Genomic DNA, 57,671 nt, shown 5'->3' with positions numbered 1-57,671 from the left:
ACATCTGCCCGACCGGGTCGATCGCGGAACGTTCCGCGCCGACCTGCTCGACCGGTTGAGCTTTGAGGTGGTGACGCTGCCGCCCTTACGGGCCCGACCGGGGGACATCATGGTGCTGGCCGATTTCTTCGGGCGGCGCATGGCGGCGGAGATCGGGCGCGACGAATGGCCGGGGTTCGGGCCGAATGCAGTCGACCAGCTGATGGAGCATCGATGGCCGGGCAATGTCCGCGAGTTGCGCAACGCGGTCGAACGCTCGGTCTATCGCTGGGAACGCGCCGGGCCGATAGACTTGATCGAGGTCGATCCTTTCGCCTCGCCGTTCCGGCCGCGCGGCGGGGCGGTGGCGCCCGTTGCCGCGGCAGTAGCGGACGGTGGCGAGGCCCCGGCGGTTCCAGCGATGGCGGACGATCCGGGCGACGATTTCAAGACGCGGGTCAATCGCTTCGAACGGCAGCTGCTGACGCGTGCGATGGCCGAGGCACGCTACAACCAGCGGACCTGCGCCGATGCGCTGGGGCTGACCTATGACCAGCTGCGCCATGCGCTCAAACGCCACGGATTATTGGGGCAGGGCGGCTGACGCGCCCTTGCGTCGGATCATCGCAGAACTAGATGTTCCCCGAACGTAACGACCGGAGCCAAGCGCGCCGCGCTTCGTTCGGTCGGCCAGAGCTTATTGCCCAAGGAGAACCCCCATGGCTTTCGAACTTCCCCCGCTGCCCTATGCCTATGACGCGCTGGAGCCGACCATCGACAAGGAAACGATGACGCTGCACCACGACAAGCATCATCAGGCGTACACCGACAAGCTGAACGAAGCCGTGTCGGAAGACGCAAGCCTCGAAGGCAAGTCGATCGAAGAATTGCTGGCGAACATGTCGGGTGCGCCGGCCAAGCTGCGCAACAATGGCGGCGGTTACTGGAACCACACCTTCTTCTGGGAGACGATGAAGGGTGGCGGGTCGCAGCCGTCGGGCGCGCTGAAGGACGCGATCGATGCGCAGTTCGGTGGCCTCGAAGCGCTGAAGGAGCAGTTCAATACCGCGGGTGCGAACCAGTTCGGATCGGGCTGGGCATGGCTGATCGTCGGTGCGGACGGCAAGCTCGCCATCACCTCGACGCCGAACCAGGACAATCCGCTGATGGACGTCGCGCCGGTGAAGGGCACGCCGATCCTCGGCAACGACGTGTGGGAACACGCCTATTACATCACCTACCGCAATGCGCGTCCGGCGTATCTGAAGGCGTGGTGGGACGTGGTCGACTGGGACAAGGTCGGCCAGCGTTATGATGCGGCGGTGAAGTAATTCACCGTATTAGCCCTCTCCCGGAAGGGGAGAGGGTTGGGGGAGGGGGCTGTCCGCGAGGGCGGCCCCTTCTTGCGTCAGGCTGCACCTCGCTAACGCCGTCATTCCGGCGCAGGCCGGAATCCATGGACACGGGCCGGTTCGAGAGAACCGCGACCACCCGACACAATGGATCCCGGCCTGCGCCGGGATGACGCACGAGGCGAGGCAATCGTCGTTCCCGCGAAGGCAGGAATCCATAGACGCTATCGTTGCGGCTTTGGCTCAAGCGTCAGCGGCAATGGGTTCCTGCCTTCGCGGGAACGACGACTGGCTGGGTCAATCCGCCGGGGGCAGCGGCGCGTCCTTTTCCATCTGCAGGCCGTTGCGCAGCAGCATCGGGATATTCCCCGCCGCGAAGATCAGCGTCAGCGGTACCGCGCCCCACAGCTTGAACCCGACCCAGAAGTCCCAGGTCGAATGGCGCCACACAACCTCGTTCAGCACCGCCATAAACGCGAAGAAGATCGCCCAGTTCAGGGTCAGCTTGCGCCAGCCGGCAGCGCTCAGCCCCGGATAGGCGGTTTCCAGCAGCTGTTGCAGCAGCGGCCGCCCGGTTGCGAGGCCGAAGGTCAGGATCGCCGTGAACATCGCATAGACGATCGTCGGCTTCATCTTGATGAACATGTCGTCGCGGAAATACAGCGTCAGCGCGCCGAACACGACGACCAGGCCAGCGGACAGCCACAGCATCGGCGAGACATGGCCGGTCTTCCATTTCGACACGATGATCGCAGCGATGCTGGCGATCATGAACGCGGTGCTGGCGATGATGACCTGCGCCAGCGAATCGACCATGTCGGGCAAGCCGATCTTGCTCGCCAGCAAATTGGCGACGAAAAACACGACCAACGGTCCGTAATCCAGCGCCATGCGGAACAGGGGCGATACCGGCGGTTTGGCAGTCGTCATTTGCGTACCCGTTCCACGCCCGCGATGATGCGGGATACTTCGTGTGCGTCGAACCCACGGAGGTCGTCGGCGGTTTCACCGACCCCGATCGCGTGAATTGGCAGCCCGAACTTCTCGGCCGCCGCGACCAGCACGCCACCGCGTGCGGTCCCGTCGAGCTTGGTCATGACGAGCCCGGTGACCCCCGCCGTTTCCTTGAACACCTCGATCTGGTTGAGCGCGTTCTGTCCGGTCGTCGCGTCGAGGACGAGGACGACGTCGTGGGGCGCCTCCGGATTCAGGCGGCCAAGTACGCGGCGGACCTTGGCCAGTTCGTCCATCAGCTCGCGCTTGTTCTGCAACCGGCCGGCGGTGTCGACGATCAGCACGTCGATGCCGGTCGCCGTCGCCTGCTTGACCGCTTCATAGACGATGCCGGCCGCGTCGCCGCCTTCGGCACCGCTGACAATCGGCACGCCGATCCGTTCCGCCCAAGTGCGCAGCTGTCCGATCGCGGCGGCGCGGAAGGTGTCGCCCGCCGCCAGCATCACGCCATAATCCTGTTCGACGAGGGTCTTGGCGAGCTTGGCGATGGTCGTGGTCTTGCCCGATCCGTTAACGCCGATGACGAGAATTACCTGCGGGCGCGGGAATGCCTCGATTTCCAGCGGCTTGGCGACCGGCGTTAAAACCTTTTCGATCTCCTCGGCCACGACCAGCCGGATGCCCAGCTCTTCCATGTTGCGCTCATACTGCCCCTCGGACAGGCGAGTGCGCACGCGGGCGGCGGTGGCGGGGCCGAGGTCGGAGGCGATCAGCGCCTCCTCGATTTCGCCGAGCGTCGCGTCGTCCAGCCGCGCGGCGGACAGGCCGACGAGGTTGCCGGTCAGACGGTCGGACGTCTTCTTCAAACCGCCGAGCAGGCGTTCGTGCCACGAAAGGCTCATAGGGGCATGCCGATCAACTGATCGCCTTCGATGTGAGTGAGCCGCGCGGTCACGATCGTGCCGGGCGGGCAGGGGGGAAGCGTCACGTCGGCAAAGCCGGGGCTGTGCCCGCGCGTGCCGGGACGTTCGACGAGGATTTCCGTGGTCGTGCCGACCTGCAGCTGCAGCCAGTCGCAGTGGCGGCGTGCAGCGGCCTCACGCAACGCCTGCGCGCGGGCCTTGGCGATCGGCGGCGGTACCTGCGGCATCCGCGCGGCGGGGGTGCGAGCGCGCGGGCTGTAGACAAAGACATGGGCGTGGACGATGGCGCAGTCGTCGATCAGCGCGAGCGTGTTGGCCGCCATCGCGTCATCCTCGGTCGGGAAGCCGGCGATAAGGTCGGCGCCGATCGCGATTTCGGGCCGCGCGGACTTCAGGCGCTCGACCAGCCGGACGGCGTCGGCGCGGCTGTGGCGGCGGCGCATCCGCTTGAGCACCATGTCGTCGCCCGCCTGGAACGACAGATGGACGTGCGGCATGACCCGTGGTTCATTGGTCAACAGTTCCAATAGCTTGCCGTCGATTGCTGCCGGGTCGAGCGAAGATAGTCGCAGCCGCCTGAGCGAGGTCCGTTCGATGATCGCGGCAACCAGATCGCCTAACTTTGGCGTGCTAGACAAGTCGTGGCCGTAGCTCGATAGGTCTACCCCGGTCAGCACGACCTCGCCATGTCCAGCTGTCACCAGCCCCGCGACCTGTTCGACCACGCCGTCGATCGTCGCCGATCGCGACGGCCCGCGACCGGCGGGGATGGCGCAGAAGGTGCAGGCGTGGTCGCAGCCATTCTGCACCTCCACGAATGCCCGCGTCTGCCCCTCGAACGCGTCGGACATGTGGGGGGCGGTATCGAGGACGCGGGCGATGTCGCGCACGATCACCGGATCGGTCGACGCCCAGGCAGCGGGGTTCAGCTTGTCCGAATTGCCGATGACGCGGGTGACTTCGGGCATCGCCGCGAAGCTCGCCGGATCGATCTGCGCCGCGCAGCCGGTGACGATCAACTCGCTCGCTGGCCGCTCGCGCCGCGCCCGGCGGATCGCGCGGCGAGTGGCGGCGACCGCGTCGTTGGTCACCGCACAGCTGTTGACGACCACCACATCCCGCGCGCCGACGATCCCGCGGATCGCATCGCTTTCCGCGATGTTCAGCCGGCAGCCGAGCGTTATGATGGCGGGACCACAGGAGGATGGCATGGGCGACGATCTAGGGACAGCGGACCACGAAGTCCACGCAGACGCGCAACGCGTGCTTGCGTTCTGGTTCGACGAGGTTGGGCCGGACAGGCATTTCGCGAAGGACGACGCGCTCGACGCGGCGATCGCCGACCGGTTCGGGGCGCTGCAACGCGATCTGCTGGCGAGTGAGGCGGCGGGGTGGCGTGGCGATCGCGATAGGCTGTTGGCGGCGGTGATCGTACTCGATCAGTTTTCGCGCAACTTGTTTCGTGGGCAGGCGGCGGCGTTCGCGGCCGATCCGCTGGCGCTGGAACTGGCGCTGATCGGTATCGCGCGGGGCGATGACCGCGAACTGCCGGCGGATCGCCGTGCGTTTCTCTACATGCCGCTGATGCATAGCGAGGATGCGGGGGTAGCGCGGTTCTCGCTCCATTGTTTCGAGGCGCTGGGCAACGCCAACAACCTGAAGTTCGCGCGCGATCATGCCGCGGTGCTGGCGCGCTATGGTCGGTATCCGTCGCGCAACGCAGCGCTGGGCCGCGAATCGATTGCGGCCGAGCGCGATTATCTCAGCCGACCTGACGCCGGATGGTGAGGTCGGTCAGGTCGGTATCGGGCGCGCCGCCATGCGCCAGCAACCCGCGCGCCGCCAGCATCCGACGGGTATCGGCGACCGACAACGGCTTGCTGTAATGCCACCCCTGCGCCTTAGAACAGCCTAGCGCGGCGAGGCGTTCGGCGATCGTCCCGGTCTCCACCCCCTCGGCGGTGACCGGCAGGTTGAGGTTCGCGCCCAGACCGATGATCGCGTTCACGATCGCCGCCGAATCGGCGTTGTCGAGCAGCGACAGGACGAAGCTCTTGTCGATCTTGATCCGGTCGAACGGCAACGCGCGCAAATGCGCGAGGCTGGAATAGCCGGTCCCGAAATCGTCGAGCGCGAGGCGTACGCCCTGGTTCTTCAGCGATCCGACGATCGACTGCGCCAGTGCGAGGTTGTCGAACAACGCGCTCTCGGTAATCTCGATCTCCAGCCGGTTGGGCGCGAAACCGCCTTCGACCGTCGCCTTGATGATCTTCTGCGCGAGCCACGCATCGCGCAGCTGACACGGCGAGATGTTGACGGAGAGCGACAGCCCCGGGTCCCAGTCGCGCGCGGCGGCAAATGCCTGTCGCATGATCGACAGCGACAATTCGGCGATCAGCCCCGATTCCTCGGCAACGGGGATGAAGCGGTCGGGCGGGATCGTCCCCTGCGTCGGATGGACCCAGCGCGCCAGCACCTCGAACCCGCACAGCCGCCCGGTCGCCAGGTCGATCTGCGGTTCGAAGAACGGCACGACCTGCCCGGCCGGGATGGCAAGGCGCAGGCCGTTTTCGATATCGTTGCGATCGATCAGCGCATGTTCCATCGCCCGGTTGAACCAGGTGAAGCCGCCGCGCCCCGATTTCTTGGCGCAATACATCGCGATATCGGCTGCGCGCAGCAGCGTGTCGATGCCGCCGCCATCGAAGTCGGACCGCGCGACGCCGATCGAGCTGGTCATGTGGATGCGCAGGTCCTCGACCTCGATCGGCTTGGTCAGCGCGGCGATGACGCGCGACGCGACATGCTCGACGGTCGAAGGATCGCGCGCGTCGAAGACGAAGGCGCAGGCAAAGGCGTCGCCGCCGAACCGCGCGGTCAGTGCCGCGGCCGGCATGACCGCCGCAATCTCCACCGCAGCACTGCGCAGCACGGCGTCGCCCGCGGCGTGGCCGTGCATGTCGTTGACCATCTTGAAATGGTCGAGGTCGACGATCAGCATCGCGACCGCCTGATCGCGACGCGATGCGGCCCGCAGCAGTGCGGCGCCGGCTTCGCTTAGTGCGCGGCGATTGAGGAATCCGGTGAGCGGATCGCGCGATGCGAGCATGCGGGCGCGCTCCTCGGCGGCGGAGCGGCCGTCCATCTCGATCTGCACCGCGCGGTGGCGGCGCCAGCCGAAAATTACGAGCGCGGCATTGATGAGGAGCGCGACGACCAGCGGGCGCTGTACCGGCGCACCACCGAAATAGCGATGGTCGAGGGCACCGGAAATCACCGCAATGCTCAATCCCGCGAACAACAGGATCGCGCAGATACAGATCGCCAGCGTCCAGCGGCTGCCTCGCCGTGGTGCGTCCGCCGGGGCCATGCCCTCGATACCGCGTTGCCGATCCCGTTCCATGCCGGGCCGTTATCGGCGCGGATCGGTGTAGAAGGTGTTAAAGGCGCGGATCAGTCTGCCGTATGTGACGCTCCGGTCGCCGTGGGTTGCATGGAGGCACATGTTGGTTTATAGGCCCCGGATCGTTTCCGTCAGGAATCGTTTCAGCATTGCCGCCCACGGGCGACGCCGGCCGACGAGGTTTCGTCCGCCGGCGTGTTTTGCTTGAGCGTTTTTCGGACGGCGCCACGAGTGGAGTGACCGCGTGTTCGAAAGTCTGAGTGACCGGCTGGGAGGGGTGTTCGATCGCCTGCGCGGTCGCGGCGCGCTGACCGAAGCCGATGTCCGCACCGCGATGCGCGAAGTCCGCGTGGCGCTGCTCGAAGCCGATGTGGCGTTGCCGGTCGCGCGCGAGTTCGTCGAAAAGGCGACCGAGGTCGCCGTCGGCCAGAACGTGTTGCGATCGATCACGCCGGGACAGCAGGTCGTCAAGATCGTCCATGACGCGCTGGTCGACATGCTGGGGTCGGACACGGCCGAGCTGGACGTCGCCGTCACCCCGCCCGCGGTCATCATGCTGGTCGGGCTTCAGGGGTCGGGCAAGACGACGACCACCGCCAAGCTCGCCAAGCTGCTGTCGAAGCGCGAGGGCAAGAAGGTGATGATGGCGTCGCTCGACGTCAATCGCCCGGCGGCGCAGGAACAGCTGGCGGTGCTGGGCACCCAGGTCGATGTCGCGACGCTGCCGATCGTGGCGGGGCAGCAGCCGGTCGATATCGCCCGGCGTGCGCTGCAGTCGGCGAAGCTGCAGGGCTTCGACGTCGTCATGCTCGATACCGCGGGTCGCCTGCACGTCGATCAGGCGCTGATGGACGAGATGAAGGCCGTCTCGGACATCGCGCGCCCGAACGAGACGTTGCTGGTCGTCGACTCGCTGACCGGTCAGGACGCGGTCAACGTCGCGCAGAATTTCTCCGAACAGGTGCCGCTGACCGGCGTCATCCTGACCCGCATGGACGGCGATGCGCGCGGTGGCGCCGCGCTGTCGATGCGCGCCGTTACCGGCAAGCCGATCAAGTTCGCGGGCACCGGCGAAAAGCTGGACGCGATCGAGCCGTTCCACCCGAAGCGCGTTGCCGGCCGTATCCTCGGCATGGGCGACGTCGTGTCGCTGGTCGAAAAGGCCGCGCAGTCGATCGAGGCCGAAGATGCCGAGCGGATGGCCGGTCGCCTTGCCAAGGGTCAGTTCGACATGAACGACCTGCGCGGGCAGCTGGCACAGATGCGGCGCATGGGTGGCCTGGGCGCGCTTGCCGGCATGATCCCCGGCATGAAGAAGGCGCAGGCGGCGATGGCGTCGGGCGCGGTGGATGAAAAGATCCTGCTGCGCATGGACGCGATGATCACGTCGATGACCGTGAAGGAACGCGCCAAGCCCGAACTGATCAATGCCAAGCGCAAGATCCGCATTGCCAAGGGGTCGGGCACGACGGTGCAGGACATCAACAAATTGTTGAAGATGCACCAGGAAATGCAGACCGCGATGAAGAAGCTCAAGAAGATGGGCGGCATCAAGGGCATGATGGCGATGCTGGGCAAGGGCGGCATGGGCGGCCTTGGCAACGCGCTCGGCGGTCCCGGCCTCGGCGATCTCATGGGCAAGGCCGGTGGCGAAATGCCAGGCCTGCCCGGGCTTGGCGGTGGCGGGATGGGCGGCGGCATGCCGCAACTGCCCCCCGGCTTCGAAAACCTTATCAAGAAGAAGTAACTGCCGGTCGGAACCGGCTTACGCAGACCAACGAAGGAAGAAGAATAATGGCACTCAGCATCCGTCTGTCGCGTGGTGGCTCGAAGAAGCGTCCGTATTACCGCATCGTCGTCGCCGACGCGCGCAGCCCGCGCGACGGCCGCTTCATCGAGAAGATCGGCACCTACAACCCGCTGCTGGGCAAGGAAGACGAAAAGCGCGTCGTGCTCGACGCCGAGCGTGCGACCCACTGGCTGGGCGTTGGCGCGCAGCCGACCGATCGCGTCGCCCGTTTCCTCGACAAGGCCGGCGTGAAGGAACGTGCCGCTCGCAACAACCCGACCAAGGGCAAGCCGGGCGAGAAGGCCGTCGAGCGCGCAGAAGAGCGTGCCGAAAAGGCGAAGGCCGCTGAAGAAGCCGCCGCCGCTCCGGCCGAAACCGCCGAAGCATAAGGGCGAGTGCCGGTGTGCCTTTCGGGGCGCGCCGGCACCTTTCGGTCGCGGTCGTGCGTTCCTGTTCGCTACGAGCAGGAGCATGACCGATGATCGATCCCGAAGAACAGCCAAGCCATGACGAAGACGCCAGCAACCTCGGCCAATCGGCGGAAGAACCCGCCGAAGGGCGCGACGACGCCCCCAGCGGCGGTGAAGGCTCGCCCGACGCCTGAACCGGCGGCGGATCGCAGCCGCGTGGTGCTGGCGGCGATCGCTGGCGCGCATGGGCTGGCGGGCGAGGTGCGGCTGAAGCTGTTCACCGACGACCTGTCGGCTTATCCGGCGCTGAATGGCGGCGCACTGACCCTCGTGTCGGTGCGTCCCGCCACCAACGGCATGATCGGCAGGTTCCGCGAGATTGCCGACCGCACGAAGGCGGAAGCGATGCGCGGCACCGAGCTGTGGATCGCACGCGACCAGCTGCCGCCGCTGGCCGAGGGCGAATATTATCACGCCGACCTGCTGGGCCTGCCCGCCGTGTCGAGCGAGGGCGAGCCGCTGGGCCACGTCGTCGCGATCGACGATTTCGGCGCGGGCGACGTGATCGAAATCGAACGGCCCGGCGGCAAACGCTTCATGGTGCCGATGCAGCCGCATGCCGTACCCGAATGGAACGGCGAACGGCTGGTGGTCGACGCGCTGTTCGCGGTCGATTGAACCCTATCGCTGCGCCGCGGCGGTGAAGGCCGCGCGCAACGCTTCGGGCGCGCCGGCGAGCCGCCGTTCGATCCGCGCGAGAACGGCCTCGCCGTCATTCAGCGAGCGGGTGGCCCGCTCCATGCTCCAATAGCCGAACTCGCGCTTTTCGACCGGGCGATCCGACAGGATCGTCAGTTCGCTGTGACGCGGATCGTTGGCAATCCGGGCATAGGTTTCGGCGACGCTGGAGTCCGGGCCCTCGATCACCTGCAGGAAATGCGTGCCATCGTGCCATAACAGGCCGGTGATGCCGTCCACCGCATTATTGTGGCGGGACTGTTGCAGGATGTGGTCGACATCGACCCCGGGCATACTGCGGCTGGTATAGAAAAGCTGGCGAAAGAGCGTCTCGGTCACGGGGTTCGGATACGGTCCCCGTGGGCGCCGATCAAGTCCGTCGCGTAACGATTACCTGTTTCGCGGTGGTACGGTCGCGGGCGGACCTATCTCCGCATCGGGATCGACCAGCACGGTCACGAGCCGCCCGACCAGCGTCAGCGGATCGCGCCCACGGCCATAGCCATAGCCTTCCGCCTCGCGCTTCGAACAGCGGCGTTGCCCACGGAACATGCCGCATCCCGACAGGAACGGATTCTCGACCGATGGCGGCGGCACTTCGCCGACCACCGCGCCCTGTTCGCCCACCTCGCGCACGGTCGGCAGGGGCAGGCGAAAACGGTCGCCGCGATCCCGGTCACCGCACACCACGATCTCGTCGGCGCCCTCCGAACAGCTGCGCGCGGCTTCCCGCTCGGCCGCGGCGGCGAGAATACGGTCGAACGACTGCGCCTGTGCTGGCACGGTCAGCAGGAGGGCTGCGATCAGGAGCAGGCGTTTCGACATTGCCGTAAGGGCTAACCGCCGCCGCGATGGTCGGCAAGTCGCTACCGCCGGATCGGGCGACGTTCGGCCAGCAGGTTGCGGATGGTGGTGGCGGCAACGCCGGCCTCACCCATGGCGTGGCTGATCTGGTCCAACCCCTTCACCACATCGCCGGCGGCGAACAGGCCGGGGACCGAGGTCCGCTGATGATCGTCGACCTCCAGACACCCGTCCTCGCTCGCCCGCGCGCCGGCGGCGACCGCCAGTTCGGAGCGGATCCGCGATCCGAGCGCAGGATAGACGCTGTCGAACGCGAGGTCCCCGGTCGCGGTCCGGACGACGAACCGCTCGCCATCGATGCGATAGTCGCCGCACGGCCCGTCGACCCGCCGTACCCCGGCCCGGTCGAGCGCGTCGAGACAGGTGTCGTCGAGGTCATGGTCGCTGTCGGGCGCGATCAGCGTGACGTCGGCGGTATAACCGCGCAGGAACAGCGCCTCGCGCATCCCGTGCTGGCTGGTCCCGATCACCCCGACCCGACGGTCAGTCACTTCATAGCCGTCGCAGATCGGGCAGTAGCGCAGCAAGCCGCGGGCCAGCGCCGCATCGTGCGTCGCATCGTCGAGCCCCTTCGGCCGGTGGTTCACCACTCCGGTCGCCAGCAGCACGGTGCGTGCGGCGAGCGTGCCGCCATCGGTCCGCACGACGAAGTCCTCGCCATCACGCTCGATCGCGGTGACGGTCGCCGCCTCGCACGTCGCACCGAAATCGCGCGCCTGCTCGTGCATTTTCGCGAGCAGTTCCGTCCCTGCGATGCCGCCGGGATAGCCGGCATGATTGTGCGTGCGCGGGATCGTCGCCGCGCGGCTCGATCCGCAATCGAACATCCGGATCGAAAGGTGGAAGCGCGCGAGATAGATCGCAGCGGTCAGCCCGGCAGGGCCGGCGCCGATGATCGCGCAGTCGATCGCGTCCGGGCGGGAAACGGGGTCAGGGGTCGGCATGGACACGCAAATGACGCGCGAAGGGCTTTCGTTCCCAGCGACATGCAGGCACAGGCTGTCGCCCATGCCGTTCGCCGCCACGATCCTCACCCTGTACCCAGAGATGTTTCCCGGACCGCTCGGCCTGTCGCTGGCCGGGCGTGCGCTGCGCGAGGAGCGCTGGTCGCTAGAAACGGTGCAGATTCGCGACTTCGCGACCGACAAGCATCGCTCGGTCGACGATACGCCGGCCGGGGGCGGGGCGGGGATGGTGCTGCGCGCCGATGTGCTGGCGTCGGCGCTCGACAGCGTCAGCGACGGGCGGCCGGTGCTGGCGATGACTCCGCGCGGGCGACCGCTGACGCAGGCGCGCGTCCGCGCCCTTGCCGACGGACCCGGCGCGATCGTGCTGTGCGGCCGGTTCGAAGGGTTCGACGAACGCCTGTTCGACGCCCGCGCCATCGAACCCGTCGCGATCGGCGATTACGTGCTGTCGGGTGGCGAAATGGGCGCGCTGGTGCTGCTCGATGCTTGCGTTCGGCTGCTTCCCGGCGTAATGGGCGCGGCTTCGAGTGGTATCGAGGAGAGCTTCGAAAGCGGCCTTCTCGAATATCCTCAATATACCCGACCTGCTGAATGGGAAGGGCGTGTGATCCCCGAAGTGTTGCGATCGGGGGATCATGCGAGGATCGCGGCGTGGCGCAAGGCACGATCGGAATCCGACACACGGCTATGGCGGCCGGATCTGTGGGAGCGTCACGTCGACGCTCGGGTCCAGTCGCCCTCTGGCGCGCACGAAGAGAATGAAGGTTAAGTGAAATGAACCTCCTCCAGACGCTCGAAGCGGAACAGATCGCCAAGTTCCTCGAATCGAAGTCGATCCCCGAATTTCGCGCCGGCGATACCCTCAAGGTCGGCGTGAAGGTCGTCGAAGGCGAGCGGACCCGCGTACAGAACTACGAAGGCGTGTGCATCGCCCGGTCGAACGCCGGCATGGGTTCGTCGTTCACCGTCCGCAAGATGAGCTTCGGCGAAGGCGTCGAGCGCGTGTTCCCGCTCTATTCGCCGAACATCGATTCGATCGACGTCGTGCGTCGCGGCGTCGTGCGTCGTGCGAAGCTCTATTATCTGCGCGGTCGCACCGGCAAGTCGGCGCGTATCGCCGAACGCCGCGATCCGCGTCCGCCGAAGGCGACCGCCGCCGAGTAATCGGCGCGGGCGCAGTTGCGCTGATCTGGGGCGCGGTGGCGAAGGTCACCGCGCCCTTTTTCGTGGGCGGCTCGACCAGTCGTTCGCCACTCCGGATCAAGTCCGGGGGGACGAACTGGGCCATGGTTGCGCGCTGCCGACAACGCCACGCGGCTCCGTCCGGCCGCACACGTCATCCCAGCGAAGGCTGGGATATTTTCGTGGCAAAAGCGCGCCTGGCCGCGAGAGGCCCCAGCCTGCGCTGGGGCGACGATCTTATGAAGAAAGCGCGGAAGTCGACGTCGCCTACGCGTCCTCGGGCACCGCAATCGGCGCGGACACCGTGAACCGCAGCCCCGGTGCGTTGTCGCTTTCCTCGATCGTGCCGTCGAGCCGCTTGACCATCGCGGTCAGCATGCGTGTGCCGAAACCGGTACGGTTGCCGGTCCGCCCCTGTCCACGGTCGGCGACGGTCAGGCGGAAGCGGTTACGGAACCGCTCCAGCGTCACTGCGATCGGCCCGGCCTTGCCGCCATAGGCATATTTCTGGGCATTGATGACCAGTTCTACCAGCACCAGCCCAATCTGCACCGCCGCGTCGGCGCTGACGAGCAGGGGGGCGAGGTCCATCGTCACCCGACCGGTCCATTCCGCGCCCATCGACGACTGCATTTCGGTCAGCAGGTCCTCGATATAGCGGCCGAGGTCGATGACCGTGACGGTGTCGTCGGAATAGAGCCGGCGATGGACCAGCGCGACCGCCGAGAGCCGCCGCTGCGCCTCGCCCAGATGGCGGGTCAGCGTCTCGTCATTCTCGGCATTGGCCTGCATCGCCAGGAACGCGACCACCAGTTGCAGGCTGTTCTGCACGCGGTGGTTCACTTCCTTTATCAATGTCTCCTGCTGCGCGAGCAGCGCGTCCTTGTCGGTGACGGCACGGGTCAGTTCGCGGTTCAGTTCACCGATGCGCCGACGCTGGCGGACATCGAACAGCAGGCGCGACAGACGGTGTGCCGCCTCCACCTCCGCCGAAGTCCATGGCCGGGCGCGGCCGCGGATTTCCTCGCTCCACGCGGCGAAGGATGCCCGCGGGGTCAGCGGCTGGTCGTCGCGCTGGTCGACCGCCTTGTGCGGGTCGCCCGCCCATTGGATCGTCTGCAACGTCTCCGCCCGGAACCATAGCAGCACGACCGGCTCGTCCGCCGACAGGGTGATCGCCAGCAGCCCGCTCGCCAGGTCGCGATGCGCCTGCGCGCCCGGCATACGCTGTTCGAGCGAGGCGCTGTGGAGCAGGATGCTGCCCTGACGCCGTACCCAGTCGAGCATGTCGGCGACCGCTTCCTGCGAGGGCACGTGACCGCTGGTATGAAGCGAGGCGCCGCGTTGCAGGACGAAGCCATCGGCATCGAGCAGCCGGCGCAGATCGTTGGCGACCACCGCGGCAACCTTGTCGGGCTCGTCCTCCTGCGCCATCCGCTGCGCCAGCGCGTCCTCGGCGGTGCGCAGCCGCAGCCGCTCGCGATATTCGGACGCTTCCTCTTTCGCGCCGACCTGTTGCGCGAACGATGCGGCGATCAGTTCGCAGGTCTTGCGCTGGAGGTAGGACAGGGTGCGCGGGCTGCGGTGGTGGCACGCGACGAGGCCCCACAGGATGCCGTCCTTAATGATCGACACCGATGCCGATGCCGCGACGCCCATGTTGCGCAGATACTGGACGTGGATCGGCGATACCGCGCGCACGCCGACGTCGCTCAGGTCGACCGTCTGCAACGCCGGATCGATCGCGACGATCGGTGCGGGGACGTAGGCGGCGTCGGGAATGACCCGCACGCGGTTACGAACGTAGAGCGCGCGCGCCTGTCGCGGAATGTCCGACGCCGGGAAATGGTGGTTCAGGAACCCGTGCATGTCCGGCGCATGCCGTTCGGCCACGACCTTCCCCGAATCATCGTCGAGGAAGCGATAGATCATGACCCGGTCGAACCCGGTCAGCCGCGCAAAGACCACGGCAGCACGCGCGCACAGGTCGTCGAGATCGGCGGCGCGCGAAAACTCCTCGCCGCCATGCTCGATCCAGGTCAGCGCATCATCGGTGCCCGGCTGGCCCGGCGTGGCCGGTTCCAGTTCGATCAGCCAGAACCTGCCTTCGCGGCTGGCGACCACCGACAGTTCGGCGCGGTCGATCGGGCGAAGTACCAATGGCCCGGCGACGGTCGACCGCAGCAGTTCCAGACCCGCATCGCCGATCAGGTCGTGGATCGATCCGCCGAGCCACGCCGGCCCCAGCAGGGTCGCGACCTCGCCGGCGCCACCGACGATCGCGCCATTGGCCGGATCGACGATCAGCAGCATGCCGTGCGGTTGGATTGCGCCTGGAATATGGATTGGCTCACGATCGCAGACGGTCAGGTCATGCCCAAGGTCCGATGGCGACGGAGCAAGCGGCGACCCGACATTCTCCGCATCAGGTTTCGTCGCCAAGCCCGGACCTTTCGTCGTCATCGTATAGCCCGGCGACCAGGATCGTGGCGGGAATTCGTCGCATTACCGTCTATTGACCCCGCCTTCAACCTGTCCCGGTCGGCCCGTCGATCACCTGTCGAACGCGGGCCGCCAGATCGGCCCGCTTGTACGGCTTGCCGATCAGGTCGAATTCGGTACCGCGCGCATCGACCCGCTCGATCGATGCTTCGGCATAACCGGTGGTGAGCAGGATCTTCATCGCCGGCCGCATCCGCCGGGCGGCGCGTGCCAGCATCACGCCGTTCATGCCGCCGGGCATGATCAGGTCGGTGAACAGCAGGTCGATCGTACCGTCGCGTTCGATCGTCTCTATCCCTTCCGCTGCATTGGCGGCGCGCAGCACGGTGTAGCCGAAATCCTTAAGTATCGCCTCGGCCAGATCGCCGACGTCGCGCTGATCCTCAACCACCAGCACGGTTTCGTCGCCGCGCGACAGGGTGTCGGCGCGCGCGCGGTTGGGACGGATCGGCTCGGGCTTGGTGTCGGGTGCTGCGGGGAACAGCAGGTGGACGGTCGTACCGCCGCCCATCTCGGACTCCACGTGCAGCGCGCCATCAGACTGTTTCATGAAGCCATAGACCATCGACAGACCAAGGCCAGTGCCCTTGCCCTGGTCCTTGGTCGTGAAGAACGGTTCGGTCACGCGTGCGCGAACTTCTTCCGCCATGCCGGTGCCGGTATCGGCGATCGACAGCGCGATGAACGCGCCGGTGACCTTCGGGCCGAAACGCGGGTCGCTGCCATCGAGGTGCATGCGCTGGCTGGTGATGGTCAGGGTGCCGCCATCCGGCATCGCGTCGCGGGCGTTCGTGACGATGCCGAGGATCGCCGTCTCCGCCTGCACCGGATCAATCCGCGCATTGCAATCGGGGCCGCACGGTTCGACTACGATCGCGATGTTGGGCGTACCGATCGTCCGCCGCAGCATCGGCAGCAGCGTGCAGACCAGGTCGTCGACATTGGTGACACGTCCCGACAGCTTCTGCTGGCGGGAGAAGGCCAGCATCTGCTGCGTCAGCTCGGCACCGCGCTCGGCCGCGTCCATCACCGCCTGCAACGACCGCCGCGCGCGGCCCGGATCGATCGGGCGGTCGTCGCTGCGATCGATCTGGGTCAGCAGGACGTCGGTAAAGCCCTGAATGACGGTCAGCAGATTGTTGAAGTCGTGCGCAATGCCGCCGCTCAACCGCCCGACCGCTTCCATCTTCTGCGACTGGCGCAACGCCTCCTCCGCATCGCGGCGACGGGTAACGTCCAGCTGCGATGCGAAATAGTAGCGTAGCGTCCCGTCCCGATCGAGCACGGGCGAAATGAACAGCGCGTTCCAGAAGGCGCTGCCGTTCTTTTTGTAATTGATGATCTCTACCGACGTCTCCTGCTGGCGTTCGATCGCCTGTGCGATGTCGCGGACGGTGTCGCGGTCGGTTTCCGGCCCCTGCAGGAAACGACAGTTGCGGCCCAGTACCTCGTCGGCGCGGTAGCCGGTCATGGTCAGGAACGCGGGATTGGCAAAGATGATCGGATTGTCCGACTGGTTCGGATCGGTAACGATCATCGGCATCCGCGTCGTCTCGACCGCGGTGAAGAAGATGCCGCTGGCCGGATCGTGCATCGCGCCGTCCGCCATCGCCGCGGGCGGGCGATCGCTCTCGAGCGGTTTTTCCGGACTGGGAGAGGACATGCAGCAGGGCCTTGCCGGTTGGAGGGCGTGGGTCAAAGGTCGCGAGCGACCGTTTTGGTTCCCCGCCATGGACCCTCGGCGCGGCTCCGCTCGTTGCATCGCGCATGAACCCCGTACGCCAAGCCATTGCAAAACAAGTGCGCGCGTTGACCGGTGCGGGCGATGGCGCGATCGACCTGACCCGTCCGGCGGGCGATGACGGGCTGTTCGGTCCGGAGTCGGTCAGCTGGCGGGTGCATGCCGATTTCTCGTCGATGATGATCGGCGGCACCGCGGCGCTGCTGGTCCAGATGCTGCATCCCGGCGCGCTGGCCGGGGTGTGGGACCATAGCGATTTCCGCCGCGACATGCTGGGCCGACTGAAGCGCACCGCGCAGTTCATCGCCGCCACCACCTATGGCAGCACGGCCGAGGCCGAGCGGCTGATCGACCGGGTCCGCACGATCCACGATCATGTCCATGGGCAGTTACACGACGGCGCGCGCTACGATGCGAACGATCCGCATCTGCTCACCTGGGTCCATGTCGCCGAAACCGATTCGTTCCTGCGCGCCTATCTGCGCTACCGCGATCCCACGCTCTCGCGGGCCGATCAGGATCGCTATTTCGCCGAGAATGTGGTGGTGGCCGAGCGGCTGGGCGCGACCGGTGTGCCCGACAGCCGCGCGGCGACCGAGGCGTGGCTGCGCGACGTGCGCCCTGAACTGCGCTTCGACGAGCGGACCCGTACCGTCCGCGACGCGCTGTTGCAGCAGCCGCTGCCCAACCCGCTGCTGAAAGGGTTCGGCGCGCTCAATACCGCCGCGGCGATCGACCTGTTGCCACCTTGGGCGCGGGCGATGCTGGAGTTGCAGGACCGTCCGCGGATCGGCGTGCGCAGCGGCGCGCACGGCATGGCGCGCGTGCTGCGCTGGGCGCTCGGCGGGTCGGCGTCGGAAAAGACGGCGCGGGCGCAGGGGTAGGGGGCACACCCACTCGCATCGCCACCGCATTCGTCACCCCAGCGCAGGCTGGGGTCTCCTGCGGCGAGGGGGCGCTCCATTATGGAGAGACCCCAGCCTGCGCTGGGGTGACGGGGAGGGAGACGTAGAAGCGCAATTACAGCGGCGGCAAGCCCTTCCGCAGTTCCTCGACCCATGCCGTCGCCACCCCGTCGGACGGCGCGCGCCAGTCGCCGCGCGGCGACAGCGCGCCCCCCGCCGACACCTTCGGCCCGTTGGGCAGCGCCGACCGCTTGAACTGGCTCGACTGGAAGAAGCGCCACAGGAATTTCTCCAGCCACGCCGCGATCACGGGTAGGTCGTACGCCCCCTTGGCTTCCTCCGGGAAGTCGATCGGCCAGCGCCCCGCGTGCGCATCGCGCCACGCATGCCAGCATAGGAACGCGACCTTCGACGGGCGCATGCCGTAGCGGACGATGTGGTGGAGGAAGAAGTCGTTGAGCGCATAGGGACCGACGCGATCCTCCGTGCTCTGCATCCGCCCGTCGTCGCCGGCCGGGACCAGCTCGGGCGAAATCTCGGTATTCAGGATCGCGTCGAGCACCGCGTCGGTATCGCCGTCGAACTGGTCGGTGCGGATCGTCCAGCGGATGAGGTACTGGATCAGCGTCTTGGGCACGCCGGCATTGATGCCGTAATGGCTCATATGGTCGCCGACGCCGTAGGTGCACCACCCCAGCGCCAGCTCCGACAGGTCGCCGGTGCCCAGCACCAGCGCCTCGCGCTGGTTGGCGAGGCGGAAGAGATAGTCGGTGCGCAGCCCCGCCTGCACATTCTCGAACGTCACGTCATAGACCGCCTCGCCCTTTGCGAACGGGTGGTCCATGTCCCCCAGCATCTGCCGCGCGGCGGGGCGGATATCGATCTCGTCGCCGGTGATGCCCAGCGCGCGCATCAGTTTCCACGCATTGCCCTTCGTCGTCTCGCCCGTGGCGAAACCGGGCATGGTGAAGCCCAAGATGTCGCTGCGCGGCCGTTCCAGCCGGTCGAACGCCTTGGCCGCGACAATTAGTGCGTGGGTCGAATCGAGCCCGCCCGATACGCCGATCACCAGCCGTTTCGTCCCCGACGCGACCAGCCGCTTGCGCAGCGCCTCCACCTGGATGTTGAACGCTTCGTAGCAATCGTCGTCGAGCCGCTCGGGCGTGTCGGGGACGAAGGGGTAGCGCCGGACCGGGCGCAGCAGTCCGATATCGCGAGCCTCGGGCGCATGGTCGAACGCGATCCGGCGGAACCGTGTCTCGGGATGGCCGCTGGCCGCCGCACAGTCGTTGAACGTGCCGGTCCGCATCCGCTCCAGCCGCAGCCGGTCGAGATCGACATCGGCCATCGCGATCCCCGCCGACCGGTCGAACCGCTGCGACTGCGCCAGCAGCGCGCCCAGTTCGTGCACCGAACCCTGACCGTCCCATGACAGGTCGGTCGTGCTCTCCCCGCTGCCCGCCGCCGAATAGACATAGGCGGATATCGTCCGCGCCGATTGCGACGCGCACAGCATCTCGCGGTCGCGCGCCTTGCCGATGACGATGTTCGATGCCGACAGGTTGCACAGCACCAGCGCCCCGGCCATCGCCCCGGCGGTCGACGGGGGGAGGGGCGACCAGAAATCCTCGCAGATTTCGGCGTGGAACACGAAATCGGCCATGTCGTGCGCGGCGAAAATCAGGTCGGTGCCGAACGGCACCTCCTGTCCGGCGACGGTCATGGTGAGGCCGGTCAGTCCGACACCGGGCGCGAACCAGCGCTTCTCATAATATTCGCGGTAGTTGGGGAGGTAGGTCTTCGGCACCACCCCCAGCACCCGCCCGCGCGCCACCACCACCGCGCAGTTGTAGAGTCGCCCGTTGCGCCGGAGCGCGGCGCCGAGCAGCAGCACGGGGCGCAGTTCGGCGCTTGCCGCGACCACCGCCGCCAACGCCGCATCGGTCGCGTCGCACAGCGCATCCTGCAGGTGCAGATCGTCGATCGCATAGGCGGTGAGGTTCAGTTCGGGAAAGACCAGCAGGTCGGCACCCGCATCATGCCCCTGCTGCGCCAACGCGATCGCCGCGCGGCCCCCGGCGGCCGGGTCGCCGACATGCGCCGGCGGCGTGCAGGCGCCGACGCGGAGGAAGCCGTGGGTGTGGATCGCATGGAACGGGTGGGTCATGGCCGGTACCTTATCGGCAGATGATGCCGTGCGGAACCGTTAGCGGTGGCACCCACTCCCGTTCGGTTCGAGTAGCGATCGAGCGAAGTCGAGAGCGCGTATCGAGAACGCGGTTCCGCTGGGGTGACCTATGCAGGTGTCGTCCGGGGTGAGCGTTCTCGACAGACGCTTCTCGACAGGCTCGAAGCTGCTCGAACCGAACGGGAGGGGGTGGGGTGGATCGCTCCACTGTCGTCACTCCCGGGCAGGCGGGAGTCCATATACGCAGACCTCATGATTTGGCCCGGTACGTAAGCGTATATGGATTCCCGCCTTCGTGGGAATGACGGATATGAAAGGCGGAACGCTCCGCAAGCCCAAGTCCACCGTTTGGTTCGAGCAGCTTCGAGCTTGTCGAGAGCGCCTGCCCGGCGGAACCCCGTTCTCGATACGCGCTCTCGACTTCGCTCGATCGCTACTCGAACCAAACGGTTGGGGAAATTGGTAGGTCAGATGGGGGGACAGGACGTCACCCCCAACCCTCAAACCTTGGCGGCGTAGATCATCCGGCCTTCGCCCAGCAGGCTGAACACCCGCGCCAGGTCACCTTCAGCGACCGCGAAGCAACCTTGGCTGCGGCCGAGCTTGCCGTGCTGCGCGATCATCTCCGGGTTCGCATACCACGCGCCATGCACGACGATCGCGCGCATCAGGGCGTTGTCGTTGGTCGGGTCGAGCCCGAGCAACCGCTGCGACCGGCCGTGCTTGCCGACATAATAATTGTCGGTGATGAACGCCCCTTCGGACGTCGCGTTCGAATCGGGAACGTTGCTGAACCGCTCCAGCCGTCCGCAATGTGCAGGGTCCGAGCCGCTGCCATGCGCGACGCGCATCGCCGACACGACACCGCTGTGCATGTCGATGAATTGGAACCGGGGATGTGCCGAATCGACCGCAAAGTCGGCGATGGCGATGCGGTCGGTCCACTGAAGCCGCCCGGCATGGCGGGCCATGGCGGCCTGCGCCCGTTCGAACAGACGGGGATTGACGGTGGCGGGGGCCCGCATCTGCCGCACCGGGGCGGCAGGAACCGTGGCCGATGCCAGCCGCTGGGGCGGCGGCATGATCGGCGCATTCTGGGCGATGGGCACGATCGCGTTCGTCGAGCAGCCCTGTGCCAGAACGGCGCCGGCCAACCCGCCTGCTGCCTTGAGCACCGCCCGCCGCGATCGAACCGATTGGTCCTGCATCCAAATCCTCGCCAAGTCGTTGAGGCACCTAGATACGGGTGCAACCGATTCTATTCAATTAACGCCGGCTAACGCGTTCCGCCGCTTGTCGCGTCGCTGCCACGGGCGGTCGACTCTGTGCGCCATGGTTAACGCCGAATTTGCCATTCGCCGACGACTGCGGGATAACGTTGGTCATGAAAGTCGCGATCGTCTCCGCCTTGTTGCTCGCGCTGGTGCCGATGCCGATGGCAGCACAGGAACCGGCGGCGTTGGCGGTCGAGCGCGCGGCGGTCGCCATGCGGCCGGGCGATCATCGTTGGGCCGACGATCCGACGCTGCCGGGCGCCGTCAGCATCGTCATCAGCGTGCCGATGCAGATGGCGTTCGTCTATCGTGGCGACACGCTGGTCGGTGCGACGACGGTGTCGACCGGCAAGCCGGGCAAGATGACGCCGATCGGGGAATATACCATTCTTCAGAAGCGGCCGTTCCACCGCTCCAACCTCTACAACAACGCGCCGATGCCGTTCATGCAGCGGCTGACTTGGGACGGCGTGGCGTTGCATGCCGGCAATCTGCCGGGCTTTCCGGCATCGCATGGCTGCATCCGCATCCCGACCGCGTTCGCGCGCAAGCTGTTCGAGGCGACAGCGCTGGGCGGGCAGGTGGCGGTGGTGAACGACGTCATCGCCTTTCCCGCCTATCGCGCCGCCGATGCCGCGCCGCGCCTCGACCCCGCCGGGATCGCGACGCTGGGCGATCGCGACGTGGCGGTTAGCGCAGGGGGCAGGATTGCGACGCCGCGCTGACCGCTGGCCGTTGGCGCCTGCTGCTCTGGCGCTTGCCGGATGCGGTGGCGCCGCGCCGGACGATGCGGCCCTGCCGGTGCCAAGCGCGACGCCGAGCGCTGCGGCACCGGTCCCGCCGCCTGCGAACGCGATCGAACGCGTCAGTACGGTGCCGGAGCGACTGACCGTCACCACCAACGAACCATTTTATTCGGTGCGGGTCGAGGGCGACCTGCTGGTCCTGACCGGCGTAGAGGCGCCGCCCCGCCGCCTGCCGGTGCTCGACCGCGATGTCGGTCCGACCACGCGGCGCTGGCGTGCGCAGGGACTGGTCGTCGACGTCGAGCGCAAGCCCTGCGAGGACGATATGTCGGGGGCGCCGCGCGACTTCACCGCAACGCTGACCCTTGGCGGGCGGACGGTGCGTGGCTGCGGCTTCGTCGGGACGCCTGCGCCGCCGCCGGGCGAGCGGGCGGCGCCTGCTGCGGTGGACACCATTCCGGCGCGATTCGTCGGTCGCTGGAACCGCGACGCCGCCGCCTGCGCCCGCCCCGCCGCCTCGATCGAGGGGGTGAAGGTGTCGCCGGACGAGCTGTGGTTCCACGAAAGCGTCGGCAAGGTGCAGCGGGTCGAGCCGCTGGCGGGCGACCGCATCCGCATCACTGCCGCCTATGATGGCGAGGGCGAGCGATGGACGTCGATGCAGACGCTGGCGGTCGAGGGCGACCGGCTGACCATCACGACCGATGGGCGGCCGTTTACCCGTATGCGCTGTCCGGACTGACGATCGCTGCAACGGATTGCCGGTCATGGACCCGAAGCGTTTCGATTGGAAAGGGTGGCGGAGACGGAGTCCGCCATCCGGCGATTCCGCTGTAGTTCATGATAGCCCATCTTAGATCGCCAAAGTCTTAGAAAAACATTAAAAATATGAAGAGGTCATGCTGTCGGGTGTTCGCGGCGGTTCGTCGAGATGCGTCTGAAGCCAAGTTGAAAGTGGGCATGAAACCGGTGGAATTCGAACCCCCCGGGAGGCCCATGGCGGGCGCGTTGAACAAGCTGATGGTACGTGGAGTCGCGACGTTAAAGGTGTCCGGACGCCACGCCGACGGCGGTGGCCTGTATCTGCGGATCGCGACGGGAGGTGCCAGGTCGTGGGTGTTCATGACCGCGTCGAACGGCAAGCGGGCCGAAATCGGTATCGGTCCCGCATCGTCGGTAAGCTTGGCCATAGCGCGCCGCATTGCTGGTGAAATGCGTGAAGCCGTAGCAGTCGGTCAGGATCCGCGTGGGATTTTGGGGACCGAAGCACCGGTGGAGGAGCCCGCGGTGCTGACCTTCGGGGCCTTTGCCGATCAATACATCTCAAGCGTCGAGGATGGCTGGCTTAATCCCGTGCATCGGCAGCAATGGCGCAACAGTCTCCGCGACCACGCCGCGATGTTGCAAAACGTGCCCGTGACCGACGTCGGCACCGAAAATGTGTTGGCGGTGCTGCAGCCGATCTGGCTGACCAAGGCAGAAACCGCAAGGGGGTGCGCGGGCGCATCGAGAAGATTCTCGACGCGGCAAAGGCGCGCGGCCTTCGTCCACGTGACAGCATGAACCCGGCCACCTATCGCGGTCATCTGGCACTGCTGCTGCCAAACCAGTCAAACGTCGAACGCGGTCATCATGCAGCGCTGCCTTGGCGGGAAGCGCCTACGTTCTTCCAGCAGCTAAAACAGCGTCCGGCGTTGGCAGCTCGGTGCCTGGAGTTTGTCATATTGACTGCAGCCCGTAGCGGTGAGGCGCTAGGCGCTACCTGGGGTGAGGTCGACTTGGACGGAAAGCTCTGGACCATACCGGCCACGCGCATGAAGGCCGGCGCCGAACATGTCGTTCCACTGTCTGATGCGGCCATGGCGGTGCTGGCCCAGATGAAGCCAGATAGGTTCACCGCGACAACCCCGGTGTTTGGCATCGGCGGCGCGGCTAAGTCCAACATGGCGATGGCCATGCTGCTTCGTCGTATGAACTATGGTCACATAACGACCCACGGCTTCCGCAGCACGTTTCGCGACTGGGCAGGTGATGCCACCAGCTACCCGCGTGAGATCGTGGAGCAGGCGTTAGCACATACCATTCAAAACAAAGCAGAACGTGCCTATCGACGCGGGACCGCCGTAGACCGACGGCGGATGCTTATGGGAGAATGGTCGAGCTACCTTCTGGGATCTGAGGCTAGTCGATGAAAACCCAGTATCAATAGGTTTGCGATAGCGTGTTAGATCGATTTTATGTCGTCGCTTGCCAATTATTTGCCCGGTGCGCCTTGCGATGAGGAAGGTATGCTATGTACCAGTGGTCGATAATCTGTCGGAGAGATAGTGAGATCCAATATGGCTGCTGCGAATCTTAGCGTAACCAGTTCAAAAGAAATTGAAAAGGGTATGGGCCAACCCGGGGTGGCTGACGTAAGTCACGCTATAGGCCAAGTCGACATCTACCAGACGATCGATGCGAAGCGGGCCTTGTCTCTTTTTCCAATCGACGCTCAGCACAGGTTGATAGCAGCACGTCATTACGGAGGCGGTAAGCTCGGGTAAGTTGGACATGATGTGCAAAATCATCGTGACCGAAGTTAATGCCAAGCCGGTCAAGATGAAGCCCCCTACTGAACCAAGCAAGTTGATTAGCCGGCCCGACCGTCCACTCCGTGTGGGCTGGATGGTTGGCCCGGGTTTCGGTCCCGTCGATCGCGAAGTGGCGGCGACGGTCAAGGCGGCCGCCGAAGCGCTGAAAGGTTTCGGCGTCCATGTCGAGCAGGTCGGTATCCCCGCACTGGAACGCGATTTCGCGCTCGACGTGTTCAACCGTCTCCACGTCATGGAGATGAAGCCTGCCTTCCGCGACGCGACCGCGGGTGACAAGGATCAGATGTACAAGATGGCCAAGACCATGTTGTCGCTGCCCGATACGTCGATGGGCGACTTCATCGAAGCCGAGCAGGCGGCCGAGCGCATCCGCGACGGCTATGCCGAATACTTCCGCGGCTTCGATGCGCTCATCACCCACGTCCTGCCGATCCCGGCGCACAAGCATGGCGTAGAAGAGTTCGTCATCGACGGACAGACGGTTGATGCGACCTACCTCCAAGGCGCTACCGTGCCGCTCAACGTCACGGGTTTGCCGGGTATCTCGATGCGCTTCGGCACCAGCAAGGAAGGTCTGCCCATCAACGTGCAGATCGTCGGCAGCTGGCTCGCGGAAACGACCATCCTGCATGTTGCGTCGTTGCTTGAAAGCATCAGCGTCGTGCGGACCCTGCACCCCAACCTGTGAAAGTGAAGCGCTCCCGGGACTACCCGGGGGCGTGCCGCGGCACCGGCTGTGCTCACTTATCGGGTTGCCCGCTTCACCATCGTTTTTGCAAAGGATGGTGATGGCCAGAAGACAAACTCGAGGCGTTTGAGTGTCTTCTGCACGACATGAATGGGTGGCCGGAATTGGGGAAACAATCTGGCGCCTCGAATAACCGCAATTGGGTCTAAACGCCGGCGATGGGCTTTGAGCGCCCATCGGGACCGACGCTGACCATTGTGAACAGAGCAGTGGCGGCGTGGCGCCGATCACCGGTCAGCAAGTTTTCCGCCCACAAGGCGACCTCCACCCGGACTGAGCTGCGTCCGGTCATGCGGACCGAGGCAACGAGCTCAACGATCTGGCCCTCGCGGATCGGCGAAGTGAAGTCGGTCCGATCGGACGCAGCCATAACCATGACGGCGCGAGCATGCCGGGTGGCGGCGATGAAGGCCGCTTTCCCCATCATCTTCAGGGCGTCCCCACCGTATAGCGTACCATAGTGGTTGGTCTGTCCGGGAAAGACCATGTCGGTCAAACGAAGTACTTCATGATCGACTTCCGCCACTGCCCCGATCCGCGGCAGCGGCAGGCGGGTGTCCGGCCCTTTCTGCGCTACCAGCGTGAAGCGCCCCCGGGTGCACAGACGCCGCTCACCTGTTACCGGCGCTTCGGCCACCAGCTCGACCGCAACATCGAGCGAGCTGTTACCGACCCGGACAACCTGACCGGTCACCTCCACCATGTCGCCGGCGTGCGCTGGTGCGGCGAAATCGACCTTCTCGGATGCGGCCGTGACAAAGGGCGCACGGCCGTGGCGTGAGGCGGCCAGGAAGGCGACCTTGTCCATGTGCGCCAGAGCGACGCCGCCGAAAAGAGTACCGTGGTGGTTGGTGTCGCCCGGGAACACCATGTCGATAAGCTGCACCGGGCTTGTTGTTGCCTTTGTCACAACAGCCCGTCGACCGGTTGCACATACCGTCATGCCGATGCCAACTCCTGGCGGACCACCGCCGCGCCGGCGCCCAATGCCTTCAGCTTCGCAGTCGCGACGTCGCGCGCCAGCGGCGCCATGCCGCAATTCGTAGCGGGAATGAGCTTGTCCGCATCGACGAAGCGAAGCGCGTTCCGCAGCGTGGCGGCGACCTCCTCGGGCGTCTCCACCGTGTCGGTCGCCACGTCGATCGCGCCGACCATCACCTTCTTGCCACGGACCAGCTCGATCAGTTCCATCGGCACACGGGAGTTCTGGCACTCGAGCGAAACGATATCGATGCTGGATGTCTGCAGGTTAGGGAAGGTCCGTTCGTACTCGCGCCATTGCGACCCAAGCGTCTTCTTCCACTCGGTGTTCGCCTCGATGCCGTAACCGTAGCAGATGTGGACTGCGGTTTCGGCCTTCAGGCCTTCCGCCGCTTTCTCCAGCGTGGCGATCCCCCAATCGTTCGCCTCGTCGAAAAAGACGTTGAACGCCGGTTCGTCGAACTGGATGACGTCGACGCCGGCGGCCTCCAACTCGCGCGCTTCCTGGTTCAGGATCAGTGCAAACTCCCAAGCCAGCTTCTCGCGGCTGCGGTAATGCGCGTCGTATAGCGTATCGATCATCGTCATGGGGCCGGGCAGCGTCCATTTGATCGGCAGCTCGGTTTGCGTGCGCAGGTACCGTGCGTCCTCGACGAACACGGGTTCGGGACGTGACACCGCGCCGACCACCATTGGTACGCTGGCGTCGTAGCGGTTGCGGATGCGCACGGTCTCGCGCTTCTCGAAGTCGACCCCGGCAAGATGCTCGACGAAGGTTGTCACGAAGTGCCGACGTGTTTGCTCGCCGTCGCCGACGAGGGTGATGCCCGCTCGCCGCTGGTCATCCACGGCAAGGCGCAGCGCGTCCCGCTTGGCCGCAGCCAGCTCCTCGCCCTCCAGTCTCCATGGCGACCACAGCACCTCCGGTTGAGCGAGCCAGGAAGGCTTGGGCAGACTGCCTGCGGTGGTGGTCGGCAACAACATCGTCATGTCGGGATACCTTGTTTGGGCGATCAGAGGGCGCAGCTCGCCGACCACTGCGCGAGCAGGGCGGCATGCGGCTTGATGAAATGTTCTTCGGCGAAGCGGCCCTGCTCGACAGCGAGCCGGCTGCGCTCTTCGCGATCATAGACGATGCGGGTCAGCGAGAAGTCCTGGTAGGTGAGGCTGGGGCGGTAGTCCTGTGAGGCGACCGAGTTCGCGTTGTAGATCTCCGGGCGGTAGATTTTCTGGAACGTCTCCATGGTGCCGACCGCGCTCGCCAGTTCGAGGTGGGTGTAATCGTCGAGCAGATCGCCGACGTGGTAGAAGGCGAGCGGCGCCACGGCGTGCGGAGGCATGAAGTAGCGGACCTTCATGTCCATCTTGGCGAAGTAGGCGTCGGTCGGGGACGGCGCGTCGTTGCGGTACTCGACGCCTAGGATCGGGTGCGCGTTCGCGGTTCTCCAATAGAGCCCCTTGCTCGACACGCTGAGGCAGATCACCGGCGACTTGGCGAACGTGTCGCGGTACGCAGCCGAGCCCAGGAATTTCTTGAAGAGGTTGCCGTGGAGGTCGCCGAAGCCGTCCGGCACGCCGCCGCCTGGATGCCGGCGCAGGTGGTCCGGCAGAACCACGCTGAAGTCGTAGTCGCGGACGTACGACGAGAAGTTGTTGCCGACCATTCCGGCGATGCGCTCGCCGCCGCGCCTGTCGACGATCACCGTCTCCAGGATTTCGATCAGCGGAAAGGGTTCATCGCGCCATGCCTCTAGGACCAACGCGGCGGAGATGATGAACAATTCGACGGCGTAGCGATCCCCCGCCGGGTTGTCCCAGTGCATAAGCGAGTTGAAGCGATTGTCGATCATTCTCAGCGTGTTGCGGAGGTTCTCCTGGCGACGCTCACCACGGGCGAGATTGGCGAAATTGGTCGTCGCGCGCGTCCCATCGCCCGGTCGATAATCCTCGTCGAAAGGGATGCGGCTGATCGCGAATGTGAAATCGTTGCCCGTCATTTCTCACCTGCAATGGTCGGGCAGGGGAGCCGAGGGAGCGCGCAGGCATCAGCGGCCGCGGCACGAGCCGCAGGCCGTCCTCCAAGCGCGATCCACCGGAGGAACCCCCGTCCGAGGAACGTGTTGCGTCGGAGGCAGGTCTCCTGGCTCACGGGTCGACACGTCGGCTCCGGCCTTCCCGGACCTGTTGCGAGGTCCAGTGACACACGAGGGAGCCGCCGCTCACCGCTTACAGTTGCGGGGGCAGCGCCGGACTCCGCTCACGACGAGCGTCACCGGCTTCCCGTCTTAGCCCCATCGCCATGCCTGGAATGAGGAACCTCGACACACTGGTTCAACACCACTGTAGGAGCGCTGTCAACTGTCATATAAAGATATCTTTATATAAGGGTTCAGTGGCTCTCGATGATCCTAGCATGGGAAGATGCCTTGGCATCGTCCTGACTGACCTTGATCGAACCCTGATGAAACTGGTCATCAGGACCACGAGGTTCATGTGAACGAACGGCAGAAGTTGGCGATGCGAATGAAGGCTCTGAACGGCCGGGATTAGGTCAATGCAACAGCGCGTGGCTGATCAGCCGGTGGCACAACCGTTAGGTTGTGACACCGTTCCGAGCGCGATCGGCGTGTTCATGACATGGCAGCTGATAGATGCTAGGTGGGCTACAATGCACCGCCTGCTCGCCATCTTCATGTGCCTGCTACTCGCCTCCACGTTGGGCTTGGGTTCGGTCGTGCACGCCAATGAGCCAGTGACGTGCGTCGAGACTTCGGTGGCATCGAGCATCGACCATGCAGACGGTGACGGCGACCAGGTGCCCGCTGATTCCGAAAAGGGCTACCCGCACCATCATGGCGGGTGCCACGGCCACCATATTGGCGTGCCGAGCACATCCGATCCTGCGCAACACAGCGCCGATCGTCGCGCGAGCCGGTTCACATGGGATCACGACCGGACCGCAGGCGCGACCACGGACCCAGCGCTACGCCCTCCCCAAGCCTGACGAACCTCTAACGCCCGCGCGTCTCGTCGCGACGGGTCCAGGTTTCGTCAGGAGTCCATCATCCATGCACCGTCTCATCGCGGCATTTCTTGCCGTAGCGTCATGCGCGTCGATCGCGCAGGCGCAATCGGTCGCGCCCGCCACGACCAGTCCGCCCTTGACCTTAGATCGCGCGCTCGCGCTCGCTGGCGCCACCGCGCCAGCCATTGATGCCGCATCGGCCGGCATCCGTTCCGCCGAGGCGGGTCGCACCGTCGCCGGTTACCGACCCAACCCCACGATCGTCGCCGAGACCGAGAACATCGCCGGCAGTGGCCAGTATCGGGGTTTGCGCAGCGCCGAGACCACGGCCGGACTGGCGCTCCCGATCGAGCTGGGCGGCAAGCGTTCGGCGCGGATCGCCGTCGCCGATGCCAATAGCAGCAGGGCGCAGATCGCCGCCGCCATCGTGGCGGCCGATCTACGTCTTGCCGTCACCCAATCCTATGTAGAGGCGGTCGCGGCCGAGCGCCGGCTCACAACTGCGCGCGAGCAGGCCGATATCGCCCGCGAGGCGCTACGGGCGGCCAACGTGCGCGTTCGTGCAGGCCGTGCCTCCCCAATCGAAGAGCAGCGCGCCGATGTGCTTCGCATCAATGCCGAAGCGGCGGTGGAGCGCGCCCAGCGGCTGACGATCGTCGCCCGCGATAATCTGGCGCGGCGCATTGGCAAGCCGATCACCGGTTCGCTCGACGTTGCATGGTTTTATCAGGTGGAAGGCTATGGCCCGCCGCTCAGCCGGGAGCCGACCGGCACGCTCGCGCTTGCCGCGGCGCGGGCAGATGTGACCACGGCCGCGGCGCAGGTGCGGCTTGCACAGAGTCAGCGTATTCCCGACGTGACGGTAAGCGCCAGCGCGCGCCGCCTGGAAGCGACCAACGATGTCGCAGCGGTGTTCGGCGTATCTATACCCTTCCCCATATTCAACAGGGGCGTCGCGGCCGTCATCCAGGCCAGCGCTCAGCGAGATCAGGCCGAAGCGCTTCGTCGTGTTGCGGAGCTGGACGCGGCTCAGGCGCTCGCGTCGGCGGAGGCCGAGGTGGCGAACGCCGCGACAACCGCCCGCGCGGCGAGCGGCCCGGCGCTGGCAGCGGCAAAGGAGGCCGCGCGTATCGCGCGCATCGGTTACCGCGAGGGCAAGTTCGGGCAGCTCGACCTTCTCGACGCCGAGCGCACCCTTTCTCAGATCCGAACGACCGCGATCGACGCGCTTGCCGCGTACCGCAATGCCCAGGCCCGCAGGGATCGTCTCGCGACACCCGCGCCCGACTATTCAAAGGAACCGGCCCGATGATGACCATAGTCAAGCGGGTGACGTTGCCCGTCACCCTTGCCCTGTTCCTTGCCGCGTGCGGCAACGGCCAGGAGGCTGACAACGCGGTTGCCGGCAATACGGCCGAGGAAGCTGGCCACGGTGAAGCCGAGGGCGAGCACAAAGGAGAGGCAGCCAAGGAGGCAATCGTCCTCACCCCCCGGCAGATCACCGCGGCCGGTGTTCAGATCGTCCGGCCGAGCGTGACTGGCGGAGGCGGCGTTCTCACCCTTCCCGCGACCATCGAGGGCGATCCGCAAGGCACCCAGGTCGTATCGGCCGCGATCGGGGGGCGGGTCGTATCGCTCACCCGCAATCTTGGGCAGTCGATCGGTCGTGGTCAGACGCTTGCGATCATCGAGAGCCGCGAGGCGGCATCGTTGAAGGCGGAGGTGGAGGCAGCGCGCGCGCGATCGGCGTTGGCGCAGTCCCAGCTTCGCCGCGAGCAGCGGCTGTTCGCCGAGCGAGTATCTCCCGAGCAGGACTTGATCGCGGCGCGAACCGCCGCGACCGAGGCAGGCATTGCGCTCAGGCTGGCGCAGCAGCAAGTGGCAGCAGCGGGCGGGGGCGGCGGTGCGCTGAATCGCATCGGCATCGCGTCGCCGATCGGTGGGCAGGTGATCGCGCGCAGCGTGACGCTCGGGCAGACCGTCGCAGCGAACGCCGAGCTGTTCCGGGTCGCGAACCTGTCCCAGGTGGCGGTGACGGTATCGCTGTCCCCCACCGATGCCGGTTTGGTGCGGCCAGGATCAAGCGTCACGATCAGCGCCGGGGGCCGTCGCTCGACCGCGCGCGTCAGCTTCGTGTCGCCGATTCTGGACGAGACCACGCGGCAGGTGCAGGTGATCGCGATCGTCGACAACCGAGCTGGACAATGGCGCGTGGGCGAGCCGGTGACGGCCGCAATCCAGCTTCCCGGCGCGGGCAGCGGCACCGTCACCGTGCCGGCCGCGGCAGTCCAATCGATCGAGAACCGATCGATGGTGTTCGTGCGGACGCCTACCGGGTTCGCTGCCACCCCCGTCGTCATCGGGCAGGCGAGCGGATCGAATGTCGTCGTCACATCCGGGCTTACCGGCCGCGAGGAGATCGCCGCCACGGGCAGCTTCACGCTCAAGGCCGAACTCGGAAAAGGCGAAGCGGAGCACGAGGACTAAACGATGATCGACCGTATCGTCACCTTTTCGGTGGAGCGGCGCTGGTTTGTCCTGCTCGTCACCGCCATTGCCGCGATCATCGGGGGATGGGCGCTCGCGCGCCTGCCGATCGACGCGGTGCCCGACATCACCAACAATCAGGTGCAGATCAACGTCCGCGCCCCGTCCCTCTCCCCCGAGCTGGTAGAGAAGCAGGTCGCGTTTCCAATCGAGACGGCGCTCGCAGGCGTACCCGGCCTCGAATATACCCGGTCGCTCAGCCGCAACGGCTTCGCCCAGGTGACCGCCGTGTTCACCGACGCGACCGATATCTACTTCGCGCGCCAGCAGGTAACCGAACGCCTACGCACCGCCGAGGAAAGCTTGCCGAACGGCGCGACACCCGAAATGGGGCCGATCGCGACGGGATTGGGCGAGGTCTATATGTGGACCGTACGGCTCGCGCACCGGCCCGAGGACAAGCACGCTCCCGGCGCACCCGGCATTCAGCCGGACGGCAGTTACATCACGCCCGAGGGTGAGCGGCTGACCACCCAGGCCGATCAGGCGACGTATCTCCGCACGGTGCAGGACTGGATCGTGACCCCGCTGTTAAAGAACACAGGCGGGCTTGCCGGGATCGACGCGATCGGCGGCTATGTGAAGCAGTATCAGGTCGTCCCGGACGTTCAGAGGCTGGCAGCGCTCCGCCTGAGCCTCAACGACCTGGCGACCGCATTGGAGGAGAACAACACCGGCGTCGGTGCCGGCGTGGTCGATCGCAACGGCGAAGGGCTGGCGGTCCGATCCGACGCGCGCATCGCGGACGCGAGCGAGCTGGCGCGCACAGTTGTCGCCACTCGGGAGGGCGTGCCGATCCTGTTGAGCCAGGTCGCGACCGTGAAGACCGGCCAGGCGATCCGCATGGGATCTGCGTCGGAAAACGGCCACGAAGTCGTCGCCGGCACCGCCGTCATGCGGATCGGCGAGAACAGTCGTTCTGTCGCATCGGCCGTCTCCGACCGCTTAGGAGAGATCAACGCCTCGCTGCCCACCGACGTGATCGTGCAGCCGGTTCTCGACCGCACCGCGCTCGTCAACTCGACCATCAAGACCGTGGCGAAGAACCTTTCCGAAGGCGCGCTGCTCGTAGTCGTCGTACTGTTCCTGCTGCTCGGCAACTTCCGCGCGGCGCTGATCGCGGCGCTGGTCATTCCCGTCACCATGCTGCTCACCAGCTTCGGAATGCTCCGGGGCGGCGTGTCGGCGAACCTGATGAGCCTGGGGGCGCTAGACTTCGGCCTGATCGTCGATGGGGCCGTCATCATCGTCGAAAACGCGCTACGTCGCATGGCCGAGCGCCAGCACGCGCAAGGGCGTGTTCTCGACCTGAATGAGCGTCTGTCTGTTGTCGCCGACGCGGCGCGCGAGATGGTCCGCCCGTCCGTGTTCGGTCAGGCGATCATCATCCTCGTCTATATTCCATTGCTCACCTTGAGCGGGGTTGAAGGAAAGACGTTCACGCCGATGGCGTTGACCGTCATCATCGCGCTCGCCTTCGCGTTCGTACTGTCGCTCACCTTCGTGCCCGCCATGCTGGCGATATGGCTCAGCAAGCCGGTCGATGAGAAGGAAGGCCGGATCATGGCGTGGCTCAAAGCGCGCTATGAACCGGGCCTCGACAAGGCGATGCGACGCTCGACGATGACGATCGGCGTGGCGGTCGGCGCGTTCACACTGGCGATCGGAGCCTATTCGACCTTGGGCCAGGAGTTCCTGCCCCAGCTCGATGAAGGCGATATGCTCGCGCAGGCGGTCCGCATTCCCGGCACGTCGGTCGAACAGGCCCAGGCCATGCAGTTTCAGGTGGAGCGGGCCATCGCCCGCGTGCCGGAGGTGCGGTTCGTGTTCTCAAAGACCGGCACGGCCGAGCTGGCGTCGGACCCGATGCCGCCTAACGTTTCGGACACCTTCATCATCATGAAGCCGCGCGCCGAGTGGTCCGATCCGAAGTTGCCGAAGGCCGAGCTGGTAGAGAAGATCGAGGCGGCGTTGTCGGCGCTTCCCGGCAACGCCTATGAAATCACGCAGCCGATCCAGATGCGGTTCAACGAACTGATTGCCGGCGTCCGCAGCGACGTGGCGGTCAAGGTGTTCGGCGATGATTTCGCGACCATGAACCGCACCACCGACCAGATCGCCGGCATCCTTCGCAAAGTGGAGGGCGCGGCCGACGTGAAGGTGGAGCAGACCGAAGGTTTGCCCATGCTTGATGTGCGGCCGAATCGCGATGCGATGGCGCGGCTTGGCATCACCGCTCGTGCCATGCAGGACACGCTTGCCGCCGCGGTCGGCGGGCGTGACGCCGGTATGATCTTCGAGGGAGACCGCCGTTTCGCGGTGACGATCCGGTTGGGCGACGCGCAGCGGGCGAACTTCGAGACGTTGGGCCAGGTGCCAGTGCCGACACCCGATGGCGCGTTCGTGCCGCTGGCGAGCGTTGCGGATATCGCGGTGACGGACGGCCCCAACCAGATCAGCCGCGAGAACGGCAAGCGCCGCGTGGTGGTGCAGGCCAATGTCCGCGGCCGGGATGTGTCGAGCGTCGTCGCCGACGCCCAGGCGGCGATCGGCCGCGAGGTCCGGTTGCCGGCTGGCACCTATCTCGAATGGGGCGGCGCGTTCGAGAATCTGGCGTCTGCGCGCGACCGACTCGCGCTGGTCGTGCCGGCGTGCTTCGCGCTGATCCTGTTGTTGCTCTACGGCGCGCTCCGCAGCGTTCGCGACGCCGCGATCGTGTTCACCGGTGTGCCGCTGGCATTGGTAGGCGGCGTGCTGGCGCTGTTCCTGAGAGGGATGCCGTTCTCGATATCAGCCGCGGTCGGGTTCATCGCCTTGTCCGGCATCGCGGTCCTCAACGGTCTGGTCATGATCACGTCGATCCACGATTTGATGGAGCGCGGCATGGAGCGCGCCTTGGCGGCGCATGAGGGCGCGATGGCGCGGCTCAGGCCGGTTGTGATGACCGCGCTCGTCGCCTCGCTTGGCTTCGTGCCGATGGCGCTGGCGACGGGAGCGGGGGCGGAGGTGCAAAAGCCGTTGGCGACCGTCGTGATCGGCGGTCTCATATCGGCGACCTTGCTCACCCTGTTTGTGCTGCCGACGCTCTACGCCCGGTTCGGGAGATACGAGCGACCCGCCCAGCGCGACTCGCAGCCCATTTTACCCGCCGTGGCACCGGCTCACTAGGAGAAGAACCATGCACGATCATGGAGCGGGCGGACACGCTCACGACCACACTGCCGGGGCGAACGCGAAGGCGCTGGCCTAGGCGCTGGCGCTCACATCGATCTACCTTGTCGCCGAGGTAATCGGCGCGTTCGTGCTCAACAGCCTCGCGCTGTTGTCCGACGCGGCGCTCATGATGACCGACGTGGCGGCGCTCGCCATCGCGCTGCTCGCGATCCGGATCGGCCAGCGCCCTGCCGACGACAAGCGCACGTTCGGTTACAAGCGGTTCGAGATACTTGCGGCGGCGTTCAACGCACTGCTGCTGTTCGCGGTCGCGATCTACGTGTTGGTGGAGGCGGTGCAGCGGTTCCGCGAGCCGGAAAGCGTAGAGTCGACCGGCATGATGATCGTCGCGACGGTCGGGCTTGTCGTGAATCTCGTATCCATACGGTTGCTGACGGCGGGCAAGGACGCCAGCATGAACGTCAAGGGTGCCTACCTTGAGGTATGGGCCGACATGATCGGCTCGGTTGGCGTGATCGCGGGCGTGCTCGCGATCCGGTTCACCGGTTGGACGTGGGTCGATCCCGTCGTGGCGATCGGCATCGGCCTATAGGTGCTTCCCCGGACCTGGGTGCTACTTCGCGACACGATCAACGTACTGCTGGAAGGCGTGCCGGGTGGGATCAAGCTGCCTGAGCTGCGCAGCGCGATCGCCGGCGTTCCGGGCGTCGTCGGGGTTCACGACCTTCACGTATGGTCGATGGCAACAGAAGAGGCGAGTTGCACCGCGCACGTCACCTTGGCCGAGGGCCCTGACTCCGACGTCATCAGAAGGGCGGTCACAGACACGCTCCATAGTCGGTTCGGCATCGAGCATTCCACGATCCAGACCGAGGGCGCGGGCGAGGCGTGCGAGGACGACGAGCACCTGCACCCGTAGGTGTCACAACCGTCAGGTTTTGACGCCGACGTGCCAAAAGCCGTTTTCCCGCAAAGTTTGTGGTGTCAGATCGTCTGCGTCGAGAATGACGGGCCATCCGGTGCAGGATCCACCGTCTGCGCGCGGTTCCTGTCTGACGAGATGAACGAGCGTCCGATATTGGGATCAGGCGCCAACGCGTTGGATGACCGCATAAGGTCCACGTCGTCTCTGGCGCCTTCGACAGCGTCTCCGCTTGTTCGCGCTTTTCCAGTCGAATGTAGATGGAGGAGAGCTGGGGAAAGGTGAGGCGTAGTCAGTCCTCGATATCCTCAAAAAACTGCTCGATATCGCCCATTCTCAGCCGGACTGCGGGTCAATAGCGAACGCCAAAAACGGTTTAAAATCGCGGCGTAACCGACAGGTCGCGTCCCGTGCTGGCGTGCGTATAGGCTAGATTTAAGCGTCGTCGTCATTGCTTCGCCCGACCGTTCCAATCGCTATAGGTTGCGACTTTGCGCTTTGTTGGTTGCCGCACGCGATCTGCCACGCGCCGGTCCCCGGAGTCCGTTTTGCCGGGGACCGGAGCGCTGTTCGACTGTACGTCGATCGGAGGAAGCAGTCTCGACAGTCGTTACCAGTTCAGCCCAGCGCGGACGTAGAGATAGCGGCCGTTAAAACCGAACGGCGAGAAATAGGGAAAGCCGAGAACGCCGGTCGAGTTGTTCGCGGTGGCCGTTGCCCGGGGGTAGACGTCGAACAGGTTACTGACGCCGATACCCAGTTGCGCGCCCTTGTCGCCGGCATAGCGAAGCTCCAAATCGGTGATGGCCCGGTCACCGCTTAGCACGTCGCCGGCGGGGGTGGTGCCCGGTTGGTTGACGTTGCCGTAATAGGTCACGCGCGCCAAGGCACCGAGCCGGTCCAGCGACCAGTCGATCGTTCCCGTAACCTTTTCGCCGGGCGTTCCTTGCTCGAGTGTCAGGATCCGGCTGCGCGCGAACAGCGTAGGTGCCGGGTCAAGCGTCGCGGTCGAGGTCGGTACGCGGGTGACGTCGATCGCATTGATGTTACCGGCCAGTGTGAAGTCAAACGTACCCGCGGTCGCCGTGCGCGTCCGGTAATGCGCAACTGCATCGATTCCCTTGGCGGTGCTGGCGAGGCCGTTGATGAAGAAGCGCGCGGCGCTGGCCCCGGTATTGGTCGCGGCCAGCAGGTTACGGATCTGCGTTGCAACTGCCGGCGATCCCGCCGCCGCCGCGCTGATGTTTTCCGACAGGCCGATCTGATCGCGGATATGAATGCGATAGGCATCGATCGTCAGATCGAACCCGCCTGCGCGGATGACCGTGCCGACCGACAGGTTGGTCGACTTCTCGGGTTCGAGCGGCAAGCCGCCCAGCGCCGTTCCGACCGTGCTGACTGAAGGAAACGTTCCGGTGAGGACCGGAATGCCGTTGGTGACCACCGACGCGATCTGTGTAAAATATTGCTGCTGCAGCGACGGTGCCCGGAAACCGGTCGATGCGGTCCCGCGCAGCGCAAACCAGTCGGTGACGTCGTAGCGTGCGGAGACCTTGCCCGTCGCGGTCGATCCGAAGTCCGAATAATGCTCGCCCCGCCCGGCCAGTCCGACCAGCAGGCGGTCGGTGACTTGTGCCTCGACATCGGCGTAGATGCTGCCGCTGCGCCGGCTGCGTTCGGTCGCATTGTTCGGGGCGAAGCCGCCAAAGCCCTGCGCACCCGGCGCAGCACCTGTCGCGCCGGTTGCAGGGTAGCCGTAGGACGCCGGTTCCCCGGGCGAAATCTTGTACCCTTCGCGGCGTCCCTCGATCCCGAAGGCGACGTTAAGCGACCGGAAAATGTCGAACTTGCGGGCGACATCGAGGCCAGTGACATATTGGTCATAGGCGACTTGTCCGTCGTAGAAGTTCCGCGGTGTCGCGGCGCCATAGGCATAATTGGCCGAATTGAGCGTACGGAAGTCGACGGTATTGCGGCCATAGCTTACCGAAAGATCGACGTTGTATCCGCCGAAATCGCCGCGCAGGCCGATCGCGGAATTAATGTCCTTTGTTTTGGTATTGATGAGCGGCAGGAAACCGTTCGCATAACCCGCAAGCACGGTCTGTGCGTTGGCGTTGCGTGGGAACGCGGCGCTCCGCGTATCGCGATCCTGGTAGCCGCCGAAAGCGTACAGGCTGACACTGTCCGTCAGCGACGTACCTGCGTTGACGAAGCCGGTATATTGCTCGACCTCGGGATCGCCATAGCGACCGGTCACGCGATTGGGCGTAACACGACGGTCGATGTCGGCGCGATTAGTCGGTTGTCGTTTGGTATATTCGCCTGAAACCGTGACGAAACCGTCGGTGCCAAAGCCAATACCCTGCCACGCCGTCGCGGTAACGACCGGTTCGCCGGTCACGCTGCGCTGATTATTGGGCGTGTCGACCTGTGTTTCGTAAATGCCGTAGGTCACTGACGCGCCGCCGCCGTGCCGCGCCTCCCGCAGGCGTAGGTTGACGACGCCGGCAATCGCATCCGAACCATATTGCGCCGATGCGCCGTCGCGCAGCACCTCGATCCGGTCAAGGGCCGATGTCGGCACGGTGTTAAGGTCAACCGCCGACGATCCCCGGCCAACCGTGCCATTCGTGTTTAGATTGGCCGAACTATGGCCGCGGATGCCGTTGATGAGGACCAGCGTTTGATCGGGTGCAAGGCCGCGTAACGTTGCTGGGCGGATCGCGTCGGTCGCGTCATTGGCCGCCGGGCGCGGAAAGCTGATCGACGGCGCGACCGTCGCAAGCGCTGCAGCAAGTTCGGTCGTACCCTGTCGTTGCAGGCTGGCCGCACTCAGCACGTCGACTGGCGACGCGCTGTCGAGCCGCGTCCGACCGGCGGTACGCGTGCCGGTGACGACGATATCGTCGCCGGTGTCGTCGACATTCGGTGCTGGGTTATTCGTATCGGCTTGGTCGTCGACGGGGGGCAGGGGGGCGGAAGTTGCTTCCTGTTGCACTTGCTGTGCGGCGGCGCCGGTCGCGACGAACGTCAGAAGCGATGCGCCGAGAAGGGCGATGTTGCGGCCCTGTTTCATTTCCTGCTTTCCCTGTTTGATGCCGCAGTGGCGGGCATCCACGGATGTGCCCTTACGCCGCAACTGCGGCAAAAGAAGCCAAACAAAATCTATCATGTAAGTAGGAATTGTATTCCGCTTTGCTCGATGGTTGCAGGTCATCCACGTCCGCGCAGCTACCGTTCAAGGCGGCTATCGACCCAGCAATTGACCGGTGGGTGCAGACCTTTCGAAGGCCTATCTTTGGCCATCATCGCAATGAACGAACGTCCGTTTTCGGGAAGCCTTTATGCCGTTCCAAACGTCTGGAATTGGGTTCTTTTAACCGTGCATCGCCGCTAAGCTTCTCTGTAGCCAACGGCGTGAACAAGGGGCTCGTACGCTAGGGCGCATGCAAGCTAACTCGATAAAATAGATCCTCTGCACCGAAAACAGTTGCGCATATTCGTGACGGAAACTGACGCTCAGAAACTCATGGGTGTGAGAGGAGAGGTGTGACGGAACGCGAGGCGCTGGCAGAATGGGTGGGGCGCGAGATCCTGCCGCACGAGCGTGATTTGCGTGGCTGGTTGCGGCGAAGGCTCGTGCCCTCCGTCGATGTGGAGGACATCGTGCAGGAATGCTATTGCCGCCTGGCCCAGCTTCGTAGCATCGACGACATCGCCTCGCCGCGTGCCTATTTCTTCACCATGGCCCGCAACCTCGCGCACCGGCAGCGGCGCCACGCGCGCGTGGTGCGGATCGAATCGATCTCGGCCGCAGAAACCGACGGACTCGCCAGCGACAGTCCGCTGCAGGATCGCGTTGCCGCGGCGCGGCAGGAAGTCGATCGCGTGCAACGCGCGCTGGCTACGCTGTCCGACCGTGCACGGCGCATCTTCGTCATGCGGCGGGTCGAGGGGCTCAGCCAAAAGGAGATCGCGGCCGCGCTCGGCGTAACGGAGATGGTCGTAGAGAATGATGCCAGCCGCAGCCTGCGCGCGATCCTGCGCCAGCTGACTGACGAGGACGCTGACATGGCTGACAGCGCGCGTACAGGAGGTGATCGTGCCCGAGCACGGTGATGAGGCGGTAGCTTGGGCGCTGCGCCATCCGCTCGATGCTGCGGATCAGCACGCACTCGACGCCTGGCTGGCGCGCGACCCGCGCCATGCGGGTGCATTGTTGCGCGCGATGGCGGCCCTGACCGTCGTCAACCGGGTTATTGAGGAGGAGGGCGCCTCTGCGCCGGGTCAAGCGCCGCTCGAAGCACGGCCGGGGCGGCGCCGGCTGCTGATCGGGATGACCGGCGCCATCGCTGCAAGCGCGGTCGGCCTGATCGGTTGGCGTCAGTTCGCCGCCGAACACGTAACAACTGCACGCGGCGAGATCCGGCGTCTGCCGCTCGCTGACGGATCGGTCGCCACGATCGACAGCGACAGCGCGCTGCGCGTCGTGTTGGCCGATGAGCAGCGCCGGATTGCGCTCGACCACGGACAGGCCTGGTTCCAGGTCGCGAAGGATCGTTCGCGACCCTTCATCGTCGACGCCGGCATTGCCCAGGCGCGCGCGGTCGGCACCGCATTCTCGGTCGAACGACGGGAGGACGGTGTCGAGGTCGCGGTGACGGAGGGGCAGGTGGCGGTATGGCCTAGCGCCGCCGGGGGCACGATGACGATCCTCAAAGCCGGCCAATATGCTCGGTTCCGGTCGCCCGACGCCGCGCCGGTCACCGGCACTGCGCCCGCCGCAATCGAGCGCGCGCTGGCGTGGCGCGGGGGTGAGATCGCGCTGGAGAACGAAACCGTTGCCGCGGCGGTCGCCCGCTTCAACCGCTATAATCATCGCCAGCTGGTGGTCGACGACGCCATATTGTCGCAAGAGCGGTTGATCGGCCTGTTCCAGATCGATCGACCCGAGGACTTCGCTGCCTCGCTCGCCGTATCGTTCGATGTTGCGGTCACGACCGGACCCCAGACAATACGTCTGGCACGGAAAAAGTCGCCGGCATTCTGACGGAAGCGGCGCGCACCGAACTCAAGGGAGGTGAGCGCTTCGACAACAGGGGCGCCGCTTCCGGGGAGTGGATCCATATGTCATTCGCGCGTCATCGCCTGCTCGGCGCCGCTGCCGTCATCCTGTCGAGCGCTGCGCTAGCGCCCGTCGCCGACGCGCAGACGCGTCGCTTCGACGTGCCCGCGCAACCTGCGCGCACCGGCATCCCGCAATTCGCCCACCAGGCGGGCGTCCAGATTCTTGTGTCCAGTCCGCTCGCAGAGAAGGCGACCGTCAATCGCGTAAGCGGCGCACTCGATGTTGGCGAGGCGCTTCGCATCCTGCTCGCGGGAACCGATCTGGTGCCGGTACGCGCTGGCGGGGCGATCATCCTGCGCCGCACCATTGTTAACGCCAACGCCGCGCTAATTCCGGCTGCGCTCCAAACCGAGGCGAGTGCTTCGCCCTTGGCGCCCATGGCGCAGACTCCCGTCGAGGAGCCGCCCCCGGAGGACATCGTCGTCACCGGTATTCGCGCGTCGCTCCAGCAGTCGATCACCGCCAAGCGTACCGCGTCGAATATCGTCGACGTCATCACGGCACAGGACATCGGCAAACTGCCGGACCAGAATGTCGCTGAGTCGATGAGCCGCATTACGGGCGTCCAGATCACGCGCCGCGAAGGCGATGGATCGAACTTCACGGTGCGCGGTATTTCGCAGAACCGGCTGGAAATCAACGGTCGCACCTTCCTCGGTCCCGGCGCTGGCGGCAGCGCGTCGCTGGAATCGGTCAGCCCGGAGATCATCTCGAGCATCGTCGTCGCGAAATCGCCGACTGCGGATATGCCCGAGGGTGCACTGGGCGCGACGGTCAACCTGAAGACCAAGCGGCCGCTCGACCTAGCCGACTTCGTCGTCAGCGGGCGTCTTCAGGGCGCCTATACCGACCAGGCCGATCATCTTGGCTATCGCGGCTCGGCATTGGTATCCAGAAGATTCGGTGACAGCTTCGGTGTGTTGGCGAGCGCCGCCTATTCGAACACGCGGACCCGCGGCTATCAGTTCGACACCGGCGGCTGGACCCGTACCAACAACATCGACGGCAACGGCGACGGCATCAATGATCCGGGACTGTATCGCCCGAACCGCTACATGGCCCGGATCTATGATCGTTCAGAGGAGCGGCTGACGCTGAATGGTTCGCTGCAATACCGGCCGACCGACCGGATCGAATTCATTGTCGACGGCACCCACACGTGGCTGAAGCGCGAGCGGCAGAGTGCCAACTATCAGGTGCTCTTTAACGACAATGACGCCGGTGCTGTGGCGGACGAGAACGGCACCGTGGTACGCGGCACGTTCAATTACGTCACCGTCCGCCCGCTGATCTACGACGAACCGACCGAGTTCAAGTCGACCAATATCGGTGGGTCGGCGAAGTATGAAGGCGAAGTCGTGACGGTGCGCGCCGACGCCTCCTACAGCAAGGGGCGCGGCACCGACGGCGGGCCGGGGGCCTCGTTCACCTATGTCGTCGTGCCCCGTGCCGGGCGGGTCGCCAATGCCAGCTATGATTTTTCGCGCGGGGGCGTGGTCCCGAACCTCTCGCTGGCGTCGAATTTCGATCTGAACGACCCTGCGCAATATCAGCTGGCATCGATCTTCGAGAACGACTTCGTCACCGACAATTCCGGCTATGACGCGCGGCTCGACTTCACCATCCGCACCGATTTCGGCCCGCTGCGGACGGTCGAGGTAGGCGGGCGGTTCGAGAAGATCGAATTCTATTCCGAAGCGCCACAGAACATTCCCTCCGCGGCGAGCTTGCTCACGCGGGGCGATCGCAACGGCGATGGCATCCTCACCGCCGACGAACTGCCGGGGCTGGTCTACGACAATCGTCAGGGAAGCTTTTTCCCGGGCGTGTCGGGCGACTTTCCCCGCGACATCCTGGGCGGCGGTACCGACAAGGGCGCTGCGCGCGACGCCTTCGGCCTCCCTGTGCCCCGCGCCGACACGATCCCGTTCGGCCGCGTCTCGATCAAGGACGTCGACCAGGATACGCTGGCCTTTTACGGCAAGGGCAATTTCGCCGGTACGCTGGGCAACATGCCGATTAGTGGCAATGCCGGCGTGCGGTACATCACGTTCGAACGCGCCTCGTCCGGCTTCCTGTCCGATACGCAACCGACGCTTTCGAGGTCGCACTTCGACTACTGGCTGCCCAGCGCCAACGCCGCGCTCGAACTGCTCCCCGACCTCACGCTGCGCGCGGCCGCGGCCAAGGTGGTGGCGCGTCCGAGCCTCAGCGACGTGGGGGTCAGCTTCGTGCCGCTGTTCGTATCGCGGACCGGCGCGCGCGGCAATCCTGCGCTGCGTCCGTTCGAGGCGACGCAATATGACGCCACGCTCGAATGGTATTTCGCGCCGGCGAGCGCGATCACGATCGCCGGCTTCTACAAGAACGTCGATTCCTTCACGATCAACCGGACGCAGAGCGAGATCGTCCCCGGCCTTTCCGACCAGATCGATCCCAGCACCGCCCAACCCTATGGCGCGTTCCAGATCACCCAGCCGATCAACGGCGAGTCGGGCACCATCAAGGGCGTGGAGCTAGCGTATCAGCAGTCGCTCCGCTTCCTCCCCGGAGCCCTGCGTAACCTTGGCATCCAGGCGAACTACACGTTCGTCGACAGCGAGACTCCGCTGGTGGACGAGGCGACCCAGGCCAGCCTGCCGCTCCCCGGCCTGTCCAAGCACAGCTACAACCTGATCGGCTTCTATGAGGATGCCACCGTGTCGGCGCGCGTCGCCTATATCTATCGCAGCGGCTACCTGCTCGGCCAGGGCAGCGCGGCAGCCGGCGGCAGTTCCTATGTTGACGGACGCGGACAACTCGACGCCTCCGCACAACTCAACCTCACCCGATCGGTTCGCTTGACCGTCGAGGCGATCAACCTGACCCGTGCGATCGACCGGCAATATCTTCAGACGCCGCTGCGGCTGCTGAACGCCGCGCGCGAGGATCGCCGCATCTTCTTCGGCATCGCCGCGACCTTCTAAGGATATCCGTCATGGCACCGCTTCGCCTCGCACCGTTGCTCCTCCTGCTTGCCGGGGCGCCCGCCGCACCGCCCGAGCCGGTCGCCGACATCGTCATCTATGGTTGCACCGCCGGCGGGGTCATCGCCGCGGTCGAGAGCCGGCGCATCGGGCGCAGCGTCACGCTCGTCTGTCGCGACAGGTATGTTGGCGGCATGACCACCAACGGGCTAAGTTGGTCCGACACCGGCAACCATCGTGCCATCGGCGGCCTCGCGCTCGAATTCTACCGCCGGGTGAAGCGGCACTATGACGACCCGGCGGCCTGGACGTTGGCGCCGCGGCCCGCGCGCGCTGAGAATTTCGTCGACGATGGCGCAATGTGGCAGTTCGAGCCGCACGTGGCGGAACGCATCCTAGAGGATTGGATCGCCGAAGCCGGGGTGACGGTCGTTCGCGGCCAGCCGATCGATCGGGGTCCGCAGGGCGTGCAGCGGGTCGGCAGCCGCGTGGTGTCGTTCCGCTCGGCTCACGGTCGTCGCTTTGCTGGGCGGATGTTCATTGACGCCAGCTACGAAGGCGACCTGATGGCGGGCGCTGGTGTCTCGTTCGCCACGGGACGCGAGGCGAACGCGACCTACGGCGAGACACTGAACGGCGTGCAGGCCCGCAACACGACCAACCACCAGTTCACGCTCGACATCGATCCGTATCGCATCAAGGGAAAACCTGCCAGCGGCCTGCTGCCCCGCATCAGTCCGGCGCGGCTGGCCCCGGACGGCAGCGCCGACGACAAGATTCAGGCCTATACCTATCGGCTGTGCCTGACCGACGTCGCCGCCAACCAGATGCCGCTGCCGAAGCCCGCAGGCTATGATGCCAGCCAATATGCGCTGCTCCAGCGCTACATGGATGCGGGCTACCGCAACTTCTTCCAGAAGTTCGATCGCATCCCCAACGGCAAGGCGGACGTCAACAACTTCGGCGCCTTTTCAACCGACAATATCGGCATGAACTATCGCTACCCTCGCGGCAGCGACGCAGAGCGTGCCGCGATCGCGGCGGAGCACCGGCGCTATCAGCAGGGTCTGCTGTGGTACATGGCGAACGACTTGCGCGTTCCTGCCGAGACACGAGCGGAGATTGGACGCTGGGGCCTTTGCAAGGACGAATTTACCGACAACAAGGGTTGGCCACGCGAAATGTATGTGCGCGAGGCCAGGCGGATGACGTCCGATTTCGTCATGGCAGAGCCGCATGTGCGAGGACAAAAGCCCACGCCGCGCCCGATCGGCATGGGGTCGTACCAAATGGACTCGCACAACGTACAACGCGTGGTCGACACACGTGGCTTCGCGCGCAACGAGGGCAATATCGAAGTCGGCGTCGCAACTCCCTACCCGATCGCCTATGATGCGATCGTGCCGCGCCAGGCGGAGGTGACCAACCTGCTGGTGCCGGTCGCCCTGTCCGCGTCGCATATCGCCTATGGCACGATCCGGATGGAGCCGGTCTTCATGATCCTAGGGCAATCCGCAGCCAATGCCGCCGATCTGGCGTTGCGGTCGTCGCTTCCGGTGCAGCAGGTGCCTTACGCTGATCTTCGCGCTCGTTTGCTTCAAGAGCGGCAGGTGCTGTCGTTGCCAAGGTAGTAATCCTTTCGAAGGCGGTTTAGCAGCAGGTCCCGGTGGTCGAGCGACCCCACCTAAAAGATGAACGAGTGGCCGAAGTTGGGAGGTGGGTTGGAGACTTCCAATGACTGCAAATGGGTCATGGGCGACTTCCTGAGCAGCCCCCACCGTGTGGTCCGGGTTGTTAGTTAGTGCATTGTCGTCTCCGCCGCCATTGCCGGCCTCCGGTTCCGCTTCGCTGCACCTAGCCACCGCCGTCCAGACCTGGCTCGGCCAGATCGGCGTGAAGACGCTCTACATCGCCCCGGGCTCGCCATGGGAGAACGGCTATAACGAGAGCTTCAACGGGTCGCTTCGCGACGAACTGCTCAATGGCGAGATCTTCTACAGCCTCGCCGAGGCCAGGGTGCTGATTGAGGCGTGGCGGCGTCACTACAACACCGTCCGGCCGCACAGCAGCCTAGGCTACCGTCCGCCGGCCCCCGACACGGCGACACCGCCATTGCCGGCCTCCGGTTCCGCTTCGCTGCACCTACGTCCGGCAATGGCGGCGGAGACGACAATGCACTAACTAACAACCCGGACCACATGGTGGGGGCTGCTCAGGCGAGCGGGCGATCACGCCGGAGATGGTCGACCGGCTGTCACAGGCCGCGCGCGAGCGGATGCGGCTCGACGGAGGCGGCTATCGGCGGGATCACCTTCGCGCGCTCGCCCAGCGCGTCGAGGTAGGCGACGACGAGGTCCGCATCATGGGATCGAAGAGCGATCTGCTCAGGACGCTGGTGGCGGCGCAAGGAGAGAAATCGGCGGCTATCGGCGTGCCCAGCCGGGGACCGAAGTGGCGGAGAGGGAGGGATTCGAACCCTCGGTACCCGTAAAGGCACGCCGCATTTCGAGTGCGGTACAATCGACCACTCTGCCACCTCTCCGCAGAGGTTTCTCGCTCTATGCCGCAGGTCAGCGCAGCACGTTGGTCAGCGAGGGCGGTCCGTTAGCCCATGGTTTCGGGATGTGCAAGCGCCTCCTTGCTGCAATCGCACATCGACCCTAGATTATTTCGCATGAAGGCAATGTCCGCCAACCCGCTCGACCTCGGCACGCCGTTGCCACCCGTCGCCCATGCCCGTTTCGCGATCGGTGAGGTCGTGCGCCATCGCCTGTTCGATTTCCGCGGGGTCGTGTTCGATATCGACCCGGTCTTCGCCAATAGCGAAGAATGGTATGAATCGATTCCCGCCGACGTCCGCCCGCGCAAGGATCAGCCCTTCTACCACCTGCTCGCCGAAAATGCCGAGGCGAGCTATGTCGCCTATGTCAGTCAGCAGAATTTGATCGTCGACGACAGCGAGGAACCAGTCGACCATCCGGCGATCCGCGGGCTGTTCGACGATTACGCCGATGGGCGCTACCAGCTACGCCGCGAACACCGCCACTGATCGGTTAGTAGATGTCGCGGCGATAGCGGCCGGTTTCGAGCATGGTTTCGACGGTTGTTTCGCCGAGGATCGCTTCCAGCGCGGCATGGACGCCCGGTGCCATGCCGTTCACGCTGCCACAGACATAGATGGCGGCTCCTGCGGTGACCGCTTCGGCGATGGCCGGACCATCGGCGGCGACCGCATTCTGGACATAGCGATGGCCGCCGGGCTGGCGTGACCATGCCGTGACGTTGCGGGCGAGCGTCCCGCTCCGGGCCAGCACGGTGCGTTCGTCGGCGAGGAAATCGTCCTGTGCCGGGTGGCGTTCGCCCCAATAGAGCCATGCCGGCCCGCCGCCCGTCGCTGCCCGGTGGCGCAGGTGCGCCAACAGTCCGGCCAGCCCGGTGCCGTTGCCGATCAGGATCAGCGGCGTGGCAGGGTCAGCCGGCGGATGGAAGGCCGGGTTGGCCCGCACCCGCGCCCGCACGATCCCGCCGATCGGGGCGCCATGGCACAGCCAGCCAGATCCCAGGCCGCCATACCCGTCCACCGCCGTGCAGCGCCGGACGATCAGTTCGACCCGGCCGGACGCGGCGATCGAGGCGACCGAATATTCGCGGTGACCGAGCGGCTTGAGCGTCGCGACCTCCGCCTCGTCGCCCGGCAGGATGCTGCGCATCAGCCGTTCGCGAAGGTCGGGCGTGTCGGCCAGTCCGCTGCGCGCCAGATAGGCGTCGACGCGGCGGATATCCTGTTGCGGCAGGATCTCGACAATGTCGCCGGGCATCCAGTCGGCCGGCATAGCGATCGGTTCCAGCACGACCTGCCACGCTTCACCGCCCTGGCTGCCGGGATTGAGCAGACGGCGCTCGACCAGCCGCCAGTCGCCCATCGTTACCGGCGCCCAGTCGGGCTGGTCGGTACGACCCCCGACGCCGGCCAGCTGGTGCTGCCACTGCCGCTGCGCATCGGCATCGTTGCCATCGGCCTCGACCGGATCGAACAGCCGCGTCGCACCGTGATCGTGCAGCCACCGATCGACCTGGTGCCCGAACGCGCAGAACTCGGCATATTCCCGGTCGCCCAGCGCCATCACCGCATAGGCGAGGTGCGACAGGTCGGGGCGGACCCGCGCCATCGTCCGGGCAAAGCCGCGCGCATTGTCGGGCGGCTCGCCCTCGCCATAGGTGCTGGCGACGACGAACAGTCGTTCGGCGCGCGTCAGCATCGCCGGATCGAGCGCCGCGATCGGCAGCGCGGCGGCGCCGGGCAGCGCGTCGGCGGTGAGGCGAGCGATACGCTCGGCCGATCCGGTCTGGCTGGCATAGGCGACCAGCGTCGTCGCGTGTTCGGGTGGCGTAGCGTCGGTATCGGCGATGACTTGGCGCAGCGCCACCTTCCGCCGTCGCCGGGCGAAATAGAGCAGGAAGCCGGTGATGGTGAACAACGGCATCGTCAGGCTGGTGAGCAGCATCGCGATCCGTCCGGCGATCCCGAAATAGGCGCCACGGTGCAGCTCGTAGACGCTGGTGACGATATCCTGCCCCAGCGTGCGCTCGGCATAGGGCGTCGCCTCGACCACCGCACCGGTCGTACCGTCGATCGTCAGCTCGTCGCTGACCCGGTCGTGCCGTGCGTCGGGCAGTTTGCCGCGAAACTGCACTTCGCCGTGGTCGCGGACGGTGGCGGTGATCCGGTCATAGGCCCGGCCACCGGTCGCGATGGTAAAGCCGTTCCACGCTACCGCCAGGTCGACCGGCGCATCCTTCGGCCCCGATTTCGGCCGCTCGGGCGCCTCGGCCACCAGCATCGCGCGGACCCCTTGGCGATACCAGTCGTACGACCACCATAGCCCGGTGAAACCGCTGACCAGATAGAAGACCAGCACCCACCCGCCGACGACCGCGTGCAGCATCCGGTACAGGTTGCGCCCGGTCTTACGGAAATCGAGGACGAACCAGTTTCGCCAGTCGAGCGGTCGCCGCGGCCAGCGCAGATACAGGCCGGACAACGCGAAATAGAGAAGGGCTATCGCAGAGAACCCGGTGATCTGTCGCCCGATGCCATTGCCTTCGCCGGGCAGTGCCAGCCAGCGGTGGAGATGCTCGAACACCTCCATCACCTCGGTTCCGCGCGATTCGCCGAGCAGCTGTCCGGTGAACGGATCGATCCGGTCGAGATGCCGCGCCTTGGACGTGCCGAGCGTATAACCGACCAGCGTCGGTTCGTCGGATTTTGCCGGGACCGTTAGTCGCGTGATCTTCGCCGCCGGTCGCTGTTCGGCGAACCGCGCCACAAGCTGCGGCGCACGTAGCCTTAACGCCCCGGCTGCCGGCGTATCCCGGTTCAACGCGGCGATGATTTCCGGTTCGAAGCTCATCGTCGCGCCGGTCACGCCCATCACCGCCAGCACAAGCCCGGCGGTGATGCCGAGGAACCAGTGGATCTGGAACAGGATGTTTCGGGTCATGCCGCGGCGCTCGAAAAGCTTGATATTGATAATTGATCGCGTTAGCGGCGCGGCAATGCAGGGTCAACATTACGCAAGGGAAATGATGATGGGGGTAGTGGCGCGCTATGGATGGATGGCGAGTGTCGCGGCGCTGGCACTGACTACAGCCCCGGCGACGGCGCAAAACGTCGATCCGGCCGCTACGAAGGAAGGCGATGCGGCAGACGAAATCGTCGTGACCGCCGCGCGCACCATCCTGCCGCCCAACGCGCTGCCGCTGACCATCGACATCATCGACAAGCAGGTGATCGACCAGCAGATCGCGATTTCCGGCAGCATCACCGACGCGATCGCCACGCTGACGCCCAGTTTTTCGCCGACGCGCGGCAAGCTGTCGGGGGCGGGGGAGACGCTACGCGGCCGCTCGCCGCTCTACGCGATCAACGGCATTCCGCAGACGACGCCGCTGCGCGACGGCAGTCGTGACGGCTTCACCATCGACGGCTTCTTCATCGACCGCGTCGAACTGATCTACGGATCGAACGCGTTGCAGGGCATTGGCGGAACCGGCGGCATCGTCAATCAGGTGACGGTCGGCGCCCCGCGGCAGGAAGGCGTCACCGGCCGCGCGCTTGTGCAGGGCACGGCGGCGGACGGGTTCGAAAGCGACTCGCTGGGCGGCAAGGCGGCAGGGCTGGTCCAGTACAAGGCCGGCCGGTTCGACGCGACGTTCGGCGCCAGCTATGAAAAGCGCGGTGCGTTCTACGACGCGCGCGACCGCCGGGTCGGCATCAATCTGACGCAGGGCGAGACGCAGGATTCGCGCGCGACCGACTTCTTTGCGCGGCTGGGGATGGAGGTCGGCGCGACCGGACGGCTCGACCTGATCGCCAACCGGTTCGAACTGAATGGCGACGGCGATTATGTCGCGCTCGCCGGCAATCGCCGGACCGGACTGCCGACCAGCGCGGTGCGCGGCAATCCGCCGGGCAAGCCCGCCGCCAACCGGGCGGAGGCGCTGTCGCTATCCTATACCGATACCGACCTGCTGGGCGGCAACCTCGTCACGCAGTTGTTCTTCAACCGTACCTATGACACGTTCGGCGGCGAGGTGACGTTCACCCCGACCTTCCAGGACCCGTCGATCGCGCCCGATGGCACGCTGTTCGATCAGTCGGAGAACCGCTCGCGCAAGCTGGGCGCGAAGGCCAGCTACGAACGCACGGTTCCGGGGTTCGAGGCGCTGGTCGCGACGATCGGGTTCGATGCGCTGTTCGACAAGACCGAACAGCGGCTGATCGCCACCGACCGCATCTGGGTACCGCCCGCCGATTTCCGCAGCCTGGCGCCGTTCGCGCAGGCCAATCTGAAGCTGTTCGACGGCGTGGTCCGCGTCGCCGGTGGTGCGCGGTGGGAGAATGTGCAGGTCCGCATCGCCGATTTCCGCACGCTGGCGTCGACCACCTATAACGGCCGCAACCCGGCGACCTATGGCGGGGTCGCGGTGACCGGCGGTACGCCACGGTTTTCCGACCTGCTGTACAATGGCGGCGTGATCGTCGAACCGCTGACGGGGGTGCGCGCCTATGCCAGCTATGCGCAGGGCTTCACCATGGCCGATATCGGCCGCATCACCCGGGCGATCAACGTGCCCGGCGTCCGGCTCGACAATTTCCTCGATATCGAACCCGTCGTCTCGAACAACCGCGAGGTCGGGGTCGAGGTGAAGCGCGGGCCGCTCGACGCCGGCGCGACCTACTTCTGGTCGTCGAGCGATCGCGGGCAATTGCTGATCGCGCAGGGCAACGGCATTTTCGAGGTGCAGCGCCAGCGTGTCGAGCTCGAAGGGCTGGAGGTCAATCTGGCGGTGCGTACGCCGCTGTCATGGCTACGGCTGTCGACCGGCTATGCCCATATCCTCGGGCGCTACGACAGCGATCGCCCCGCCGACGGCGTGGTCGATACCGATCTCGACGGGACCAACATCTCGCCCGACCGGCTGAATCTGGCGGCTGATGTATCGAGCGGGCCGCTGACGGCGCGGGTGCAGACGCAATTCTATCTTTCGCGCAATTTCCGGGGAAAGGCGAACCCCGATGCCGCCAATAATTTCGGCGGCTACGACGTGACCGACGCGTCGATCCGGTATCAGACGAAGTTCGGCGGACTGTCGCTCAGCGCGCAGAACATCTTCGACCGCTTCTATATCGATTACAACAGCGACACACGGCTGCCGAACGACAATTTCGCGTTCTTCGCCGGGCGGGGGCGGACGTTCACGCTGGGGTGGGAGGTGCGGTTCTGAATGGACAGGCGGGGCCGCGGGCGGCTAGGCGCGCGGCCATGCCTGTCATTGCCACCATCATGAATTCGACCACCGGCCAACCGATCCAGAAGATGACCTTCGGCCGGATGCCGAAGCCCTGGGCCTCGTTCAACCTCGAAACCGGCGAACTGGTTACCGCCGACCGGGTCGATGTCGGCAAGCCGGCACCGGGCAAGGTCGTGGTGCCGGTATCGGTGTGGGTCACGCCCAAGAAATAACCCCTCCCGGCGGGAATGCCGGAAGGGGTCGGGTGCATCAGCCGCAGACGCGACGGCCGTTGCGGATCACGTAGCGGCAGGGGCCGCGATACTGGACGCCCATCGCGGCGGCTTCGCGCGACCAGCCGGGTACGACCCGCTCGCCGCGATAGCCCCGCCGGTCGTCCCAGCGACGACGATCGTTCCACGCCCCGCGATTGTCCCGGCCGCGCCGGTCGTTCCAGCCACGACGATTGTCCCAATGGCGGCGGTCGTCCCAACGCCGACGATCGTCATGATGGGCGCGGGGGCCGTGGTCCCGGTGCGCATGGCGCCCCGGCTGTGCGTCGGCGACGGCGGGCACCGCGGTCAGGCCGGCAATGGTCAGGCCGATGCCGGCGAAAATGCTCATCAACTGCTTCATGATCGCTTCCTCTCTGCCCCACGTTTGCCCGGTTGCGGGTGAACCTTGGCTGGACGGGATTGACAGCAGTCAGAAAGACTTCGGCGGGGGCGATGGTTCCCGATTCGATCGGCATCCGCATAGCAGGTCGCTAAGCCCACAGTTTCGTCACCCCGGACTTGATCCGGGTTCCGCTTCTACACTGCGGTCGATCAGGAAGCGCGACTCCGGCTCAAGGCCGAGGTGACGGAAGAGCTTGGCGATCAGTCCAGACCGATAGCGATCGGTCGTGGCAGCCGGAACGTCGACCCGACCTAGTAGGTCGGGACCCACATCTGGGCAGCGATCGCGTCGCGGTCGATCGCCACGTCGGATGCTGCGACGCCATCGGCCACCGCCTGCGCCGCCACCACTACGGCGATATCCAGCGCCACGTCGCGCAGCCGTTCGATCGGCGGCAGCAGCGTGTCGTCGCCGCCCATCGCCCCCAGCGTCCGCGCCGCGGCCATGAACATCGTGTCGGTGATCCTGCCCGCCCCCGCGGCGAGGGCGCCGAGGCCGACGCCGGGGAAGATGTAGATGTTGTTCACCTGGGTCACGCCGGAAATGCCGAACGGGCTGCCGGTGCCGATCAGCGCGCGACCGGCGCTCCAGCGGGCGAGGTCGGCGGGATGCGCTTCCGCGCGCGAGACGGGGTTGGATAGCGGAAAGATCACCGGGCGCTCGGTCGCCTGTGCCATGGTGCGCGCCACCGCCTCGCTGAACGCGCCATGCTGGCCCGATGCGCCGATCAGCACGGTCGGGTGGACGTTGGCTACGGTGTCGAACAGATCGATCGGCCCTTGCGACGTGCGCACCCAATGATCGGTTTCGGCGGCATCGCGGGCATAGCTGCGCTGGCCGTTGGACAGGTCACTCATGTCCGATAGGATCAGCCCGTCGCGATCGACCGCCCAGATGCGCTGGCGTGCCTGGGCCTCGCTCAAGCCCTCTGCCTGCAACGCCTGCACCAGCATGTCGGCGATCCCGCAGCCTGCCGCCCCGGCGCCGAACAGCACGACCCGCTGGTCCTTCAGCGCCAGGCCGGTGCGCGAGATCGCCGACAGCAGCGTGCCGACGGCGGTCGCCGCCGTCCCCTGAATATCGTCGTTGAAGCTCAGCAGGCGGTGGCGGTAGCGGTCGAGGAGCTTGTAGGCGTTGTGTCCGGCAAAATCTTCCCACTGGAGCAACACGCCGGGGAAGCGGTCGGCGACGGCGGTGACGAAGTCTTCGACGAAGGCGTCGTACTCCGCGCCGCGGATGCGCGGGTGGCGCCAGCCGACATAGAGCGGGTCGTCGCGGCGCGCCTCGTTATCGGTGCCGACGTCGAGCAGGATGGGCAGCACTTCGGACGGGTGGATGCCGGCACAGGCGGTGTAGAGCGCCAGCTTGCCGATCGGGATGCCCATGCCGCCGGCCCCCTGATCGCCCAGCCCCAGAATGCGTTCGCCGTCGCTGACGACTATGACCTTCACCCGGTCGAGCGCCGGATCGCCGAGGATTTCGGCGATCCGCTGGCGGTTCGGCCATGACAGGAACAGCCCGCGCGGCCGCCGCCAGATTTCACTGAATCGTTCGCAGCCCTCACCCACGGTCGGGGTGTAGACCAGCGGCAGCATGGCAGGCAGGTCGCGCTGCACCATGGCGTGGAACAGGATTTCGTTCGAATCCTGCAACTCGCGCAGGAAGGAATAGCGGTGGAAGTCGTCGGGCATGCGGGCCAGCGCGCGCTGCCGCCGTTCGATCTGGCTGTCGAGCGTGCCGACATGCGGCGGCAGCAGTCCGTGCAGACCCAGCGTATCGCGTTCGGTTTCGGTGAAGGCCGTACCCTTGTTGGTCAACGGATCGGCAAGCAGCGCGCGCGCGGCGGCATGGGCGGCGGGGGACATGGGCAAGCCCTTCGGTATCGGAAACAAAGAAACGCCCCGGCGGGGTCCGCCGGGGCGCGAGTTGGCTCAAGGAACTAGAAGCGGAAGCTGATCCAGCCGGCCAGGAAGTCGGAACTCTTGTAGTTCGCATCGGTCAGCGCCGGACCCGCGATCAGATGTTCGTAGCGCGCGGTGATGTTGACCCGCGGGCTGATCGCATAGATCGCCTGGAAGCGGATCGTATCGGCGATCTTGCGCGAATTGCCAAGCTGCGTGCCGGCGAACGCCTGTCCATTGGCACGGTAGACCGCGTCGTTCAGGCTGTCGCGCCACGACAGCTGATATTCGGTCGCGATGCGCAGCTTGGGCGTCGGCTGGAACGTCGCGCTGGGGGCGAAGGCGATCAGGTTGGTCGGCGTCGCATACAGCTGATAGCTGTAATAGATGTTGTTGCCGAACGGCGCGAGCGAAGTCTTGAGCGTGCCGTTGCCATAGGCGCCGCCGCCGCTGGCATAGTCGAAGTGGAAGCCGACGCGCGGGGCGGTCTTCGACTTGCCGACCTTGTACGTCTGCTGGAGCAGGACCAGCCATGCCGAGATCGGCCGGTTGTCGAACTCGCCACCCTGATAGTTGACGGTCCAGTCGAGATTGACCGGGCCGGCATCGCCATAAAGGTGCAGGCCGTAGAATTTGCGGACTTCCTCGGTCGTGCGCGTGCCCCATGTCGCATTGCTGTTGCGCAGCCGCCAGAAGAAGGGGTCGAAATACAGGTTCGATCCGCCCAGCAACGTCTTGGGCAGCACCACGCCCGCGGTCGCGCCCGAGAAGCGGCGATTGTCGTCGACGATGTCGTCGCCGGTGCCGCCGACGCCCAACCGCGTCGTCTTGAAATCGAACACGTCGCCGCGCAGCGTCTTGCCCTTCGCCCACGCGCGCACGCCGTTATAGACGAAGAAGATCGTGTTGTTGTCGCGCGGCACGACCATCAGGTTGGGGCCGTCGGCAAAGGTCTGTCGGCCATAGCGTACGCCGACGTCGACGTTCGCGACCGTGCCGGTGACGTCGACGAAGCTCTGTTGCACGACGAGATCGTTGTGCAGCTGCCCCGCCTTCACGCCGAGGTTGCGACCCGACATGCCAGCATGCGCCAGTTCGCCGTACAGGCGGACGTGATCGCCCAGATGCAGGTCGGCACCGCCGACGATGCGGTTGATATCCTGCCGCTGCGCCTCGCGGTCGCGCAGATTGGGATTGGTCGTCAGGTTGACGCGGTAACGGAACTCGCCCGACAGCGTCAGATAGACGTCGTCGCCACCGATCGGAATGTACTTCAACCGGTCGAGCACGTCGTCGCGCTTCTTGGGATCGCGATACTTGGTCCAGTCCTCGGCCCAGCGCGACTGGTTGTAGCCGCCGGCGGTGACGCCGTCGCCGACGCCGGCGGTCGGATATTCCTGCGCGATGGGGCGGGCATTGCCGCGATCGGCAACCTGGGCGGCGGCGGGCGCGGGCGCCGCGGCGGCGGGTTCGTCGGCATGGGCGGTGGCGGGAGCGATCGCCGATGCGATCAACGGGGTGGCGGCGCAAATGCGCAGCAGGGTCTTCATATCGGCATACCTTTGTCCGCCCGATCGGGCGCTTGACGGCGAAGCCGGCCGGGACCTTCGTCCGGACCGGCTTCCTTGGAAATCACTCGGCGGGAACAGCGCCTTCGGGCATCTGGTCGACCCGCACGCTGCGACCGGCCAGTGCCTCGTCGAACTGGTGCTTGTCCAGCTTGCCTTCCCATTTTGCGACGACGACCGTCGCCACCGCGTTACCGATGAAGTTGGTCAGGCTGCGGCATTCGCTCATGAACCGGTCGACGCCGAGGATCAGCGCCATGCCGGCGACGGGCACCGAAGGAACGATCGACAGCGTGGCGGCAAGGGTGATGAACCCGGCGCCGGTGACGCCCGCCGCGCCCTTCGACGACAGCATCGCGACGGCGAGGAGGAGCAGCTGCTGGCCGATGGTCAGGTCCACGTTGCACGCCTGGGCGATGAATAGCGCGGCCATGGTCATGTAGATGTTGGTACCGTCGAGGTTGAACGAATAGCCGGTCGGAACGACCAGACCGACGATCGACTTCGGAATGCCGGCACGCTCCATCTTTTCGATCAGCGAGGGCAGGGCGCTTTCCGACGACGAGGTGCCGAGCACCAGCAGCAGTTCGGCCTTCAGATACGAGATCAGCTTGAAGATCGAGAAGCCGCAGAAGTGCGCGACCGCCCCGAGGACCACCGTCACGAACAGGAACGCGGTGAGGTAAAAGGTGCCGACCAGCGCAGCGAGGCTGAACAGCGTGCCGATGCCGTATTTGCCGATGGTGAACGCCATCGCGCCGAACGCACCGATCGGCGCCGCCTTCATGACGATCGCGACGACCTTGAAGAAGGCGATCGAGATGTCGTTCAGCGCGTCGAGGACGCGTTCGCCCTTGTCGCCGATCATGGCGAGGCCGATGCCGAACAGGATCGCGACGAACAGCGTCTGCAGGATGTTGCCTTCGGTCAGTGCCGAGAGGAACGTGTCGGGGATGATCCCGGTCAGGAAGCCGGTGATCGTCGAATCATGCGCCTTTTCGGCATATTCGGTGACCTTCGACGTATCGAGCGTCGACGGGTCGATGTTCAGTCCCGCACCCGGCTGCACCACGTTGCCGACGATCATGCCGATGATGAGCGCGAGGGTCGAGAAGGTCAGGAAGTAGGCGAATGCCTTGCCCGCAACGCGGCCGACGCTGGCGAGGTCGCGCATGCCGGCGATGCCGGTGACGATCGTCAGGAAGATCACCGGCGCGATGATCATCTTCACCAGCTTGATGAAGGCGTCGCCGATCGGCTTCAGCGCTTCGCCGGTCGACGGATAGAAGTGACCCAGCAGGACACCGGCGACGATCGCGATCAGTACCTGTGCGTAAAGATGCCGGTACCACGGCTTTGCGGCCGGCGGCACGGGCGGGTGGGCGGTGTCGGTGGCAATGATCATGCGGCGACCTTTCATCCTCTGTTGGCGTCCGGCCGGCTCTTGTGGGCGGTCGACGCGTCCCGACTGGTTTACCGCGCTGCATCTCTGCTTGTCGTGTTTGCAACGGCAGAAATTAAATCGCGCAATAACAATGTGATAACTTGTTTGCTCGATTGCCGCTGCGCAGATTTTCGCCCGTCCTTTTGCCGCCGTGTGCAAATAGTTGCACATGGTGTCCTGCCGCCATATCCTGTCGCCGATGCGCAGTATCAAGGGAACGACGCTCGTCTGGGCATTGGCGGCGCTGCTGTTGAGCGGCGCGATCGCCCTGCTCGTCGGC

Annotated in this window: 49 protein-coding genes, 1 tRNA gene, 1 pseudogene and 1 riboswitch (2 of these 52 running past the window's edge); of the genes and pseudogenes, 29 read left to right on the top strand and 22 right to left on the bottom strand. The window is 65.6% G+C overall.

All coding sequences use genetic code 11. The features are described from left to right. Nucleotides 1-583 carry the 3' portion of a phage shock protein operon transcriptional activator gene (gene pspF, locus MF610_RS01435; RefSeq protein WP_242192335.1) on the top strand. Its footprint begins 446 nt before the window's first position, so the window shows 583 of its 1,029 coding nt (coding positions 447-1,029); the start codon falls outside the window, past its left edge; it ends in the stop codon at nucleotides 581-583. Nucleotides 584-698: 115 nt separating this feature from the next. Then, nucleotides 699-1,310, top strand: coding sequence for a superoxide dismutase (locus MF610_RS01430; protein ID WP_242192334.1), 612 nt, complete (start codon nucleotides 699-701; stop codon nucleotides 1,308-1,310). A gap of 318 nt (nucleotides 1,311-1,628) precedes the next feature. Here MF610_RS01430 and MF610_RS01425 read toward each other — a convergent pair whose 3' ends face one another. Genes MF610_RS01425 through mtaB form a run of 3 tightly spaced genes read right to left on the bottom strand, consistent with a single transcriptional unit; the run spans nucleotide 1,629 to nucleotide 4,419 of the window. After that, nucleotides 1,629-2,261, bottom strand: a complete 633-nt coding sequence (locus tag MF610_RS01425) for a septation protein A (RefSeq protein ID WP_242192333.1) — start codon at nucleotides 2,259-2,261, stop codon at nucleotides 1,629-1,631. Further along, nucleotides 2,258-3,187 (bottom strand): signal recognition particle-docking protein FtsY, encoded by a 930-nt coding sequence (gene ftsY / locus MF610_RS01420; protein WP_242192332.1) that lies wholly within the window; start codon nucleotides 3,185-3,187, stop codon nucleotides 2,258-2,260. Before ftsY ends, MF610_RS01425 begins: the two co-directional genes overlap by 4 nt. Beyond that, the gene (mtaB, locus tag MF610_RS01415) at nucleotides 3,184-4,419 is read right to left on the bottom strand and encodes a tRNA (N(6)-L-threonylcarbamoyladenosine(37)-C(2))-methylthiotransferase MtaB (protein WP_242192331.1); all 1,236 of its coding nucleotides are present in this window, start codon (nucleotides 4,417-4,419) and stop codon (nucleotides 3,184-3,186) included. The genes ftsY and mtaB overlap by 4 nt, the downstream gene beginning before the upstream one ends. Between mtaB and MF610_RS01410 the strand changes: the two genes are divergently transcribed. After that, on the top strand, nucleotides 4,418-4,996 hold the full coding sequence (locus MF610_RS01410) for a DUF924 family protein (protein WP_242192330.1): 579 nt from the start codon (nucleotides 4,418-4,420) through the stop codon (nucleotides 4,994-4,996). The two genes, mtaB and MF610_RS01410, sit on opposite strands and share 2 nt — an antisense overlap. On the opposite strand, the gene MF610_RS01405 is transcribed toward MF610_RS01410, so the two are convergent. Next, nucleotides 4,971-6,611, bottom strand: a complete 1,641-nt coding sequence (locus tag MF610_RS01405) for a putative bifunctional diguanylate cyclase/phosphodiesterase (protein ID WP_242192329.1) — start codon at nucleotides 6,609-6,611, stop codon at nucleotides 4,971-4,973. The genes MF610_RS01410 and MF610_RS01405 overlap by 26 nt on opposite strands. Before the next feature lie 244 nt (nucleotides 6,612-6,855). On the opposite strand from MF610_RS01405, the gene ffh reads away from it, so the two are divergent. From ffh to rimM, 4 genes are all read left to right on the top strand, one after another. Further along, entirely contained in the window at nucleotides 6,856-8,358 is a 1,503-nt protein-coding gene (gene ffh, locus MF610_RS01400; RefSeq protein WP_242192328.1) for a signal recognition particle protein, read from the top strand. A 47-nt stretch (nucleotides 8,359-8,405) separates the two neighbouring features. Beyond that, nucleotides 8,406-8,789: a 30S ribosomal protein S16 gene (gene rpsP, locus MF610_RS01395; protein ID WP_242192327.1), complete on the top strand. Its 384-nt coding sequence runs from the start codon at nucleotides 8,406-8,408 to the stop codon at nucleotides 8,787-8,789. Between the two features lie 89 nt (nucleotides 8,790-8,878). Beyond that, complete coding sequence (locus MF610_RS19025; protein ID WP_277923827.1) at nucleotides 8,879-9,004, top strand: hypothetical protein; 126 nt, start codon at nucleotides 8,879-8,881, stop codon at nucleotides 9,002-9,004. Further along, nucleotides 8,982-9,488 (top strand): ribosome maturation factor RimM, encoded by a 507-nt coding sequence (gene rimM / locus MF610_RS01390; RefSeq protein WP_242192326.1) that lies wholly within the window; start codon nucleotides 8,982-8,984, stop codon nucleotides 9,486-9,488. Before MF610_RS19025 ends, rimM begins: the two co-directional genes overlap by 23 nt. 3 nt (nucleotides 9,489-9,491) lie before the next feature. Here rimM and MF610_RS01385 read toward each other — a convergent pair whose 3' ends face one another. From MF610_RS01385 to MF610_RS01375, 3 genes are read right to left on the bottom strand one after another with little or no spacing between them, the layout of a single operon-like run. Then, nucleotides 9,492-9,887: a BLUF domain-containing protein gene (locus MF610_RS01385; RefSeq protein WP_242192325.1), complete on the bottom strand. Its 396-nt coding sequence runs from the start codon at nucleotides 9,885-9,887 to the stop codon at nucleotides 9,492-9,494. Nucleotides 9,888-9,938: 51 nt separating this feature from the next. Further along, on the bottom strand, nucleotides 9,939-10,373 hold the full coding sequence (locus tag MF610_RS01380) for a hypothetical protein (protein ID WP_242192324.1): 435 nt from the start codon (nucleotides 10,371-10,373) through the stop codon (nucleotides 9,939-9,941). 41 nt (nucleotides 10,374-10,414) lie between these two features. After that, a complete protein-coding gene (locus MF610_RS01375) occupies nucleotides 10,415-11,356 on the bottom strand; it encodes an NAD(P)/FAD-dependent oxidoreductase (protein ID WP_242192323.1) in 942 nt (313 codons plus the stop codon). 64 nt (nucleotides 11,357-11,420) lie between these two features. On the opposite strand from MF610_RS01375, the gene trmD reads away from it, so the two are divergent. Together trmD and rplS are read left to right on the top strand one after the other, a co-directional pair. Next, on the top strand, nucleotides 11,421-12,149 hold the full coding sequence (gene trmD / locus MF610_RS01370; RefSeq protein WP_242192322.1) for a tRNA (guanosine(37)-N1)-methyltransferase TrmD: 729 nt from the start codon (nucleotides 11,421-11,423) through the stop codon (nucleotides 12,147-12,149). A 5-nt stretch (nucleotides 12,150-12,154) separates the two neighbouring features. Further along, a complete protein-coding gene (gene rplS, locus MF610_RS01365) occupies nucleotides 12,155-12,544 on the top strand; it encodes a 50S ribosomal protein L19 (RefSeq protein ID WP_242192321.1) in 390 nt (129 codons plus the stop codon). 285 nt (nucleotides 12,545-12,829) lie between these two features. On the opposite strand, the gene MF610_RS01360 is transcribed toward rplS, so the two are convergent. Both MF610_RS01360 and MF610_RS01355 read right to left on the bottom strand, forming a co-directional pair. Beyond that, nucleotides 12,830-15,004 (bottom strand): histidine kinase dimerization/phosphoacceptor domain -containing protein, encoded by a 2,175-nt coding sequence (locus MF610_RS01360; RefSeq protein ID WP_277923826.1) that lies wholly within the window; start codon nucleotides 15,002-15,004, stop codon nucleotides 12,830-12,832. 85 nt (nucleotides 15,005-15,089) lie between these two features. After that, the gene (locus tag MF610_RS01355) at nucleotides 15,090-16,727 is read right to left on the bottom strand and encodes a histidine kinase famiy protein (protein ID WP_242192319.1); all 1,638 of its coding nucleotides are present in this window, start codon (nucleotides 16,725-16,727) and stop codon (nucleotides 15,090-15,092) included. A 104-nt stretch (nucleotides 16,728-16,831) separates the two neighbouring features. Between MF610_RS01355 and MF610_RS01350 the strand changes: the two genes are divergently transcribed. Further along, entirely contained in the window at nucleotides 16,832-17,689 is an 858-nt protein-coding gene (locus MF610_RS01350) for an oxygenase MpaB family protein (protein WP_242192318.1), read from the top strand. Nucleotides 17,690-17,825: 136 nt separating this feature from the next. Here MF610_RS01350 and MF610_RS01345 read toward each other — a convergent pair whose 3' ends face one another. Beyond that, nucleotides 17,826-19,877, bottom strand: coding sequence for an NAD(+) synthase (locus MF610_RS01345; RefSeq protein ID WP_242192317.1), 2,052 nt, complete (start codon nucleotides 19,875-19,877; stop codon nucleotides 17,826-17,828). Between the two features lie 521 nt (nucleotides 19,878-20,398). Continuing rightward, nucleotides 20,399-21,073, bottom strand: a complete 675-nt coding sequence (locus MF610_RS01340; RefSeq protein WP_452652993.1) for a murein L,D-transpeptidase catalytic domain family protein — start codon at nucleotides 21,071-21,073, stop codon at nucleotides 20,399-20,401. Nucleotides 21,074-21,282: 209 nt separating this feature from the next. On the opposite strand from MF610_RS01340, the gene MF610_RS01335 reads away from it, so the two are divergent. The 5 genes from MF610_RS01335 (at nucleotide 21,283) to MF610_RS01315 (ending at nucleotide 25,200) form a co-directional block, all read left to right on the top strand. Next, nucleotides 21,283-21,897 carry a L,D-transpeptidase family protein gene (locus tag MF610_RS01335; RefSeq protein ID WP_242192315.1) on the top strand — a complete coding sequence of 205 codons (615 nt, stop codon included), beginning with the start codon at nucleotides 21,283-21,285 and terminating at the stop codon, nucleotides 21,895-21,897. A 10-nt stretch (nucleotides 21,898-21,907) separates the two neighbouring features. Beyond that, nucleotides 21,908-22,660: a hypothetical protein gene (locus MF610_RS01330; protein ID WP_242192314.1), complete on the top strand. Its 753-nt coding sequence runs from the start codon at nucleotides 21,908-21,910 to the stop codon at nucleotides 22,658-22,660. A gap of 266 nt (nucleotides 22,661-22,926) precedes the next feature. Then, the gene (locus MF610_RS01325; protein ID WP_242192313.1) at nucleotides 22,927-23,481 is read left to right on the top strand and encodes an integrase arm-type DNA-binding domain-containing protein; all 555 of its coding nucleotides are present in this window, start codon (nucleotides 22,927-22,929) and stop codon (nucleotides 23,479-23,481) included. Further along, nucleotides 23,478-24,110 carry a tyrosine-type recombinase/integrase gene (locus MF610_RS01320; protein ID WP_242192312.1) on the top strand — a complete coding sequence of 211 codons (633 nt, stop codon included), beginning with the start codon at nucleotides 23,478-23,480 and terminating at the stop codon, nucleotides 24,108-24,110. Before MF610_RS01325 ends, MF610_RS01320 begins: the two co-directional genes overlap by 4 nt. A 361-nt stretch (nucleotides 24,111-24,471) precedes the next feature. Next, the gene (locus tag MF610_RS01315) at nucleotides 24,472-25,200 is read left to right on the top strand and encodes an amidase family protein (protein ID WP_242192311.1); all 729 of its coding nucleotides are present in this window, start codon (nucleotides 24,472-24,474) and stop codon (nucleotides 25,198-25,200) included. Nucleotides 25,201-25,405: 205 nt separating this feature from the next. Here MF610_RS01315 and MF610_RS01310 read toward each other — a convergent pair whose 3' ends face one another. Genes MF610_RS01310 through MF610_RS01300 form a run of 3 tightly spaced genes read right to left on the bottom strand, consistent with a single transcriptional unit; the run spans nucleotide 25,406 to nucleotide 28,238 of the window. Further along, the gene (locus tag MF610_RS01310; RefSeq protein WP_242192310.1) at nucleotides 25,406-26,146 is read right to left on the bottom strand and encodes an acyl-CoA thioesterase; all 741 of its coding nucleotides are present in this window, start codon (nucleotides 26,144-26,146) and stop codon (nucleotides 25,406-25,408) included. Between the two features lie 53 nt (nucleotides 26,147-26,199). Further along, entirely contained in the window at nucleotides 26,200-27,231 is a 1,032-nt protein-coding gene (locus MF610_RS01305) for a methionine synthase (protein WP_242192309.1), read from the bottom strand. A 23-nt stretch (nucleotides 27,232-27,254) separates the two neighbouring features. Continuing rightward, the gene (locus MF610_RS01300; protein WP_242192308.1) at nucleotides 27,255-28,238 is read right to left on the bottom strand and encodes a DUF1852 domain-containing protein; all 984 of its coding nucleotides are present in this window, start codon (nucleotides 28,236-28,238) and stop codon (nucleotides 27,255-27,257) included. Nucleotides 28,239-28,354: 116 nt separating this feature from the next. Then, nucleotides 28,355-28,576, bottom strand: a riboswitch (cobalamin riboswitch). A gap of 733 nt (nucleotides 28,577-29,309) precedes the next feature. Between MF610_RS01300 and MF610_RS01295 the strand changes: the two genes are divergently transcribed. From MF610_RS01295 to MF610_RS01275, 5 genes are all read left to right on the top strand, one after another. Continuing rightward, a complete protein-coding gene (locus MF610_RS01295) occupies nucleotides 29,310-30,578 on the top strand; it encodes a TolC family protein (RefSeq protein WP_242192307.1) in 1,269 nt (422 codons plus the stop codon). Continuing rightward, on the top strand, nucleotides 30,578-31,753 hold the full coding sequence (locus MF610_RS01290; RefSeq protein WP_242193537.1) for an efflux RND transporter periplasmic adaptor subunit: 1,176 nt from the start codon (nucleotides 30,578-30,580) through the stop codon (nucleotides 31,751-31,753). Before MF610_RS01295 ends, MF610_RS01290 begins: the two co-directional genes overlap by 1 nt. Nucleotides 31,754-31,756: 3 nt before the next feature. After that, nucleotides 31,757-34,981: an efflux RND transporter permease subunit gene (locus MF610_RS01285; protein WP_242192306.1), complete on the top strand. Its 3,225-nt coding sequence runs from the start codon at nucleotides 31,757-31,759 to the stop codon at nucleotides 34,979-34,981. Nucleotides 34,982-35,066: 85 nt separating this feature from the next. Then, nucleotides 35,067-35,579 carry a cation diffusion facilitator family transporter gene (locus tag MF610_RS01280; RefSeq protein WP_277923876.1) on the top strand — a complete coding sequence of 171 codons (513 nt, stop codon included), beginning with the start codon at nucleotides 35,067-35,069 and terminating at the stop codon, nucleotides 35,577-35,579. Further along, on the top strand, nucleotides 35,580-35,906 hold the full coding sequence (locus MF610_RS01275; protein WP_242192304.1) for a cation transporter dimerization domain-containing protein: 327 nt from the start codon (nucleotides 35,580-35,582) through the stop codon (nucleotides 35,904-35,906). Nucleotides 35,907-36,519: 613 nt separating this feature from the next. On the opposite strand, the gene MF610_RS01270 is transcribed toward MF610_RS01275, so the two are convergent. Further along, nucleotides 36,520-38,988, bottom strand: a complete 2,469-nt coding sequence (locus MF610_RS01270; RefSeq protein ID WP_242192303.1) for a TonB-dependent receptor plug domain-containing protein — start codon at nucleotides 38,986-38,988, stop codon at nucleotides 36,520-36,522. A gap of 473 nt (nucleotides 38,989-39,461) precedes the next feature. Here MF610_RS01270 and MF610_RS01265 point away from each other — a divergent pair, with 473 nt between their 5' ends. From MF610_RS01265 to MF610_RS01245, 5 genes and pseudogenes are all read left to right on the top strand, one after another. Then, entirely contained in the window at nucleotides 39,462-40,031 is a 570-nt protein-coding gene (locus MF610_RS01265) for an RNA polymerase sigma factor (protein WP_242192302.1), read from the top strand. Continuing rightward, nucleotides 40,015-40,962 carry a FecR family protein gene (locus tag MF610_RS01260; protein ID WP_242192301.1) on the top strand — a complete coding sequence of 316 codons (948 nt, stop codon included), beginning with the start codon at nucleotides 40,015-40,017 and terminating at the stop codon, nucleotides 40,960-40,962. The genes MF610_RS01265 and MF610_RS01260 overlap by 17 nt, the downstream gene beginning before the upstream one ends. A gap of 77 nt (nucleotides 40,963-41,039) precedes the next feature. Next, the gene (locus MF610_RS01255; protein WP_242192300.1) at nucleotides 41,040-44,006 is read left to right on the top strand and encodes a TonB-dependent receptor; all 2,967 of its coding nucleotides are present in this window, start codon (nucleotides 41,040-41,042) and stop codon (nucleotides 44,004-44,006) included. An 11-nt stretch (nucleotides 44,007-44,017) separates the two neighbouring features. Next, on the top strand, nucleotides 44,018-45,637 hold the full coding sequence (locus MF610_RS01250) for an FAD-dependent oxidoreductase (protein WP_242192299.1): 1,620 nt from the start codon (nucleotides 44,018-44,020) through the stop codon (nucleotides 45,635-45,637). A gap of 220 nt (nucleotides 45,638-45,857) precedes the next feature. Then, a pseudogene (locus tag MF610_RS01245) lies at nucleotides 45,858-46,187 on the top strand (integrase core domain-containing protein); the annotation flags it as partial. A 73-nt stretch (nucleotides 46,188-46,260) separates the two neighbouring features. Here MF610_RS01245 and MF610_RS01240 read toward each other — a convergent pair. Beyond that, a complete protein-coding gene (locus tag MF610_RS01240) occupies nucleotides 46,261-46,413 on the bottom strand; it encodes a hypothetical protein (RefSeq protein ID WP_242192298.1) in 153 nt (50 codons plus the stop codon). 45 nt (nucleotides 46,414-46,458) lie between these two features. Continuing rightward, nucleotides 46,459-46,548 (bottom strand) — tRNA-Ser (locus MF610_RS01235). Nucleotides 46,549-46,680: 132 nt separating this feature from the next. Here MF610_RS01235 and hspQ point away from each other — a divergent pair. After that, nucleotides 46,681-47,055, top strand: a complete 375-nt coding sequence (hspQ, locus tag MF610_RS01230; RefSeq protein ID WP_242192297.1) for a heat shock protein HspQ — start codon at nucleotides 46,681-46,683, stop codon at nucleotides 47,053-47,055. 4 nt (nucleotides 47,056-47,059) lie between these two features. Here hspQ and MF610_RS01225 read toward each other — a convergent pair whose 3' ends face one another. Further along, the gene (locus MF610_RS01225; RefSeq protein ID WP_242192296.1) at nucleotides 47,060-49,507 is read right to left on the bottom strand and encodes a PepSY domain-containing protein; all 2,448 of its coding nucleotides are present in this window, start codon (nucleotides 49,505-49,507) and stop codon (nucleotides 47,060-47,062) included. An 88-nt stretch (nucleotides 49,508-49,595) separates the two neighbouring features. Here MF610_RS01225 and MF610_RS01220 point away from each other — a divergent pair, with 88 nt between their 5' ends. Both MF610_RS01220 and MF610_RS01215 read left to right on the top strand, forming a co-directional pair. Then, the gene (locus MF610_RS01220) at nucleotides 49,596-51,794 is read left to right on the top strand and encodes a TonB-dependent receptor (protein WP_242192295.1); all 2,199 of its coding nucleotides are present in this window, start codon (nucleotides 49,596-49,598) and stop codon (nucleotides 51,792-51,794) included. 38 nt (nucleotides 51,795-51,832) lie between these two features. Next, complete coding sequence (locus MF610_RS01215; protein ID WP_082456876.1) at nucleotides 51,833-52,033, top strand: hypothetical protein; 201 nt, start codon at nucleotides 51,833-51,835, stop codon at nucleotides 52,031-52,033. A gap of 37 nt (nucleotides 52,034-52,070) precedes the next feature. Here the strand turns inward: MF610_RS01215 and MF610_RS01210 are convergent, their stop codons facing one another. From MF610_RS01210 to MF610_RS01195, 4 genes are all read right to left on the bottom strand, one after another. Then, entirely contained in the window at nucleotides 52,071-52,436 is a 366-nt protein-coding gene (locus tag MF610_RS01210; protein ID WP_242192294.1) for a hypothetical protein, read from the bottom strand. Between the two features lie 293 nt (nucleotides 52,437-52,729). After that, nucleotides 52,730-54,343: an NAD-dependent malic enzyme gene (locus MF610_RS01205; protein WP_242193535.1), complete on the bottom strand. Its 1,614-nt coding sequence runs from the start codon at nucleotides 54,341-54,343 to the stop codon at nucleotides 52,730-52,732. Nucleotides 54,344-54,417: 74 nt separating this feature from the next. Continuing rightward, nucleotides 54,418-55,929, bottom strand: coding sequence for an alginate export family protein (locus MF610_RS01200; protein ID WP_242192293.1), 1,512 nt, complete (start codon nucleotides 55,927-55,929; stop codon nucleotides 54,418-54,420). An 82-nt stretch (nucleotides 55,930-56,011) separates the two neighbouring features. Further along, complete coding sequence (locus MF610_RS01195) at nucleotides 56,012-57,352, bottom strand: dicarboxylate/amino acid:cation symporter (protein ID WP_242192292.1); 1,341 nt, start codon at nucleotides 57,350-57,352, stop codon at nucleotides 56,012-56,014. A 238-nt stretch (nucleotides 57,353-57,590) separates the two neighbouring features. On the opposite strand from MF610_RS01195, the gene MF610_RS01190 reads away from it, so the two are divergent. Continuing rightward, on the top strand, nucleotides 57,591-57,671 hold the beginning of the coding sequence (locus tag MF610_RS01190; protein WP_242192291.1) for a sensor histidine kinase. Its footprint extends 1,635 nt past the window's final position; only the first 81 of its 1,716 coding nucleotides appear in the window; its start codon is at nucleotides 57,591-57,593; its stop codon lies beyond the right edge, outside the window.

It is taken from the genome of Sphingomonas hankookensis, assembly GCF_022664465.1.
In the GTDB taxonomy this organism is placed as follows: domain Bacteria; phylum Pseudomonadota; class Alphaproteobacteria; order Sphingomonadales; family Sphingomonadaceae; genus Sphingomonas; species Sphingomonas hankookensis.
The sequence above is the reverse complement of the archived record's forward strand: the minus strand, read 5'-3'. Positions and strand labels throughout refer to the sequence as shown.

Coding starts and splice junctions, on each gene's coding strand:
- MF610_RS01430 (WP_242192334.1), top strand. CDS start 699: ATGGCTTTCGAACTTCCCCCGCTGCCCTATGCCTATGACGCGCTGGAG.
- MF610_RS01425 (WP_242192333.1), bottom strand. CDS start 2,261: ATGACGACTGCCAAACCGCCGGTATCGCCCCTGTTCCGCATGGCGCTG.
- ftsY (WP_242192332.1), bottom strand. CDS start 3,187: ATGAGCCTTTCGTGGCACGAACGCCTGCTCGGCGGTTTGAAGAAGACG.
- MF610_RS01410 (WP_242192330.1), top strand. CDS start 4,418: ATGGGCGACGATCTAGGGACAGCGGACCACGAAGTCCACGCAGACGCG.
- mtaB (WP_242192331.1), bottom strand. CDS start 4,419: ATGCCATCCTCCTGTGGTCCCGCCATCATAACGCTCGGCTGCCGGCTG.
- MF610_RS01405 (WP_242192329.1), bottom strand. CDS start 6,611: ATGGAACGGGATCGGCAACGCGGTATCGAGGGCATGGCCCCGGCGGAC.
- rpsP (WP_242192327.1), top strand. CDS start 8,406: ATGGCACTCAGCATCCGTCTGTCGCGTGGTGGCTCGAAGAAGCGTCCG.
- MF610_RS19025 (WP_277923827.1), top strand. CDS start 8,879: ATGATCGATCCCGAAGAACAGCCAAGCCATGACGAAGACGCCAGCAAC.
- MF610_RS01380 (WP_242192324.1), bottom strand. CDS start 10,373: ATGTCGAAACGCCTGCTCCTGATCGCAGCCCTCCTGCTGACCGTGCCA.
- MF610_RS01375 (WP_242192323.1), bottom strand. CDS start 11,356: ATGCCGACCCCTGACCCCGTTTCCCGCCCGGACGCGATCGACTGCGCG.
- trmD (WP_242192322.1), top strand. CDS start 11,421: ATGCCGTTCGCCGCCACGATCCTCACCCTGTACCCAGAGATGTTTCCC.
- rplS (WP_242192321.1), top strand. CDS start 12,155: ATGAACCTCCTCCAGACGCTCGAAGCGGAACAGATCGCCAAGTTCCTC.
- MF610_RS01355 (WP_242192319.1), bottom strand. CDS start 16,727: ATGTCCTCTCCCAGTCCGGAAAAACCGCTCGAGAGCGATCGCCCGCCC.
- MF610_RS01350 (WP_242192318.1), top strand. CDS start 16,832: ATGAACCCCGTACGCCAAGCCATTGCAAAACAAGTGCGCGCGTTGACC.
- MF610_RS01345 (WP_242192317.1), bottom strand. CDS start 19,877: ATGACCCACCCGTTCCATGCGATCCACACCCACGGCTTCCTCCGCGTC.
- MF610_RS01335 (WP_242192315.1), top strand. CDS start 21,283: ATGAAAGTCGCGATCGTCTCCGCCTTGTTGCTCGCGCTGGTGCCGATG.
- MF610_RS01320 (WP_242192312.1), top strand. CDS start 23,478: ATGAACCCGGCCACCTATCGCGGTCATCTGGCACTGCTGCTGCCAAAC.
- MF610_RS01315 (WP_242192311.1), top strand. CDS start 24,472: ATGATGTGCAAAATCATCGTGACCGAAGTTAATGCCAAGCCGGTCAAG.
- MF610_RS01305 (WP_242192309.1), bottom strand. CDS start 27,231: ATGACGATGTTGTTGCCGACCACCACCGCAGGCAGTCTGCCCAAGCCT.
- MF610_RS01300 (WP_242192308.1), bottom strand. CDS start 28,238: ATGACGGGCAACGATTTCACATTCGCGATCAGCCGCATCCCTTTCGAC.
- MF610_RS01295 (WP_242192307.1), top strand. CDS start 29,310: ATGCACCGTCTCATCGCGGCATTTCTTGCCGTAGCGTCATGCGCGTCG.
- MF610_RS01290 (WP_242193537.1), top strand. CDS start 30,578: ATGACCATAGTCAAGCGGGTGACGTTGCCCGTCACCCTTGCCCTGTTC.
- MF610_RS01285 (WP_242192306.1), top strand. CDS start 31,757: ATGATCGACCGTATCGTCACCTTTTCGGTGGAGCGGCGCTGGTTTGTC.
- MF610_RS01270 (WP_242192303.1), bottom strand. CDS start 38,988: ATGAAACAGGGCCGCAACATCGCCCTTCTCGGCGCATCGCTTCTGACG.
- MF610_RS01255 (WP_242192300.1), top strand. CDS start 41,040: ATGTCATTCGCGCGTCATCGCCTGCTCGGCGCCGCTGCCGTCATCCTG.
- MF610_RS01250 (WP_242192299.1), top strand. CDS start 44,018: ATGGCACCGCTTCGCCTCGCACCGTTGCTCCTCCTGCTTGCCGGGGCG.
- hspQ (WP_242192297.1), top strand. CDS start 46,681: ATGAAGGCAATGTCCGCCAACCCGCTCGACCTCGGCACGCCGTTGCCA.
- MF610_RS01225 (WP_242192296.1), bottom strand. CDS start 49,507: ATGACCCGAAACATCCTGTTCCAGATCCACTGGTTCCTCGGCATCACC.
- MF610_RS01220 (WP_242192295.1), top strand. CDS start 49,596: ATGGGGGTAGTGGCGCGCTATGGATGGATGGCGAGTGTCGCGGCGCTG.
- MF610_RS01215 (WP_082456876.1), top strand. CDS start 51,833: ATGCCTGTCATTGCCACCATCATGAATTCGACCACCGGCCAACCGATC.
- MF610_RS01210 (WP_242192294.1), bottom strand. CDS start 52,436: ATGAAGCAGTTGATGAGCATTTTCGCCGGCATCGGCCTGACCATTGCC.
- MF610_RS01205 (WP_242193535.1), bottom strand. CDS start 54,343: ATGTCCCCCGCCGCCCATGCCGCCGCGCGCGCGCTGCTTGCCGATCCG.
- MF610_RS01200 (WP_242192293.1), bottom strand. CDS start 55,929: ATGAAGACCCTGCTGCGCATTTGCGCCGCCACCCCGTTGATCGCATCG.
- MF610_RS01195 (WP_242192292.1), bottom strand. CDS start 57,352: ATGATCATTGCCACCGACACCGCCCACCCGCCCGTGCCGCCGGCCGCA.